Origin of the sequence: Rhizobium mongolense USDA 1844 (assembly GCF_000419765.1) — a bacterium.
GTDB lineage: Bacteria > Pseudomonadota > Alphaproteobacteria > Rhizobiales > Rhizobiaceae > Rhizobium > Rhizobium mongolense.
The window spans coordinates 1-57,268 of sequence record NZ_ATTQ01000008.1; the positions used below are offsets into that span (position 1 = coordinate 1).

Consider the following 57,268-nt stretch of genomic DNA (forward strand, 5'->3'; position numbering starts at 1 on the left):
GGCGGCGGCCTGACCACCTGGTCCTTCGGCCCGACGCTCAACCTGCCGATCTTCGACGGCGGCCGCCTGCGCGCCAATGTCGACATTGCCAAGTCGGACGCCAAGACCGCCTATCTCGCCTGGAAGGCAGCGGTGCTCAACGCCGTCGAGGAGGTGGAGAACGCGCTGTCAGCGGTGCGCCGCGACGCCCAGACGGTGGAAGCGCTGCGCGCCCAGGTCAAGACGACGCAGGAATCGCTGGAACTGTCGACGGCGAGCTACAAGGACGGCGCCTCCTCGCTGCTCGACGTGCTCGACGCCCAGCGCAACGTCTCGACCGCCCAGGCGAGCCTGGCGGCCGCCATCCAGCAGATGGCCAAGGACTACGTCTCCCTCAACGTCGCCATCGGCGGCGGCTATGCCCCGGGCGGCAGGGTCAACTCTGTCTCCGCCACCGTGGCAAGGGGCCCCACAAAGAGCTGATAAAGCCATCTCTATGAATGAAAAAAGCCCCGGCAACGGGGCTTTTTTCATTGCTTCTCGAAAAATCCCGTGTCCAACACGCCCTATCCACGCCCCATCCCACAAAATGGAGTCGACAAGCCGGTGCGCTTCAGGTACGCCTGATTAAACGATTAATCAAACGCATTATGAAACCATGGCTCAGTTGCGCCCGGGACCGAACCTCAGCAGGATTGCGACGTCGCTAGGCGTGTCGGTCGCAACGGTGTCGAACGCGCTTTCGGGCAAGGGGCGCGTCTCGGAGCAGCTCGTCGGAAAGATCAGGGAACATGCCGCGGAGCTCGGATATGTTCCAAGCCAGGCGGGTCGGGCGCTTCGCACCGGCCGAAGCGGCGTGCTCGGCCTCGTTCTTCCCGACATCGCAAATCCCCTCTTTCCCAAGATTGCGCAGGCAATCGAATTCGCCGCCGCCTCTGCCGGTTACGGCGTGCTGATCGCCGACTCGCGCGGCGATGTCTCGGCGCAGACGGAAGCGATCAACCGGCTTGTCGAACGCGGCGTCGACGGTATGGTGATCGTGCCCCGCCGCGCAACGCGCATATCCGCGGCAAGCTGCCCGGTCGCCGTCATTGACACCGCATCAACCCCCGGCAACACGGTTGCCGCCGATCACTGGCAGGGTGGCCAACTGATTGCCGCTCACCTCGCTGATCTCGGCCACAAGCGAATCCTCATCATCGGCAACAATCCGGAATCGAACGTGCAGAACGATCGGGTGGGCGGCATCCGTTCGGGTCTTTGTCCGGGCATGAGCGCCGAAACGCTCTGGATCGAAAAGCTTGAACATCAGGCCGGCAGCGGCTGCCCGCTCGGTCTTGCAAGAAAGGTCGAGGAGGGCTTCAGCGCCTTTGCCGCCTTGTCCGACCTTCAGGCGCTGCGGGTGCTCACGGAGCTGCAGCGCGACGGCATCGATGTGCCTGCCGAGGCCAGCGTCACCGGTTTTGACGACCTCATCTGGTCTGCGGTCGTGACACCCGCGCTTACCACGGTGAAGATGGACATGGACGCCATTGCCGAGATCGCCGTATCGGCCTTGCTGAACAGCATAAACACAGGCCGCACCCGTGAGGGCACACTCGTGACCGCGGAGAATGATCGCGTGCCCATGCAACTGATCATCCGCCAATCATCCGGGCCGGCGAAGCCGGTTCAAGAAAACCTGCAGATGGAGAACTCATGACATGAAGACATCCCTCATCGCATCGGCAGCGCTGCTCGCGCTTATCCCGCTCGGCGCCGTGGCGCAGGATTTGACTCTGACTATTTCCGTCTATGCCTTTGCGCAGGACGACTTCAAGACGCTGGTCTACGATCCCTTCGAAAAGCAATGTGGCTGCAAGCTCGTCGTCGAGACGGGCAACAGCGTCGAACGCCTCGCCAAGATGGAGGCGAACAAGGCAAACCCGGTTGTCGACATGGCTGTGGTCTCGATGGCGGATGCGCTGTCGGCCTCCCGCAAGGGCCTGGTGGAAAAGATCGATCCGTCCAAGCTTACCAACTTCGCCAAGCTCTACGATCTCGCCAAGGACCCGAACGGCGACGGCATGAGCGTCGGATACACATTCTATGCCACGTCTATCGCCTACCGCTCGGACAAGATGAAGATCGATACCTGGGCCGATCTCCTGAAGCCGGAATATGTCGGCCACGTCGCCTTTCCGAACGTGACCACCAATCAGGGGCCGCCGGCGCTCTATATGCTCGGCCTCGCGCTCGGCAAGGATACGCCCGACCTCAAGGGTCCGATCGAAGCCGTCGGCGAAAAGAAGGATGACATCGTCACCTTCTACGAGAAGTCCTCGCAGCTGATACAGCTCATGCAGCAGGAGGAAATCTGGGCCGCCCCGATCGGCCGTTTCTCGTGGGCGGGCTTCACCAAGCTCGACCTTCCGGTCGCCTGGGCGACACCGAAGGAAGGTCAGACCGGCGGTATGAACGTCATGGTCGTCACCAAAGGCTCTAAGAACCAGGATCTGGCGCTACAGTTCATGGATTTCTGGCTCTCGACCGACATCCAGACGAAACTCGCCGAAAAGCTGATCGATAGCCCCGCAAACAAGGACGTGAAGGTTTCCGAGGCCGCCGCCAACAACCTCACTTACGGCGAGGACACAGCCAAGAGCCTCAAGCTCATTCCATCCGCGGCAGCGCTCGACAATCGCGACGCATGGCTCAAGGAATGGAACGACAAGGTCGGTCAGTAAAGCGCCCATGACACCCGGTTCCGGCTTGCCGGGACCGCCCATTCCGCCGCCGTTGCGAAAGGCGCATCATGTTTCAGAACCGAGCAGAAGCCCTGGCGCTCGCCCTGCCCGCAGCGGTCTTTGCCGCCGTGGTTTTTCTGCTGCCCGTTACCATCCTGCTTTCGGAAGGCTTTCGCCAGGAAGGCGCCTGGACGCTTTCGGCCTATGGTGACTTCTTCTCCGGGACGGTGAACCGCACCGTCTTCATCCGCACCTTCAAGCTTGGTCTTGAGGTGACGGCCGTTTCGGCGATCATCGGCTATGCCGCAGCTTTCGCCATCGTCAACCTGCCGCCCAAGGGCAAGGGCCGGATGATCGGCCTTGTTACCCTGCCGCTGATGATCTCGCCCGTTGCCCGTACCTATGCCTGGATCGTCATCCTCGGCCGCACCGGCATCGTCAACCAGGCGGTGACCGGCATGGGCCTCAGCGACGGACCACTACGCCTTCTCTTTACTGAAACGGCCGTGTTCATCGGCCTTCTGCAGCTCTTCTTGCCCCTGATGATCCTTTCGCTGATCAGCGCGCTCGAAAATATGCCGAAGGATGCGATCCCGGCGGCCCGCGTCCTCGGCGCCAATTGGTTCCAGGTTTTCTGGAAGGTCATCCTGCCGCTCACCCGCGAAGGCCTCGTCGTCGGCGGCACGCTCGTCTTCACCGGCTCGCTGACGGCCTATATCACGCCCGCCGTGCTTGGCGGTTCCAAGGTGCTGATGCTCGAAACACTGCTCTACCAGCAGGTCTCCGTCGCCAATAACTTCGTTTCCGCAAGCGTCATCGCCTTCATGCTGATCGTTATGAGCTTCGCCGCGAACATTCTGCTGAAGCGCCTGGCAACTGCAAGGAACAAGCGATGACCGCCCGTCTGTTCTCACCGATCGTGCTTTTCCTCGTGCTGGCGTTCCTGATCGGGCCATTTCTGATCATCATCGCCGCATCGCTTTCGGCCGGGGATACGCTCGCCTTTCCGCCGCAAGGCCTCTCGCTTCGCTGGGTGATCAAGGTCTTCGCCATCGAGAGCTTCCGCGACAGCTTTTCGATGTCGATGTTGCTTGCAGTCTTCGGAACGCTCGCCGCCCTCGTGCTTGGCATTCCGGCCGCCTACGCTCTGTCGCGCTATTCGCTGCCCTTCGGTGAAACGGTCCGAACCGTCGTCTCGCTGCCGATCATCGTTCCGGGCATCATCGTCGGCCTCGCATTGTTGCGTTACCTCGTCGTGCCCTTCGGCTTCAACATCACGCTGGCGCTCTTCTTCGCCCACACGGCGCTCGTCCTGCCCTATGCCGTGCGCGTCGTCTCGGCAAGCCTCAATAATTTGCGCTCAGACATCGAGGAAGCCGCCGTGCTGCTCGGCTCGTCGCGCCTTGGCGCCTTCTTCCGTGTGGTGATGCCGAATATCCGCGGCGGCATTCTTGCCGCCTTCATCCTCGGCTTCGTCACCAGCTTCAACCAGGTGCCGGTCTCGCTTTTCCTGTCCGGCCCCGGCGTCCGCACACTGCCAATCGATATGCTGGGCTACATGGAAACCACTTACGACCCCTCGATCGCCGCGCTCTCCTCGCTGCTCGCCTTCCTTTCCATCGGCATTGTCTTCCTCGCCGAACGCTTCCTGGGACTGTCTCGTTATGTCTGATGCCTATCTTCAACTCGACAAGCTGACGCTGGCCTACGGCGATACGGTCGCCGTAAAGGATCTCGACCTGTCGATTGCCAAGGGCGAACTCGTCGCCCTGCTCGGCCCTTCAGGCTGCGGCAAGACGACGACGATGCGCTCCATTGCAGGTCTGCTCGCGCCCGCCTCCGGCCGCATCAATCTCGATGGCGCCGACATCACGCGCGTTTCGGCCAACAAACGCGCCGTCGGTCTCGTCTTCCAGTCCTACGCGCTCTTCCCGCACCTGACGGTCTATGAGAACGTCGCCTTCGGCCTTCGCCTCAAGGGTATCAACGGACAGACCCTCGATACCCGCGTCAACGCCGGCATCAAGTCAGTCGGCCTCTCCAGTTTCGCCTCACGCAAACCCGCGGAACTCTCCGGCGGCCAGCAGCAGCGAGTGGCGCTTGCCCGTTCCATGGTCATGGAGCCGAAGGTGCTGCTGCTTGACGAGCCGCTCTCCAACCTCGACGCGCGCCTGCGCCTCGAAATGCGGGCAGAACTGCAGCGCGTTCAGAAGGAAACCGGCGTTACGATGATCTTCGTCACGCACGACCAGGCGGAGGCCTTGGCCCTTGCCGACCGTATCGTGGTCATGCTGAACGGCGGCATAGAGCAGATCGGCACGCCGGAAGAAATCTACAACAAGCCGGTCTCCGCCTTCGTTGCCGATTTCGTCGGCTTCGAGAATGTCTTCAAGCTGCAGAACGGCAAGCTTGTCACGCCGAACGGCGCCATTGAACTCCCCCTTCCCGCTCCGCAGGCAGCAGGGCTGGCCTGGCGGCCCAGCACGGTCGCGCTTGGTTCCGGTCCTTTCCAGGGCGCCGTGCGCGGCACCTCCTTTGCCGGCAACACGCGCGAATATCTGCTTGATACGCCGCTCGGGCCGATCAAGGCCGAGGTGGACGCAAGCCTGCCGCCGCACGAAATCGGCGCGGCACTTTCCTTCGACCTACCGCTCGCGGCGGCTGCAACTCTCACGCGGTTCGGGTGACATCATGGGCGTTTGGATCGATACCGATATGGGCTTTGACGACATCGCCGCCATTCTGGTGGTTGATCAGTCTGAGCTCGAGATTGACGGCGTCTCGCTCGTCTTCGGCAACACGCCGCTGACCCAGGTCAAGGTAAACGCCGCTGGTGCCATGCAAACCTTCGGCTGGACATTCCCCATCCATACCGGCCGCGCCCAACCAGTCCTTGGCAAGTTCGAGACCGCCCAGGCGATTCTCGGCGATACCGGCATCCCGACGATCGGAAGAGGCCTGCCAGCAGCAGCGCTTGCCATGAGCGACGCCTTCACTGCTCTTTGCCGCTGGCTTGAGTCTGACGGTCCGCGCCGTATCCTGGCGCTTGGCCCGCTGACGAATATCGCCGCCGTGGCGCTCGCGCGTCCGGATCTCGCCGCCCGCATCACCGAACTCACCTGGATGGGCGGCAGCGTCACTGCCGGCAATCATACGGCCTCGGCAGAATTCAACGCCTTTGCCGATCCCGAAGCGCTGGCGATCGTCATCGCCCATGGCATGCCGCTGCGCATGGTCGATCTCGACCTCTGCCGCAAAGTGCTCGCCAGACCGGAAGACGCTGAACCCGTGCGCAGCGCGGGCGGCACGAATGCCGAACTGCTGGCCGACATGTTTGCCGGTTACATCCGCATCGGCACCAGCCGCGGCCGCCCCGCCATGGCGATCTACGATCCGTGCGCCGCCGTGGCCTTCGTGGCGCCAGATGCTGTGAAGTTCCATCCTGCCCGTATCGATGTCGAGCTGGGCGGTCCGTTGACCCGCGGCCGCACCGTGGTCGAGACGCGCGACACGCATGCCACGTTTAACGCCCAGTTCGCCGCCGATATAGACGCTGAGACGGCGCGCACCATCATCCTCGCAGCCCTGGTCAACGAGGCCCGCAAATGAACGCACAGCTTGGGCGGGAACCCGCAGACATCAATGATCCGTCGCTGCGCGCCCGCGCCGTTGCCGCCGCAAGGGGTGCTGCCCCATTCGACGCACTGATCACCAGCGGCAAACTGGTCGACGTGCTCACCGGCCGCTTCCGCGATGCGGATATCGGCCTCGTCGGCGCGTTGATCGCCAGCGTGCATGCGCCAGGCGCCCGCACCGACGCGACCGAACTCATTGATGCCGGCGGGACGTTCGTCACGCCCGGCCTGATCGATACGCACATGCATATCGAAAGCTCGATGGTGACACCTGCCGAATATACCGCGGCCGTCCTGCCGCGCGGCGTGACGACGATCCTTTGGGATCCGCACGAATTCGCCAATGTGCACGGCCTTGACGGCGTGCGCTGGGCGATCGAGGCTTCCCACGCCCTGCCTTTGCACATGATCCTGCTCGCTCCGTCTTGCGTTCCTTCGGCACCCGGCCTGGAAGTGGCAGGCGCCGACTTTGACGCTTCGGCCATTGCCGGAATGCTGCGCTTGCCGGCACTCGGCGGGGTTGCCGAAGTCATGAACATGCGCGGCGTCATCGACGGCGAACCGCGCATGAACGCCATCGTTCAAGCGGGGCTCGCCTCGGGCAAGCTCGTCTGCGGCCACGCTCGCGGGCTGGAAGGCGCCGATCTCAACGCCTTCATGGCGGCCGGCATCACCTCCGATCACGAGCTGACCTCCGGCGCCGACCTTCTCTCCAAGCTTACGGCCGGAATGACGATCGAGCTCCGCGGCTCGCATGATCACCTCCTTGAGGAATTCGTCCAGACGCTGAACGGCATCGGCCATATGCCGCCAACTGTGACGCTTTGCACCGACGACGTCTTTCCGGATGAACTCGAAAGGGATGGTGGCCTCGACGACGTCATCCGCCGTCTGGTCCGCTACGGCATGAAGCCGGAATGGGCACTTCGCGCTGCGACGTTCAACGCCGCCGAACGTCTGAAACGCAACGACCTCGGCCTGATTGCCCCTGGACGACGCGCAGATATCGTCCTCTTTGAAGACCTGCAGGACTTCAAAGCCCGCACGGTCATTGCCAATGGCCGCGTGACGGCGCGGAACGGCAAGCTTACGTCGCCGGTTCATTCGCTCGACTGTGCGCCGCTTACCAATTCCGTTAAGCTCTCGCCGCTAACCGAAGACAATTTCAAAGTGCCGTCGAAGGGCAATCGCGTCCGCATCGCCACGATCGACCGGCCACGTTTTACGCAATGGGGCAAAGCCGATGCCGAGGTTAAGGACGGTTTCGTCGTTCCGCCGCCGGACTGCGCCATGATTGCCGTCGCCCATCGTCACGGCAGGGCGGATGGACGTCCGCGCACCGGCTTCTTGAAGGGCTGGGGAAAATGGCGCGGCGCTTTTTGCACCACGGTATCGCATGACAGCCATAACCTCACCGTCTTCGGCGGCAATGCACGCGACATGGCGCTCGCTGCGAACGCCGTCATCGCGGCCGGCGGCGGCATGGCCGTTGCGAGCGATGGTCAGATCGATGCGTTGCTGCCGCTGCCGCTTTCCGGCCTCGTCACCGAAATATCGCTTAAGGACACCGCCTCGGCCTTCCGCAATATTCGCAAGGCAATGGAAAAGATCGTCGACTGGCAACCGCCCTACCTTGTCTTCAAGGCCTGCTTCGGCGCGTCACTCGCCTGCAACACCGGCCCGCATCAGACGGACCGAGGGATTGCAGATGTCTTGACGGGAAAAGTGCTGGAAAGCCCGGTGCTGGAGATTTTGTAGCAGACGCTAGAGCTTGCCGCTCCCCTCATCCGGCCGCTCGCCAAGTTCTCTCTGAGGAGAAGAGGAAGTTAGGGCATCGCCGCGAGCCAGTCTTGACCTTGGGCAGAAGGTCCGGCAGGCCGATGAGGAGAAGGCCGCGAGCTCTTATGCCGCGGACGTCAACTCCTGCTCCACCAGCTTCACCCAATAAGCCACGCCATAGCCGATCGCCGCATCGTTGAAGTCATAGGCGGTATTATGGTGCAGGGCACCGTCGACGGCAGGGCCATTGCCGAGCCACACGTAGCAGCCCGGCGCATTCTGTGCGAAGAATGCGAAGTCATCGCCGGCCGTCGAAGGCGGAAAGCTGGTGCGCACCTTCTCCCCCAACACCGCCCGTGCAGCAGCCAGGGCCTGTTGCGTCGCATAGGCATCGTTGACGACCGGTGGAATGCGCCGCTCGAATTGATAATCCACGGCAATGCCGTACATCGCCGCCGTGCCCTGCGCGAGGCGGCCGATCTCCGCTTCGAGCTGATCGCGCACGTTGGCGCAATAGGCCCGCGCCGTCCCGCCGATCTCGACCGTGTCCGGGATGACGTTGAGCGCCTTCGGGTCACCCGCCCGCAGCGAACAGGCGCTAACGACGGCGGGCTGCAGCGGATCGACGACGCGGCCGACGATCGTCTGCAGCGAGGCAAGGAAGGTGCCCGCGGCGGTGATTGGGTCGCGCCCGAGATGCGGCTTTGCGCCATGGGTGCCCGTCCCGCGAAAGGTGATGCGCCAGCTATCCGAAGAGGCAAGCTGCGGCCCTTCGACCACTGCAATCTCGTCGACGGCAAGTCCCGGCATATTGTGCAGGCCGTAGACGGCATCGCAGGGAAAGAGCTCGAAGAGCCCCTCTTCCACCATCCGCCTCGCGCCGCCTCGCCCTTCCTCTGCCGGCTGGAAGATGAAATGCACGGTGCCCGAAAAGCCCTTGACCGCCGCCAGATGACGTGCCGCGCCAAGCAGCATGGCGGTATGACCGTCATGTCCGCAGGCATGCATCTTGCCGGCCACGGTCGACTTATACGAGCGCTCGGCAATCTCCGGCATCGCCAGTGCATCCATATCCGCGCGAAGCCCGATCACTCGCGTGCCGCTGCCGGCCTGTAACGTGCCGACGACGCCCGTACCGCCAAGTCCGCGATGCACCTTGATGCCCGCCTCCTCAAGCAGCTCCGCCACGATACCGCTCGTGCGCTCCTCCTCGAAACCAAGCTCGGGATGGGCGTGCAGGTCACGGCGCACCGATGTGAGAAAAACCAGATCGTCCTTGATCCGCACGGGGATGTTCATGGGCCTGGATGTCCTGTCATACGAAACGGGCGCCAAAACGGCGCCCGCATCAAGTTATCCTTTGTTCAACAAAGCGCGGCGAACTTCAACCCTCCTCGACGAAGACCTCTTCGCGCTTCTTTTTCACGCTCGGCAGGAAGACGACGATGAGGACTGCCGCGGCGATCGCAAGAAGGATCGCGCTGATCGGCCGGGTGACGAAGGTCGTCGGATCGCCGCGCGAAAGGATCATCGCCCGCCGCAGGTTTTCTTCGAGCAGCGGACCCAGCACGAAACCGAGCAACAGCGGTGCCGGCTCGCATCTGAGCTTGGCAAGCAAGTAGCCGATAAAGCCGAAGAAGGCGACGGAATAGAGATCGTAGACGTTGGAATTGACGCTGTAGACCCCGATCGAGCAGAAGGCCATGATAATCGGGAAGAGCACGTAATACGGCACTGTCAGCAGCTTCACCCAGAGCCCGATCAGCGGCAGGTTCAGGACGACGAGCATCAGATTGCCGATCCACATCGAGGCGATGATGCCCCAGAAGAGCGCCGGCTGCTCGGTCGCAACGTTCGGCCCTGGCACGATCCCCTGAATGATCATCGCGCCGATCATCAGCGCCATCACCGGATTGGCCGGAATGCCAAGGGTGAGAAGCGGAATGAACGAGGTCTGCGCACCAGCATTGTTCGCCGACTCCGGGCCTGCGACGCCGGCAACGGCACCCTGGCCGAATTCCTTCGGCTTGCTTGAGATACGCTTTTCAACAGTGTAGGAGGCAAAGGACGCGAGGATCGCACCGCCGCCCGGCAGGATGCCGAGAGCCGAGCCGATCGCCGTGCCGCGAAGCACCGGCGCGATCATCTCCTTGAATTCTTCGCGTGACGGCAGAAGCCCGGAGACCTTTGCTATCAGCACCGTCCGGGTCTTTTCCCCTTCCAGGTTGCGCAGAATTTCGGCGATACCGAAGACTCCGACGGCAAGTGCCACGAAATTCAAGCCATCCGCATATTCGCGGATGCCGAGCGTAAAGCGCGGGGTGCCGGTATAGATATCCGTTCCGACGAGGCCAAGCAGCAGCCCGAGCACGACCATCGCCAGCGCCTTGACGATGGAACCATGGGCGAGCGCGATCGACGACACCAGGCCGACGACCATCAGCGAGAAATATTCCGCAGCACCGAAGCGCAGGGCGATATCTGTCAGCGGCGGCGCGAAGATCGCGACGAGGAAGGTCGAGACCGTTCCGGCGAAGAAGGAACCGAGTGCGGCGATCGCAAGCGCCGCCCCTGCCCTGCCGCGCCGCGCCATTTGGTAGCCGTCGATGGCCGTTACCGCCGAAGAGGATTCGCCCGGCATGTTGATGAGGATCGCCGTCGTCGAACCGCCGTATTGCGCGCCGTAGTAGATGCCGGCGAGCATGATGAGCGAAGACACTGGCTCAAGCTGGAAAGTGATCGGCAAAAGCATGGCGATCGTCGCCGTGGCGCCAATGCCGGGCAGCACGCCGATCAGCGTACCGAGAAGAACGCCGATCAGACAGAAGAAAAGGTTGGCAGGCGTTGCTGCCGTCGCGAAACCGAGTGCCAGATTGCTGAAAAGTTCCATCGCGGCCTCCTAGAACCGGACCCAGGGGCCAAAACGCTCGAACGGCAATCCGAGGCCGTAGCTGAACACGCCTACGGAAAAGGCCGTCAGCAAAACCGAGAGCAAAATCGCGTGGAGCACCGTCATCCGATGCGAGGCGAAGCAAGCAATGAATGCGGTCAGGAAGATCGAAGGCACAAATCCCAGCCCCCGAACCGTCAGCCCAAAAAAGATCGGCGCAGGCAGGATGAACAGCATGCCACGCCAGGCAAGCGGCCCCATCGGCTCGCCCTGCACGCGGATCGCTTGAACAAAGACGACCGCGCCGAGAATGATCAGCACCGCTGAAAGCAGCAACGGGAAGTAGCCCGGGCCCATGCGAAGCGTCGTCCCCAAGTCGAGACTGTAGGATTGGATGGCGAAAAATGCACCGGTCGCGACAAGTAGCGCGCCGCAGATCACATTGGTGGTATCGAAACTAACCGATTTCATGGTGTCTCCGTAGGTTGGAGATGGTTCCCTCAGCGCAAGTGGTTTTCCCTCATCCGGCTGCCGTCACCTTCTCCACGCGGGGAGATGCTACCAGAATTCCCTCCCCCCAATGGGGAGAGGGTTAGGGTGAGGGGCCAAAGGCACTACGCCTCAATCCGCATATTCGCCGGCACCGTCGATCACCGGCTTCCAGCGGGCGATTTCGCTTTCAAGCTTCGCCTTCAGGGCAGCAGGGGTCGCGTCAGCCTCCGGTGATGGCGCGGTGCCCAGTTCTGCAAAGCGAGCCGCGACGTTCTGGTCCTTCAGCGCGACTTGCAGCGACTTCGACAGACGCTCGTTGACCTCTGCCGGAGTGCCCTTCGGCGTGTAGATGCCGTGCCAGATGCCGACTTCAAAACCGGGCAGACCGGCTTCGACCGCCGTCGGGATATCCTTCATGATGTCGAGGCGCTTCGGCGAGGTCACGGCGTAAGCCTTGATCGTGCCGCCCTTGATCTGTTTCGTCGTGTTGGTCGTCTGGTCGCACATGACGTCGACCTGGCCGCCGAGAAGATCGGTCATCGCCGGGCCGGTGCCCTTGTAGGGAACAGTCGTCAACGGCGTCTGGATAGCGCTCATGAACATCATGCCGCAAAGATGCGAGGCTGCGCCGATGCCGGCGTTCGCGACCGTCACGCTGTCCTTGTTGGCCTTCACATATTCGATAAGGCTCTTGAGGTCGGCCGGTTCGAAATCCTTGCGGGCAACGATCGTCATCGGAACTTCGGTGACGAGACCGACATATTCGAAGGCGCCGAGCGTGTCATAGGCGAGCTTGCGGTAAAGCGTGGCGCTGGTGGCCATGCCGATGTGGTGCAGAAGGATGGTGTAGCCATCCGGGCTGGCTGAAGCCACCCGTCCCGCGCCGAGCGTACCGCCCGCACCGCCGACATTTTCGACGACGATCTGCTGGCCGAGGTCCTTCGACATGGATTCGGCAACGAGGCGGGCAACCGTATCGGTCGGGCCGCCGGCCGAGAAAGGAACGACCATGGTGATGGTGCGCTCTGGATAAGTCTGCGCGGATGCGCCGTTTGCGAGAAGCGAAACGGCAACAGCAGCCGTCATGCCAAGCATGGCCTTCAGGATTTTCATCTTTTTCCTCCCTGATGAAAACAAAATACCACCGACGCTTCCCACGCGCCAATGGAGATAGGGCCATTAGCACGCCGCGAACCGGCTCCGGCAATCAGCCCCGCTCCGTCCTTTGCCCAGATTCCGCATGCGTGCAGCGCAGCATGGGTCGATTTGGACACAAACGGGTTTAGCGATGTGTGGAAATCCACCCATCGAACTACTCGGAAACGAGCAGCTTCTTGTCCAGGCCGTATTTCTGCATCTTTTCGTACAATGTCTTGCGGGAAATCTGCAGCGACTCGTAGACCGGTTTGAGGCTGCCGCCATGTGCAACAAGGGCGCTGGCGATCACGCTGCGCTCGAACTCGGCAACCCGATCGGCAAGGCCGCTGACCTCGCCCAACTGCCGCTCGCCGTCGAGGCCGAGTACGAAGCGGTCCGCTGCATTGCGCAATTCGCGCACGTTGCCGGGCCAATCCCTTTGGGCAATGTCGGAAATCACCTCGGGCGCCACTGCCATCTCGTCGCGGCCGTAGCGTGCCGCTGCCTCGCGGACGAGCTGGAGGAACAGCAGCGGGATATCCGGCCGCCGCTGCGCCAACGCGGGTACGTGCAGCGTTACGACATTCAGCCTGTAGAGGAGATCGGCGCGGAAACGTCCCGCAGCGACTTCGGCTTCGAGATCGACCTTGCTGGTCGCAATGAAGCGCACGTCAAGCGGCACGACCTCGTTCGAGCCGAGGCGGGAAATGACCCGCTCCTGCAGCACTCGAAGAAACTTTGCTTGGAGGTCAAACGGCATCGATCCGATTTCATCGAGCAGGATCGTACCGCCGCGCCCGTGCTCGAACTTGCCGTAACGCGGTCGCACCGCACCGGGAAAAGCACCCGCCTCATGGCCGAAGAGCTCGCTCTCGATGAGGTTTGCAGGCAGCGCCGCGCAGTTGATCGCGATGAACGGCCGGCTCGCCCGGGCACTGATGTCATGCAGCGCCCGGGCGACGACCTCCTTGCCCGCGCCGGTCTCGCCAACGATCAGCGTATCGGCGTCGCTCGCCCCGATTGCCCGGATGCGGTAGCGTAATTCCACCATCACCTGCGTGCGGCCCGGCAAACGCGCCTCGATATCGTCGCGCTTTCCGGCCACGGCCTTGAGCAGCCGGTTTTCCAGCACGAGGCTACGGCGTTCCATGGCCCGCCTTATCACTCCCGCCAGCATCTGCGGTGTGAACGGCTTTTCGATGAAATCATAGGCGCCTTCGCGCATTGCCTTCACTGCCAGCTGCACGTCGCCATGGCCCGTAACGAGGATGACAGGCACTTCCGCATCGATCTCGCGGATCTTCTGCATCAGAGTCATGCCGTCGGTTCCCGGCATGCGGATATCGCTGACCACGACCCCGGCGAAGCTATAGCCGATCAGCTCGAGCACATGGTCGGCATGTGAAAACGTCTCGACGTTGAAACCCGCAAGCTCCAGCGCCTGCGCCGTCGACCGGCGCAGCTCTTCCTCGTCGTCCACCAGCAGGATCTTCTGTTCGCTCACTCAGCCGCCTCCGGCATTATGCCCGTCGCCGATTGCAGATCGATGCGGAACACGGCGCCTCCCTCCGGATGATTGGAGGCCGCCAGGCTGCCGCCGAAATCCTTGATGATGTTGTAGGAGATCGAAAGCCCGAGCCCCAGTCCCTTGCCGACGCCCTTGGTCGTGAAGAAGGGATCGAAGATGCGCTCGGCAATCGCCGCCGGCACGCCCGGTCCATGATCGCGCACCGTCAGCACCACCTTGCCCTTTTCCTCGCAGGCCGTCACCTCAATCCGCCGGTCCTCGATCCCTTCGACGGCATCGGCCGCGTTCGAAATCACGTTGACCAGCACCTGCTGCAAGCGAACGGACCCGGCGCGGACGACGGGTGGGCGGATGCCAAGATCGACCCGCAGGTCAGCATCCGCCGCCTTCAGCCGCCAGGCGATGATCTCCAGGGTATCGCGGATCGCCTCGTCGAGCGGCACCGGGCCGAGCTTCTCGTTCGGCTTGCGCGCGAAGTTGCGCAGATGCTTGCTGATGGATGCCATGCGGTCGATAAGCCCGCCGATGCGCTGGATATTGTCCTGTGCTTCCGCAGTCCGCCCGCGCTCCAGGAGCACGGCCGCACTGTCCGTATAGGTCTTTGCGGCGGCAAGCGGTTGGTTGAACTCGTGGGAGAGTGCCGCCGACATCTGGCCGAGACCGGCAAGCTTGCCTGCCTGGATGAGGTCGGCCTGGGTCTGGCGAAGCTGTTGTTCGGTCAGCCGCCGCTCGGCGATCTCTTCTTCGATGCGGCTGTTGACGCGGGCAAGGTCGGCGGTGCGCTCCTCGACGCGCCGCTCCAGCTCGTTGCGCGCTTCCGCCTGCAGATGCATGCGCTCGTTGAGCCGCATCCGCCTCTGCCGGAGAATGGCGATCGCCAGCCCGGCGATGCAGAGAATGAGGAAGACGGCGCCAAGCGCGGTGCGCGCCTGCGTGCGAATGGAACCGGTGTCCATCAGCACGTTCACGGTCCAATCCTCGGCCGGCATATAGTGCGAGAGCACCAGATATTCCTTTTGCACACCTTCTTCGACAGGCGACATCAACTCATGCTCTTCGAAATGGCTGCGCGTGATCGGCAACGCGGTCAGCCTCGCATTCGCGTAGCGGCGGGATGCTCCAGTACGTGCGATGCGGTCTGAGGTCAGGGGCAGAATGCCGTTATAGAGCCAATCCGGCTTGCCCGACATGAAGATGATGCCCTCGGGGTCCGATACGAAGATGCGGTATTCGCCGCCGCTCCACGAAGCCTCGATCATGTCGATATCGACCTTGAAGACGATGACCCCGCGGATTTCCTCGCCTGCATAGATCGGCGAGGCAAAATAATATCCGCGTTTCAGCGAGGTGGTTCCGAGCGCGTAGAACCGGGACTGGCGCCCGGCAACGGCATCCTGGAAATAGGGGCGATAACTGAAATTCTCGCCAACGAAGCTGCCCGGCAGGTCGAAATTGCTTGCTGCAATCGTCTCGCCATCCTGCTTGATCACATAGATATCGGAGGATTTCAGAAGCCCGTTGATCTCCTTGAGATAGAGATTCGCCGCATCGCGCAGCGCCTGGTTCTGCGGGCGGCTGACCAGTTCCTTGATGTTGTCGTGATCGGCAATCAGCGCCGGCAGCGCCTCATAGCGGTTCAGGTGGCCGCTGAGCGCGGAAACAGCAAGCCGCAGCGCAGTCCCCGCCTGCGATGACGCCTCGCCCATATAGGCGCGTGTTGCAACCGCCCCGCCATAGTAGAAGAACGCGAAGACGACGAGCGGCACCGAAAACAGTGCGGCTATCAGCCTGTATCTGGACGACAGCTCCGCCTCCTCCCCTTCCTGCCTCCTCTCCTCGGAGGCATACCCGACGCTCCAAGTCTAATGACCGGATAACGGATTTCCAAGAGGCGCCTTGCCTTGACTCACCCGGAGCCTGGATGTCCTATTGCGCCAACGCGATGAGGACACCCCGCATGAGCGACGAGCAAACCCCCGCCGACAGCAAACTCACCACCTCGAAGCGCCGCTGGGCCGCCGAAGGCAAGTTCCTGACAGGTCGCATCAGCCGTCCGGAAACCGAGCGCCTGCCGCCCGGCCAGCATCTCGTCAAGAACTGGCCCGTCCTCGATCTCGGCCAGCAGCCGGTCATCTCGCTGGACACATGGCGTCTGGAAGTGCGCGGGCTCGTCGAGACACCGCTCGACCTCACCTGGACGGCCTTTCAGGCGCAGGAGCAGAGCACCAAGGTCAGCGACATTCACTGCGTCACCACATGGTCGCGCTATGACAACAAATGGAAAGGCGTTTCGACACGCGATCTTCTCGATCTCGTAATGCCGAAGCCGGAAGCCAATTACGTCATGCTGACGAGCTATGACGGCTATACGACCAACCTGCCGCTTTCCGATTTCGCGGCCGAGGATGCGATCCTCGCGACATCATGGGAAGGCCTGCCGCTGACGCGCGATCACGGCGGCCCCATGCGCTTGGTCGTGCCGCATCTCTACTTCTGGAAAAGCGCCAAGTGGCTTCGCCGCATCGACCTCATCCAGGCCGACCAGGCCGGCTTCTGGGAAAAGAACGGCTACCACATGTACGGCGACCCATGGCGCGAGCAGCGTTATACGGACGACTGACCGCGAAGCAGGCGCCTGGCTGCGAAGTACGCACCGAAGACAATGCCCACAAGCGCCGATAGCGACGCCATGCTTGCCGCGTGTAACGGGATTTCACTCCAGCGCGGACGCACGATATCCGCCGTGTTGAACGCCTCGCCGCTGAAACGGCAGGTGATCAGCGAAAGCCCGCGCCGCACCATCTCGGCATCGGCATCCGCAATGATCGCCGATGCGGCCTCCGCTTCCTGCGGCATGGCGCGCATGGCGATCAGCACGGCCTTGGCGGCCGCCAGATAAGCATGGGCGCATTCGTTGAACGGGCTCCGCTCATCGGCGACGCTGCCGGGCATCCGCCCCCAGAAGCAGTAGGAATACTGGATCTGCGCATAGTTCAGCACGCGCCTGAACGGCTCGTTCGTATCGGTCGCCTGCGAGGCAAGGTCGATGATCCGGTTCCGATAGCCGGCGATGACCGCCATCTCGCCATGCGAAATTTCGGGGATGGGGATGCCGGCATGGCTGCCAGTGGAACTGCTATTATGCGCTGAGGCGTTTCCGGCGGCGGAAAAAAGAAGTGCCGCCAGACCTAGTTTCGCCAGCCATCGCTTCGCGCAATTTGGGTAATGAGATTGCCGCAACATTGCCAAGCTTTCCCCCATCCCTGTGAAACACGGGGATGAGGGGTTCTCTTTTGACGAGCCGCGACGAGGCAACACACTAAGCCCGGATTACCGGAATGCCGGACGCAGTCGCTTTTCCGCCAGGACTCCGAAGACAATCCCAAGCGCCGCCCACAGAATGACATGCATGCCGAGCGAGGCCGTGCGAAAACGCCAGAGCACCATGGCCGAATAATTTTCCGGCACCTCGTTGATTGTCGGCAGCAGGTACTGAACCAGGCCGATGAAGACGAGATAGGCGGCACCTGAAAGGATCGCCGCATTCCAAATGCCGAAGCGCGCAGAGAGATTGCGCGCCAGCGCCACTGCGGCAATCAGCGAGGCAACGGAAACGACGATCATCAAAAAGAACACCTCGGTGCGCACGCCGATCGTATCGGGATTGCCGACCGCTGGCGGGTTGGCGGGGTATTTGATCGCCGGAACGAGAACGATCGCAACAAAGGCGGCAAGCGCGATCACTGCAGCCGTTCCGCGAGCGCCGAGCCGGCTGAAACGCCCATGAACGAAGGCGAAGGCAAGAGCAAAGAGGCCGCCAACCGCAATCGCATAGGTCATGACGCCGGTGAAGAGGCCGAGACCGGCCTGTGTGGCGCGGCTGACGAGTTCCGGTTCAGCGGTTTGGCCTGCGGCCTGGGCAGCGGCTTCTTCGAAGGCAATCGCCTGATCGACCAGCGGCTCACCGAATGTATAGGCAAAGGCAAAAACCAGGATGCCAGCGATCGCCCCCGCGAGCATGCCACGGAGCAAAAGATTTCCAACCATGTCTGTCGTCCTTTAGTGGCAGGGGAAGCCGAGAAGGTGGCGGCCGTCATGCACGAATTCGTGGACGTAGCCGCCGGAAAACAGCGCCAGGGCGCCCTCTTCCGTGCCGACGAAATAGATGGCGATGATCATCAGCACTCCACCGAAGATCGCCCAGGGCAGGATTTCTCCTACCGGGATCGGCGCCGGTGTTGCGATGGGCTGAAGAGCGGTGTCAGACATGTTTTCCTCCTGGAAGACGCGTTCAGTCGAAAGAGCGTTGTACGGTAGGGTCTGACTTCCAGCCTGCTTTCGCATCCTGGTCACAGTGGCGCGACCGCGCCGGATTTTCACCGGCTTCCAAACCCGCAACATGACCGTTATATCTGCGCGCGGAGAACTGTCAACGAGACTTGATCTCGCTCCCCATCGCATTTCCGGAGATCGAAGGAACGTGCATACCCGGCTCACCTGGATCTGCCACGGCCCGACAAGCGCTGGTCGCAACGGTCGCTTTCCACTCGACGAACCGCTTGAGGAAAGCGCGGTCGCGCAGACGCGGGCAATTGCCGGTGGGCTGCAGCGCGCCGATCGAGTCCTGACGAGTCCGGCGCTGCGCGCGCGCCAGACTGCGCAAGCGCTCTCGCTCGACTCTCTTCCCGATCCGCTGCTTGCCGATTGCGATTACGGCCGGTGGGGCGGGATGGCGATCGCCGATTTGCACATGCAGGAGCCCGAAAATCTGCTCGCCTGGATGAGCGATACGGAATCGGCCCCGCATGGCGGCGAAAATATTAGGCAGCTCGCAGAGCGGGCAGCCCAATCGATGGAAACGCAATCGATGCTCGGCGGCCACGTCATCGCCGTCAGTCACGCCGCACTCATCCGCGCTGCGATCCTGAACGTGCTTCAGGCGCCGCTTTCCTCTTTCTGGCTCGCTGATATCGAACCGTTATCCATCATCCGCATGACCCATAACGGCCGCCGCTGGGCGCTTCGCTTCGCTGGCTGAAGCCGCTATATCGCTAATTTTTCAAACAATACATTAGATCAGCCTTACGCAAGCAAGTTGCGTCATAGCTATTGAACCCGGTTTACCGGGCGCTAAGTCCTTGCCCCGAGGAGACCGGCCATGACCTATGATTGGAGTGGGGAGCGTACACGGCGCATGCGTCTTTTGCGGATCGCGACCGCCGTTATTCTCGTCGCCCTGGTTGTCAGCATTCCGTTGCTGACGACATAGGCGAAAAAGGCGAGCAGCCGTCAAACTGCTCGCCTTTTGATCGCCAGGAATTTCTCAACTGTCGCGACAATCCTTTTAGTGTTTGCCCTTTAGTGCTTGATAGTCGTCCCGGTCACCGACACTGGATCGCTGGCCGGAAACGTATCCTCGAGCCCCTCGTCAAGCTGCTCCTCGAGGGTCGATCGATCATGGGACGCGCGCGCGCTCAGCCTGACGCTCATCGTTTCGCCCGCCGGAGCCTTGGAAGACGCGATTTGGCTCATCAGCTCCTTCGCCTTTTCTATGGCATTCTGCCGATTGAGCGAGCGTTCAGCGTCGTTCTTCAGTTGCACGGAAACGACCTCGCCGCCGTCCCCGACGAATTCGACCATAAAGCCAGCCTTCCCGCCGCCGACGGGGATAACCTGTGTTCCAACGACCTGCATCGGGATTTCCTCTCTTTGAACGCCAAACGGAAAACGAAGATACCGCCTGCTTAGTTCCAAGCATTGAGGACCAGCGCGGCTGAGTGCCCGACCTGAGCGATAGGTGAAGTTTTGTACCGGAGACATAGGAAACTTTTCGCTTTGCCGGACGTGTTGATCAGGAACGTCTACGATTTGTCGCATGCCTCGTGGAAGGCGAAGGCATGAGCTCGACACCTGTCGCGGTCAGTTCCGGTCGCTTTTGACGGTGTAGTCGCTCATTTGCCCGTAGCTCTCGCTCGGGTATTCTGGCAGCCGCCGGTGCCAGAGCGTCTTGTTCCGATCCGTTAAGCCGTCAAGCTTCGATGCCGGAAGGGGCTGGAAGAATTTTTTCTCGGCGCCATTTACTGAATTCTAACAAAGGCAATGGAGTTTAGGAGCATGACTCGGTGAGGTCCCACGTTTTATCAGCCCGGTAGACGTCGACATTGAAGGCAACGCGATATCGACACGATGATACAGCCGAAGACCTCGCCGGTCATGCTTCTAAGCAGCAAGTGGCCGAGTGCCCCTATGACTTCCGTGGCGTGGCACAGAAGACACGTTGCGTGTCCTGACACGCGATACGTGTGATGACGCACTGGGAAAAGAAGCCCCGCAAGGGGACGGGGCTCAAGATATGATGAGCAGCGCCCTAGAGCGGGCGACGGCGGAAAGTACGCTTCATAGCTCGCTTCTTCAAGATGCAGGAAAGGCTCAAAGCTGCGTCTATGGCCAAGTCTGCTCGTTCGAAGCCTTTCCTTTCCACCGAAGGGCCCTCTCCGGCATCATGCATCGACGGGCAAACGATCGCCTGCGCCATGCTGGTTAAGATAGTTGCGGCCGTGCGGCATGTCGTCTACGCCGAGCCTTTCGTAGGCACGGGCGGCGTGTTTTTCAGGCGAACCGGAGTGCCGCGTGGCAGGTGATCAACGACCGCAACGGCGAGGTGGTAAAAACCTCTTCCCGATCCCTGCAGCGGCACTACCCGCAGTTCATGGAAACCCTGAAATTCCCGATCATCAGCCGGCGAGAATTCGAACGTCTCAAAAGCTGCGATTCCGCCACTTTGACAGACCTCGAACGCGTGGCTCGCTTCATCTATCTGCAGAAAAGGTCGCGGGCAGAATTTCGGCGTCGATACGACCGGCCGGGCACGCTTTAATCTCACCAGTGAGGCACTGCTCCGAGAAGACGTCCATGAACGCCTCTCAGGTGTCGTAATTGAGAACTTGGAGCTTTACCTCGATCCGCCATATTTCGGCAGCGAAGCCGACTACGGAAAACGCTGTTTGGTCGGGAGCAGTTCGAAGTCATTGCGGAGCCCTCGGTCGCATCAAAGGCAACTCCATTTTGTCCCGCAACGACGTTCCCCAGATCCGCGATGTATTCAGCCGGTTTACCTTCGCGGAAGCGGAATTGACCTGTCGCGATGTGAGTGGCCGTGGCCATAGTCTCGCGAAGGGCTAGTCTTCTGACCTTCCGAAGTGCCCGCCATGGGCTTCATCGTAACGGTGGAGCGCATTCAGATAACCTGAAAGCGCTTCTGCTAGCGGACGCGACAAGCCTGTCTGGAGATGGCTCTTCCAAGTGGCTATCTCATCGGTGTCACTGTCGACAACACGGTATTTGGCGTTGCCCTCTGCCTCAATGCGATACTTCATGACCCAGTCATCCAGCGGGTTTTGATGATGAACTAGACATCACCAGACCGGTTTCAAGCGCCTGGTCTAAGAGTTCGAGCCGCGAAGCAGATTAATTTATCCGGCCTACTTGGTTCCGATCATCATGTCTCGAAAAGAGCGCGAGCCACGCGCTTAGGGGCGCTCACCGCTTCTGTCAGCACAATGACAGACGATCAAAAGAGAGCAAGTTAGCTAAAACGGCTTAGGCCCTAGTGCCTTCGGCGGAGGCGCCGGATTCTCCGGAAGCCGAATGCCTCCCTCTCAGGGCATCGATAATCTCCATGGCGGTCGATTCATCAAGACGTCTTAGCGGCAGAGTTTCAGCAATGACAGCGACCTTGTGCGTCTGCGTATCGACAATCGACCAGCTGCCATCCCCGTCGCGTCTGGCGTAATACTGCGGGCGCATTCGCATGTTCACGTCGGCCTCTGCCTCTCGGTCATGCTCACGACTAGCTGTTGCAAGCTATCTTCGATAGTGACGCCGTGCTGATAGAAATAAATGATCTGGCTTGCGAGTTCGACGCGCTCATAGTCGCTCGTTATGTGCCCGGTAGCGCAGATATCATCGAAGACTCTCTTGCAGATCTCAATATCTTCGGTAGCGAAATAGCCTCTGCTCATGCTCGGTTCCCTAAACTCCTAAGAATTCTAAGAGAAAAGCCCCGCGGTAAAGCGGCCTTCACGAAAACATATCGTGGCAAGGGCTCGTCTAAGAGAGGACAAAGCGAGCCCAAGCCACTGGCTCAGTACTTAGGGGCTCATCCCCACAGCACTGCAGATCACGCAGCTTCAGCGACTGGTGGGAAGATGAAACGCGTGATCGCAATAAACCGGCAGGGGAAGGAAAAGTTCCCGAGTGATCGCCCCCGCTGCTAAATGAGGCATCGGGCGACCGCCGAGCATTCACTACCGATTGTATTCGTAGACGGGTCCAGCACCGCGCTCGCACTTGATCTTCTTTGTACTCTCCGTCGCCCCATTTCCACTCGATCTTACATCCTCCGCGACGATACTCTTCCTTATATGCTCTTCGTTCGCATCGGGGTTCACCGCAGTAGCGATCGGAATGCCATGGCCCATGGCCGCTTTCGTCCTTTCAAGGATCGGCCGATGCGTTGCCAGCACACATGGTGAGGGCCACGCCCGCTGCGGCAGCGATGGTCCGCATCTTCATGGCTCGCACTCCTGCTTCCTGATCCCAGATCAACGCTGTGCTTGATGGCTTAGTTTCGAAGATCGATCCTCAACGCCGGATGAAGAGTAAATCGGTTACGGCTCTTCGACCTTTCTCGATGCCTCTCGCGCCATGGGGTGCCCACCCGTTGGTGCGACAGGATGCTTTGCCTCTGCCAAGGGATGGTATTGATCGCTTATCGCCACTGGCGTGCGCGCGAACCGCTGGTTAGGCCGAGATAAATGTGCCCGAACTGCAAATCTCCATCCAAAGAGACAAAGTCCTGGTGGGCTTCGCCGAACCATGTCTCCCGTCATTTGTATTTCGGCCGATATTCTTCCATCGTCATTGTCTCAAATTTCGTTTTCTTTTTAAGCATTCCCTGATGTAATCATCAGATGGCCAAGTCTCCTGCTTCAAAACCGCTGCTCGCATCCGATAAGCCGGTTCGATCCCGGCCGCGCAAGCCACGCGATCCAGCGCAGCCGAACCTTCCCCTCGATCCCATGCCGGACCGGATCGAGCCATGCCTGGCGCTTCTTAAGCCGAAGCCGCCGAGGGGCGAGCAGTGGGTTTATGAAATCAAATGGGACGGGTATCGCCTGGCGGTGCATATCGAGCCTCAGCGCGTGCGCATCATTACGCGCGGCGGCCATGACTGGACGCATCGTTTCCCCGCGATCGAGCGGGCCGCCAGGCAGCTCGACTTGGCGACAGCGATCCTCGATGGTGAGGCAATCGTGGTGGATGAGCGTGGCCGATCCGATTTCGGGCTGCTGCAGCAATCGCTCGGCGGCCGGGGCGGCAAGCGGACTTCCGGCGAAGCGCTTTTCGTGGCGTTCGATCTGCTCTATTTCGACGGGCATGATCTGCGGCAACTGGAGCTATCTTCGCGACGCCATCTGCTCGAAGGGCTGATCATTGATCGGGAGGGCGTCATTCGGCTGTCGGAGGAGTTCGGGGCGGACGGCGACAGGCTGCTGGAGCTTGCCTGCGAGCATGGGCTCGAAGGCATCATCGCGAAGGATCGCCGTAGCGAGTACCGCTCCGGCCGTCTCGGCGACTGGGTGAAAATCAAGTGCCTGCAGAGCGACAGCTTCGTGATCGTTGGCTATGAACTTTCCACGGTCGCGCGGGCCGGCATCGGCTCGTTGCTGCTGGCAGCGCGCAAGGGTAACGGCCTGGTTTATGTCGGCAATGTCGGGACCGGCTTCAACGAACGCGCGGCGCAGGAGCTGCGCGAAAAGCTCGATCGGCTGAAGGTCACGAAACCGTCGGTCACATATGACGGAAGGCGCAAGGGGCTGGTCTGGGTGCGGCCTACGGTGATTGCCGAGATCGAGTATCGCGCGTGGACGCACGATGGGAAGCTGAGACATGCCTCTTACAAAGGTCTGCGGGATAAAGAGGACGACGCCACGATTTATGTGCTGGACAAGTAGCGTTCTTCGAATCGCCTTTGAAGGCTCAAAGCAAATCGGACCAGAACTCGACATCTACACTCAGGCGATGAACCAATGCACTATAACCCGCACTACCCTACGATCCTGCCCCCATATATCGCGCTGTATTTTATTCTTGCCGCGAACATCCTGTTCCCGGTATCGGCTTATTTCATAGCGCGGAGGTTCAAGCGGAATAAGTGGCTGCCAAATTGAACCACCCTTCTATGGGTGTTGCCATCACCGTTTACTCTAAGCGCTCTGGGTATGCCGACACTTCGTCCAGACAAAGCGGGAGGGCCCCGGCAACGGGATCGGCCGCTTCCGGAAAAAGCGCCAATTGCGGTCAGTAACCCGGAAACGGCATCCGATCATAGCCAAATCGCCGTTTCTTCCTTGGCGGTTCGGATGATCATCATGGTGAAGAAGCGGGCAACGTTGGTCTGGTCGCGAAACAGCCTCTCACAGAGGGCGTCGAATTCTTCCATGTCGCGCAGGCGCAGCATCAGAACGACATCGGTTTCGCCCGTCACGGCATAGGCCTGTGAAACGGCCTCTTCGGCAACTGCGATTTTCAGAAAACGGCGCATATGCTGCTCGCCGTGCAGCTTCAACTCGACCGTAATCAGGGCCTTGATCCTGCGTTCGGCCTTGGTGGGATTTAGGATCGCGACAATTCTGTCGATGATGCCTGAGTTGCGCAGTCGCTGCACACGGCGCAGACAACTGGAGGGCGACAGGCCCACTTCCTCGGCCATGTCGACATTGGTGCGCGAAGCGTCGCGCTGCATCAGATTCAAAAGCTTCCGGTCGATCCGATCCATTCTCTCAGCCTATCCGTCAATCACGCCTTTGCAATAAAATTGCACAGATCTGCAATCTTTGACCACAAATTCGAAGCGGTCGGGGCTAGCAGATTGAGGCTATTGTACCGGAGGTCTCGTATGCCGTTCTTGATGCCCATTTTACGCAAAACCCGCGAAACACTCGAAATTTACTGGGTGCTTGTCCGGATCATGGTTCCCATCACGCTGCTGACGGAGTTGTTGGCGAGGATGGGCGTGATCAAGGCCGTGGCGCCCGCGTTTGCGCCTGTCATGGACCTGGTTGGCCTGCCCCCGGAATTTGGGCTGGCCTGGCTGACGGGAATGCTCGTCGGAATATGGGGCGCCATCCCGCTCATTTTCACGCTGGTTCCCACATCCTCGCTGAGCGTGGCGGACATCACGGTTTTCTCGGCACTCATCCTATTCGCGCATGGCCTGCCGATTGAGCAGAAGATCATTCAGAAGGCGGGACCGGGGATGATTGCAACGACGCTGCTGCGCATCTTGGGCGGCTTGCTCTACGCCTTTCTTCTGCATCATGTTCTGGTGGCCACGGGGTGGTTGTCGGCTCCCGCCAACCCGACCTGGATCCCGATGAGTGCCACGGTCGGTTGGGCCGAGTACTTCCGTGCTCTCGGCGAGACCATGATCTGGATGCTTGCAATCCTTGTCGTTCTGTCCTGGAGCCTTGAGCTCCTGCGCGCGACCGGGCTGCTGAAACTGATGATGAAGGCTCTGTCGCCCATATTACGCCTTGCCGGCATCCGCGGCGAAGCAGAGCAGCTCACAGCCGTCGGATTGTTCCTAGGGATTTCCTACGGTGCCGGTCTTCTGATCCGCGAGGCGCGGTCGGGCGCAATATCACCCCGCCAGGTCTTTCTGTCATGCGTGTTCATGGGCTTTGCACATAGCGTGATTGAGGACACGATCTTGGTGATCTCGCTTGGCGCTGATGTCTATGGCGTTCTTGGAGGTCGTCTGGCCTTCGCCGCAGCGGCAACCGCATCGATTGGCGCTCTGCTTGGCCGCCTGTCTGATGAGACATTCTTTGCGCAAATATTCCGGCTGCCACACGCCCAGTCAGAAGGCGGCTAAGCTATTGCCTGCAGCGACTGCTTTGGGGCCGCAAGCAGACATGTCGCTTTGGCGGTGTGCTAGTTGCGGCGCTTCGATGGGTGTAGACTGCCGACACTATTGCATGTTCATGCAAGGCAACGATGATGAGTACCCCCGCGCTCGACCGGAAGCTGCTCGCGATCCTAGCGGCGGATATGGTAGGCTACTCGAAGGCGATGGAGGCGGATGAGGCCGGCACCATCAAGCGACTGAGGGCCATCCGCGCCGACCTGATCAATCCCGCCATCTCCCAACGCCATGGCACCGTTATCAAGCTGATGGGCGACGGCGCGCTCGTCGCCTTCGACAGCGTGGTTGATGCGGTTGCCTGCGCCGCGGAGTTTCAAAATACCGTGGCGGCGCGCAACGCCGAGCTACCGGAGCCTGAGCGCATCGTATTCCGCGTCGGGATCAATCTGGGCGATGTGGCGTTGGTGGATGGCGATGTGTATGGGGATGGGGTGAATGTCGCCGCGCGGCTGGAGCATTTGGCCGAGCCCGGCGGCGTGATGGTGTCGGGGACGGCATACGACCATCTCCAGGGCAAACTCGACTGGCCGCTCGATTTCGCCGGCGAGCAGCACGTCAAGAACATCAGCCGCCCAGTGCGGATGTATCGGCTGAGACTCGACGGCAAACGGGCGCGTCGCCCGCTTCTCGGAATGATACCGCGCTGGGCCGAGACGGCTGCGGCGGCGATCGTGGCGCTTGCTCTGGCGGGCGGCGGGGTCTGGTGGTTCTTGCAGCCCGAACCTTTGAGCGGCAAACCGTCGGTGGCGGTGCTGCCCTTCGACAATTATGGCGGCGACGAGGCTAGCGGGCGTCTGGCCGATGGCCTGACTGAGGACATCATCACCGACCTCGCGCGGTTTCCCGAATTCGAGGTGGTGGCGCGGAATTCGACGGAAGTTTATAAAGGCAAGCCGGTGGATGCCCGCCAGGTCGCAAGTGCGCTCCGTGTCGGCTTTGTACTACAAGGTTCGATCCAGCGGCAGAGTGGCCGGGTACGGATCACAGCGCAGTTGATCGATGCAAAAACCGGCCACCAGTTTTGGTCGGAGAATTGGGACCGGCCCGCTGAGGACGTGTTCGCCGTTCAGACCGAAATCGCAGAGCAGGTCGCCAACCGCCTCGGCGGCGGGGTGGGACTGATTCAAGAAGCCGGGCGTGCTGCAGCCAAACGTAAACGGCCCGAAAACCTGAATGCCTATGATTACTATCTGCTCGGGTCCGAGAATATTGAAAAGCTCACCAAAGCCGATGCGGAGGAGGCCGTCACGTTTCTCAACCGCGCCGTCGAGCTGGACCCGGGGCTGGCACGGGCCTGGGTAGAACTTTACCATGCTCATGATCTATTGGGTGTGTTTGGTGTCAATCCCGAGAGCAACCGCAAGTCGGCTGCCGATGTGGCCGAACGCGCGGTGCGGCTCGATCCGAGCGACGCTGAAGCACACGCGGTGTTTGGTATGAGCCTTGCTAATAAGGGCGACATGGGCCGCGCCAAGTCTGAGCTGGACACGGCCGTTCGTCTAGCTCCGGGTTCGTCCGAAATCCTGACTTTCTATACCGGCTTTGCAGCACGCTTCGGTGAACCCGAACGCGGCGCTCAAATGGTCGACCAGGTAATGAGACTCGACCCGAACTATCCGATGTGGACGTCCAACTTCTTCTCACCTGCCTATTTTATGGCGGGCCGGTATGAGGACGCGGTGAAGATGCTGGAGCGCATGACGCCTAACAACTACCAAAAGTGGAATTGGGTGGTGCGTAGCAGCTCCCTCGCGGCACTGGGTCGAACCGATGAGGCGAATGCTTCGGTTATAGAAGCTCTCAGACATCACCCGGACCTGACTGTCGAGAGCATGATCAATGAACCCGGCCTGAGCACAATGGAGCGTAGTCGGTTCATAGAGACAATGCCGCTAGCTGGCTTCCCGGCGTGCGCCAAGCCCGAGGCGCTGGCGAAACTCGCCAAACCTGTGCGACTGCCGGAATGCGAAGCGGGGACGGTGAAACCGCTCGTGCAGCCATAGAACAGCTACGACCACGCCGAAAGCTCGATGCATAACAGACCTTCCAGCAGAAACCCGGCCGGAAGCGAGGTAAGACCCCTTAACGCGGCAAGGACTCGTCTAAGACAGGTCAAAGGCGAGCCCAAGCCAGGAGTACCAAGGGGATGACCCCATGGCACTTGGGATCACGCAGTTTCAGTAGCTGTGGAAGCCCGAAACGTGTGACCTTAATAAACGCCCAGCGGAAGGGAAGGTTCCCTGCGATCGGCCAGAGACGAAAAATCCTCTCCCGCGGAAATCTACGACAATCTACGAATATCTTCAGAGACCGGCGCATCCTAGCATCACCGTGCGCCGGCGAACGGCCGATAACCGCGGCTGAGGGGGAACCTTCTTGGCCGGGGCAACGTGGAAATAGCCCCGGCCTAAGATCTCGAAGTCGTTAATGGGCGCAACCGTCCTGATGAGGGCGATGGGGCCTGCGCGCTTCGCTTCAACGCGAGCCTTTTCGTACCGCGCGACAGGGGCTCTGCTCCGGCTTATCCCACCATGCACTAATAGAATGACAGACAGCAAAAGAGAGCAAATTGGTTAAAACGGCTTAGGCCGTCGTGCCGTGGGTGGAGGCGCCGGGTTCTCCGGAAGCCTAATGCCTCTCTCTCAGGGCATCGACAATCTCCATAGCGGTAGCTTCATCAAGGCGTCTTAGCGGCAGAGCTCCAGCAATGACAGCGACCTTGTGCGTCTGCGTATCGACAATCGACCAGCTGCCATCCCCGTCGCGTCTGGCGTAATACTGCGGGCGTATATTCACGTCGACCTCTGCTTCTCGGCGTTGCTCGCAAGTAGCTGTTCCGAGATGTCTTCTTTCGCGGCAAGGACGAAAGGTCTTTGACCTTTGACGAAGGTGGATTGGGGGAATAGCGGGCCCGGGGCGGGCCCGCAGTGCCTTCAAGTTATTCGATGACCTCGATCACCGCGCGGGTCTTCGGATTGACGAGCACGCGCTTTTTGTTGACGACCACATACCCGTAATCGGGCTGATCGGGGACCGTGTGGATCTCGACCGTGTCAGGAAGCGCCGTACCGATTGCAACATCACCTTCAAACGTGACCGATGGCGTTTGCTGCTCAATAACGTAGGTTCTGACCTCGCCGGGAACGGTGACCGTCGTTGTCTGCGCGACCGCCACTCCCCCGAGCGACAGAAACAGCGATACGGCAGAGATGACCAATTTTTTCATGTTATCCTCCCAGGATATTCAGTGTGCCGGTCAAACGCTACCGATAGGATATAGTTCCTCCGCTGCACGGAATGAGTGCGGCACGACGCCACCCTGTGTTTCGGCCGCGCTCCTTGGCCGGGGTAACGTGTGAATAGCCCCCGGCCTTAGCGTCCTAAGCTGAATCTGGAAGTCGTTGATGGCGATCTGACTAATGAGTACGATGCGGCCCGCGCGCATCGGTTCAACGCGAGCCCTCGCACCACGCGACAGGGTGACAGGGTGACAGGGTGACAGGGAGCTAGCTCTGCTCCTGCCACGCGCCAGTAGAATGACAGACCTTAAAAAGGAGCAAAGTAGCTAAAATGACTTAGACCGTCCCCCGCGCGCTTTCGGCGGAGATGCCGGGTTCTCCGGAACGCGAATGCCTCTTAAGGGCATCGATAATCTCCATGGCGGTGGATTCATCAAGGCGTCTCAGCGGCAGAGTTTCAGCAATGACAGCGACCTTGTGCGTCTGTGTATCGACGATCGACCAGCTGCCGTCCCCGTCGCGTCTGGCGTGATACTGCGGGCATGTTCGAATAATCACGTCTACCTCTGTTTCTCTGCAATGCTCACGAGTAGCTGTTCCAAGCTGTCTTCGTTCGTAACGCCGTGCTGATAGAAATAGATGATCTGGGTTGCGAGCTCGTCGCAGGCGTCGTCAGCCGTTATGTGCCCGGTCGCGCAGATATGATCGAAAGCTCTTTTGCAGATCACAATATCTTCGTTCTGCATTGGTGCATCGTTCGCAGCGAAATCATCTCTGGTCATGGTTCAACACTCCCCAAGAAGATGGTTTAGTTTCGAAGATCGATCCTGAACGCGGGATGAAGAGTAAATCGGTTACCGTCCATGCAGCGATTGTCAATCGCGGACTCCCATTGCCTTTGAGGGTATCGGGCGTACACTGCCCATGCCGGCCCCGATTAACGGCTGAGACCGGTTGGGAGATTATACGTGCTCTTGCCATCACGGAGGAGCACGAGATGTCTCTTCAAGATTTACTTCCCCTCGATGAAAACCAGATCGACACGGTCACCACGGTTGTTCACCAGTGGTGCAAATTTCATCGTGTTCCGATAGAGAGCGGTCGTGGCCGCGTGGCGATGACGACCGCCGTTAGTCTCGCAATTGGTGGCGAGCATTCGTCCCAAGCGCTCGCTGAAGCCCTCGGCCGCTCTATGCGGATCGAGCAGTTCAAGCGGCCGGTAGAATAGTACCTCCGCTGATTTCGCGGTGAATATTTGCGCATTGCGTGATTTAACTCGTGTGGCAAAGCCCCTGGTATGCCTCTTACAAAGGCCTGCGCGATAAAGAGAACCGAGGCCAGATTTATGTGCTGGAGGAAAAGAACTCTTCAAATACCCTTTGAGGTTACTTCAAACCTCAAACTGAATCGGCGGAAAATTCCGGAACCTCGTGTCAAAATTCCGATTTTTCGCGGCGGGCTACACTCGAGGCGCCGGAATTCGGCGTCCTCGAAATTATCTCTACTTGTCAATGAATTGACTGGTAGCGGAGGAGGGATTTGAACCCCCGACACAAGGATTATGATTCCTCTGCTCTGACCTACTGAGCTACTCCGCCACTGGTCAACGATGCCGTTCGCGAAGCGACGGCTCGTGGGATGAGCGGCTTATAAGGTGCGGTCCCGCTTGGTGTCAAGCAGGTGACATCAAGAAAACGGCGAGCTTTGTTGCACGCCGTTTCGCGTGCGGTTCAGGCGGCGACGGGTCTGGAAAGCAGGGCCTTCAGCGAGGCTTCGGCCGCCGGCTCGCGCTCTGAACGCTCGACAAACCCGCCGCCAAAGACGCGGGCGTCATCGCCTGGCGCCGAATAGAGCGCGCAGGCCTGGCCGGGCGCCACGCCAGCTTCGCCGACGGTCAGGTCAACATAGATGCCGTGCTCATCGGCACGAAGAACGGCCGGTGTCGGCGCCCGGGTAGAGCGAACCTTCGCGTAGCAGGCAAAACCTTCGCCGGACGCAGCTTCGGCAAGCGGTTCGTCGCCGAGCCAGTTGACGTCGCGAAGATAGACGCGGTGTGTCTCCAGCGCTTCCTTGGGGCCGACAATGACACGGCGGGAGCGCGCATCGAGAAAGACGACATAGAGTGGCTCGCCAGTCGCAACGCCGATGCCGCGGCGCTGGCCGATCGTATAATGAAGGATGCCGTCATGGTTGCCGAGCACGCGGCCGTCGAGATGCACGATCTCGCCCGCCAGCGCCGAGTTCGGCTTCAGCTTGGTGATGATATCGGAATATTTGCCCTGCGGCACGAAACAGATGTCCTGGCTGTCGGCCTTCTTGGCAACGACGAGCCCCATCTCTTCGGCAAGCCTGCGGGTCTCGGCCTTCGGCAACCCGCCGAGCGGGAAGCGCAGATAGTCGATCTGCTCCTGGGTGGTTGCAAACAGGAAATAGCTCTGGTCACGATCGGCATCGGCCGGGCGGTAAAGCGCGCGGCGGCCGGGGTTGCCGGATGACGGATTCGGGCGCGAACGGATGTAATGGCCGGTCGCCAGCGCATCGGCGCCGAGTTCCTTGGCGGTCGCCAGAAGATCGGCGAACTTGACGGTCTGATTGCAGGACACGCAAGGGATCGGCGTTTCGCCGGCGACATAGCTTTCCATGAAGGGATTGATGACAGTGTCGCGGAAGCGCTTCTCGTAATCGAGCACGTAATGCGGAATGCCGAGCGTTTCGCAGACACGGCGCGCGTCGTCGATGTCCTGCCCGGCGCAGCAGGAGCCGGCGCGGTGAACGGCCGCGCCATGGTCGTAAAGCTGCAGCGTGATACCGAGCACATCGTAGCCCTGGCGCTTCAAAATGCCGGCAACGACGGAGCTGTCGACGCCGCCCGACATGGCGACGACAACGCGCGTATCTTCCGGCTTCTTGTCAAAATCCAGTGTGTTCACGAGTGCTGCCAGTTCAGTGCTTGTTTCGCCCCGCCGTTTGCCCTGCAAATGCGGCGGATTTCCTGCTCTTCCGGCAGGCTCGTTCGCCGGGCTTTCGTGGCCGTGGATATAGAAAGGATTGCGGCTTCGCGCAAGAGGCGGGGATTTGCAGCCACGTCGCGCTATTCTGCTGCCGCCTTGCGCCCTCTCTCCTCCCGGCCCTCCAGCATCGCTCTGACCTGCGGCAAGGCCTGCGGATATTCGCGTTGGATGAAATCGATCAGCTTTTCGCGGATTTCGCAGCGCAGATCGAAGGCTCGCCCCGAATTCGAGGCTGAGGCGAGGATGCGGATTTCCATGACGCTCTCCCTGAAATCGGTGACGGCGACGTTGGCCACCCTCCGGTACCAGAGCTTGGAGCCAGCCAGTATCTCCTCCGCCTTGGCGCGGATCGCGGAAACCGGCACGCTGTAGTCGAGATAGATCATGACCGTGCCGATCAGCGATGCGCTCTCGCGCGTCCAGTTCTGGAACGGGTTCTCGATAAAATAGCTGAGCGGCAGGACGAGGCGGCGCCAGTCCCATATTTTCACGACGACGTAAGTCGAGGTGATCTCCTCGACATTGCCCCATTCGCCCTCGACCAGAAGCGCATCGTCGATGCGGATCGGCTGCGTGATCGCAAGCTGAATGCCGGCGAAGAGATTTTTCAGGACCGGCTGCAAAGCCAGACCGACGACGATGCCGGCAACGCCGGCGGATGCGAGCAGGCTCACGCCATATTGCTTGACCGCGTCGAAAGTCATCATGCAGGCGGAAATCGTCACGACGACGATGATCATGTCTGCGATCCGCTCGATGATCCGCGACTGCGTGACATGCTTGCGCGCGAACAGATTATCCTCGGCGTCCAGCTTGAAGCGCCGCAGATAGACCGTCATCCAGATATGCTTGGCCGTCTTCGCCATCCAGGCAACGAGGATGATGAAGGCGATCAGCAGCACGTGGCGCAGCGTCGAGGCCTGATATTCCGTGAGCGGTGAAATGGTGGCGGCAAAGCCCAGCGCAGCAGCTAGGATTGCCAGCCGCGCCATGCCCTCGAGCCGGGAGACAAGCGACCGCCAGATGATATCGCGTGATGCGACGAGGCGTGTCAGAAGCCGGAAAGCCACGCGATGGAAGAAAAGCGAGAGCGCCACCACGACAGCGAAGATGCCAATGCTTGCCACCCAATCAGGCAGCCAGATGCCTTGGGCGCGAATATCGTTCACAAGGTCGGACATGAGCCGGCACTTAGGGTGCTCTGCAATATGGAAAAGAGCAAAAGTTCATGCGACCCCTCAGCAGCAGGGCCACGGAGCCTTCCGATGCGAAATCAGCCGTTGACGGCAATGCGCCGCTTTAAGGCCGTGCCGTATATCAATTCTTCGGCTTGCGCCCGTGGCATGGGCTTGCCGAGCAGATAGCCCTGGACTTCCCCGAAACCCTCCTGCTTGAGCCTCTTGAGCTGCTCTTTTGTTTCGACACCTTCGGCAAGCGTCGTCGCATTGAATCCCGAACCGATGCCGACGACTGCGCGGATGATGGCGAGACTGCCGGCATCGCTCTCGATACCGGCCACGAAGCTGCGATCGAGCTTGATCTTGTCGAAGGCGAAGGCGCGAAGATAGCTGAAGGAGGAATAGCCGGTGCCGAAATCGTCGATCGCGATACGGATGCCGAGTTCCTTCAGCGCGCGCAGCAGCGGCAGGCTCAATTCGACGTCGGCGAGGAAGACGGATTCCGTAATCTCTATTTCCAGCCGCTCCGGCCGCAGGCCGCTGCCGTCAAGAGCGGCGACAACGGTTGACAGAAGACTGGTGTGGCGGAACTGGCTGACGGAGAGATTGACCGCAATCTTAAGATGACCCGGCCACGAAGCGGCGGTGCGGCATGCTTCGCGCAGCACCCATTCGCCGATCGGAACGATCAGCCCCGTCTCCTCTGCAATCGGAATGAACTCCGTCGGTGCTACCAGACCGCGCAGCGGATGGTGCCAGCGGATGAGCGCTTCGAAGCCTGCAAGACCGTCATCTTCCAGCCTGACAATCGGCTGATAGTGCAATTCGAATTGGTTTTTCGCCAGCGCATCGCGAAGCTCGGCGCTCAACTGGTGCCACCGCTCGGCTTCAAGCCGCATCTCGGGTTCATAGAACCGATAGGTCGACCGGCCGCTCGCCTTCGCGGCGTAGAGCGCAAGATCGGCATGGCGCATCAGCACGTCTGCATCTTCGGTATGCTCCGGTGCCAGCGCAATCCCGATGCTGCAGCTGACATGCTCGTTGACGCCATCGAGCTCAAAAGGCGCGGAGAGCAGCGCGAGAAGCTGGTTGGCAAAGCGCTCAGCGCGGCTAATCTCCGCAAGCTTCAGGACAAGAGCAAATTCGTCACCGCCAAGGCGGGCGACGAGATCACCCTCCTGCGCCAGCACGGAAAGGCGCTTCGCAACCTGGCACAAAAGCGTATCGCCAGCAGCGTGCCCCTTGCTGTCGTTGATGTGCTTGAAATGATCGACATCGAGATAAAGAAGTGCGATCGGGGCAGTCGCCGTCGCTGCGGCGGCATGCAATTCGATATGCTGGGCAAAGGCCGCGCGGTTCGGCAGGCCGGTCAAGGAATCGTTCATGGCCATGTAGGCAAGCTTCGCTTCGAAGGCCCGCTCTTCCGTCACGTCCTGTGAGATGCCGAGCAGATAGCGCGGCGGACTGCCTTCGGGCGCAGGCAGCGCCTTTTTCGCCGTCCTCAAAATACGCTGCACGCCGTCGAGACCCTGGATCGTTTCCTCGAAGGTGATCGTGCCTTTGGCATCAAAGGCGCGGCTGTCCTGTTCGCGGAGGATCGCCATCTGCGCCGCCGGAAAGATCGTGCGGTCGGTGCTGCCGAGCACGTCCTCCGTGGCACGGCCGACAATGACGCTGCAGGCTTCGTTGAAAAGGATGTAGCGGCCGTCCTCCTGCATGTCCTTGACGAAAACGCCGACTGGAAGGTTATCGACGATGCTGTCGAGCAGCGAGCGCGTATCCGTCACCTGCCGCCTTGCGGCATTGACCTCCGTGCGGTCCTGCACGATCGCCAAGATGGCGCTCTTTCCGTCGAAGCGTACCTCGCGTCCATAGGTTAGCACTTCGAAGGTCTCGCCATTGGCCTTGAGATGCGCCCAGCGCTCGGCCTTTTCGATGTCGGTGCGCGTTTCGACAGCCTTCAGCATGCGCGCCCGCTCGGCAGCCGGCCGGATGTCGAGCACCGTCATGGCAGAAAAATCCTCCGGCGCAAAACCGTAAAGATCCAGCGCGGCATCGTTGACGATCAGGAAATGCAATGTTTCCGGATCATAGACCCACATCGGCGACGGATGCGTCTTGAACAGCGAACGGAAATCGTCGTTCGGAGCTATGATCTCATCGGGCTTTTTCACGGTTACGGCCATGGACAAAGGATAGGTTCGAAAAATATCCGGCTGGTTATAGAGAAAAAAACTAAATAAAATCAGAATCATAGATCGCCTAAACTTTGGGCGGAAGCATGTTGATTAGGCAATTGGAAGCCGTTTGATGCCGCAGGAACAATCCCCGCGGCAATCTGTTTCTAGTGAAATGATACGGAGCCAACGGCGTCGAACCGCCTTCGCGAACAACGGACAAATAACCACTCACATTTCGAAAAGGAGGTTCATGTGACTCTCCTGGAACTTAAACCGAACCAGGCGGACGGCATCGCGCATGCAATTCGCCATGCCTGCGCGCCGCTGCCCGATCCCGCTCATATGATCGAATTCGGCGTCTTCTTCGATCCATACATCGACAGCTCGAAGGTCGTCCTCCTCGGCGAGGCGTCGCACGGCACCGCGGAGTTCTACCAGGCGCGCGCGGCAATCACCCGAAACCTCATCGAAAATCACGGTTTCAACATTATCGCCGTTGAAGCCGATTGGCCCGACGCCGAGAGGATCGACCGGCATGTGCGCCACCGGAACGTGCGAAGCTACGACGCAGAATCGTTTATACGTTTTCCCGATTGGATGTGGCGGAACGCTGAGTTCGAGCAGTTCGTCTCATGGCTGCGCAGCTACAATGAGAGCCTCGCGCCAGACCGGCGCGTCGAATTCCGCGGCTTGGATATCTACTCACTGAATAGCTCGCTCAAGGCAGTGCTCGATTACCTCCAGCGTATCGACCCCGAGGAGGCGATAAAGGCCCGCCGCCGTTACGCCTGCCTGACGCCATGGCAGGAGCGGCCCGCAGGCTATGCCCATGCCATCCTTTCCGGCGTTCAGGAGGAATGCGAACCGGCCGTCGTCGCCCAATTGCGGGAACTGCTCGCCCGCGAGCTCGATTATGCCGCCGCTGATGGCGAGGACTTTCTCGATGCAGCTCAAAATGCGCGTATCGTCGCAACCGCCGAACACTATTATCGGGCGATGTACCGGAGCGGCAACGATTCCTGGAACCTGCGCGACAAGCACATGTTCGAAACGCTCCAGAAGCTGTTGGAGTATCGGCCAGATGCAAAGGCTGTCGTGTGGGCCCACAATTCGCACATCGGCAATGCGGCTGCCACCGCCATGGGCTGGGACGGCCAGTTCAACATAGGCGAGCTTGCCCGGATCGCCTATGGCGAGGAGACTCTTCTCGTGGGCTTCGGGACGGACCGCGGTACTGTGGCGGCCGCCGACGACTGGGATCAGCCGGTAAATGTCAAGGCCGTCAATCCTTCGCGTCCGGACTCTTACGAGCGTGTTTTCCGGCAGACCGCGATACCAAGATCGCTGACCGACCTGCGCGGAACCCGCGATCGGGCAGTGCGCGAGGTATTGTCGGAACGACGACTTGAACGCGCCATCGGCGTTGTCTACCGGCCGGAAAGCGAATTCTACAGCCACTATTTCGAAGCGGTGCTTCCGGAACAGTTCGACTGCTACGTTTGGTTCGAAGAAACGAAAGCCGTGAATCTGCTTGCTGCCGTGCGCCCGCAAGGTGTGCCCGAAACCTATCCGTTCGGACTGTGACGATGCATACCGCTCTCCGCTTTCACAATCGTGCCGACGCGGGCAGAAGGCTCGCCGAAGCCATTGGCGCACGAAGCGATGACCCGGTCGTGCTCGGTCTGCCGCGCGGCGGCGTGCCTGTGGCATTCGAACTCGCGTGCTGCCTGCACGCGCCGCTCGATATCCTCCTCGTTCGCAAGATCGGGGCGCCTGGCTACCCGGAATATGCCATCGGCGCTGTTGTTGACGGCAAAAATCCACAACGCGTGATGAACGAAGACGTTCTTGCCTATTGCGGTGCGTCCCTCGATTATTTCGAGAAAGAGGCAGCCCGCCAGTTCGAAGAGATAGAGAGGCGCCGAAAGGTTTATCTCGGTGATCGCCCACCGACTGATCTTGCGAACCGGAGCGTCATTCTCGTCGACGACGGCATTGCCACCGGCGCATCGGTAAAGGCTGGATTGAAGGCGCTCCGCCAGGCGGGTGCGGCCCATATCACGCTTGCGGTCCCGGTTGCGCCGCGGATGGTCATCGAGGAACTGAAGACCCAAGTCGACGAAGTCTTCTGTCTATCCGCGCCTGAAGACCTCCAGGCGGTCAGCCTTCACTATGACGATTTCAAACAGACCAGCGATGGTGAGGTCACCGAGTTGCTTGCAAGGACTACCTACGGCGACCTTCCGAAGGGCTGAGGCGTTTTCAGCTTCAGCACCAATTCTCAACATCCTTGCCAATCCAGTAGTGAGGGCGATCGTTGGAAAGGCTCATCTGCGCATGGATCGGTCCTCCTTCTGGTTGGAAATGAGAAACGATCGCGCCGTTTAAGTTCAGTGGTGCGGATGCATGCACTGGCCGTGATCGGCAAGGACTTCGATGACCCGGCACTGATCCACACGGCCGTGGCCGCAGCCTTCGACCATGATCTCGAGCTCGGCTTTCAACGCCATCAGGCTGCGGATACGCTGTTCGACCTCGATGAGCCGCGCTTTGGCGATCGCATCGGCTGAAGCGCAGGATTGATCGGGATCATCCTGCAGCGCCAGCAAGGTTCGGATGGAACCGACCTCGAAGCCGAGCTCGCGGGCATGGCGGATGAAGGCAAGGCGGCGGATATCGGCAGGTTCATAGGAGCGCTGGTTGCCCTCGCTGCGGCTGGGCGCCGCCAGCAGCCCGATGCTCTCATAGTAGCGGATCGTTGGAACCTTCACCCCGCTCTGGCGGGCTGCATCGCCGATCGTGATCTTTCTCATGATTTTCCTCTTGCACCTCTAGTCGCTAGAGCATGTAGGAAGAATGCTGCTGAAGAACAAGGAAATCCGAAATGGCTGAAGCGGCTCGGGCGAAATACAAAGTTGGCGGCATGGACTGCGCATCCTGCGCGGCGAAGATAGACACGGCAGTCCGCCGCATTGCCGGCGTCGAGGACGTTTCCGTTTCCGTGACCGCCGGCACGATGACCATCAGCCATGATGGTACCAGTGATCTGAAAGCGATCGAGAAGAAGGTGACCGGTCTCGGCTATTCGGTCGTGCCGATGCCGGCAAGGGCGCGGGATCACGATCACGCTGCGCAAGGCCATAATCATGGTCATACCGACCATGATCACCATGGACATACTCATCCTGAAAAGGACATCACAGAGCTGCACGGCCACGACCATGGGCCGATGGGCGGCCTTTGGTGGCAAACCAGAAAAGGGCGACTGACGATCGCAGCCGGTGCGGCTCTTGCCGCGGCTTATGCCGCCGGGCATCTCATCCCGACGATCGCCCCTTACGCCTTTGTTGCCGCCGTGCTGGTCGGTCTTGTACCGATCGCCCGCCGCGCGATCTCGGCGGCACTCTCCGGGACCCCGTTTTCGATCGAGATGTTGATGACGATCGCGGCCATCGGCGCCGTCATCATCGGCGCCGGAGAGGAGGCCGGAGCCGTCGTCTTCCTCTTTTTGGTCGGCGAGTTGCTGGAAGGGGTTGCCGCCGGGCGTGCTCGGGCGAGCATTCAATCGCTGACGGCGCTCGTGCCGAAGAGCGCCTTGCTGGAGGAAAACGGGCAAACGCGCGAAGTGCCGGCGGAAACGCTCGCTGTTGGCTCCACCATCCTCGTCCGCCCGGGCGACCGGATTTCCGCTGACGGCGTCATCGTCTCGGGCGAAAGCGCGATCGATGAGGCGCCTGTGACGGGGGAAAGTGTTCCGGTGCGCAAAGGTGCCGATGACACGGTCTTTGCCGGAACCGTGAACGGTGATGCCGCGCTCCGTATCAAGGTAACTGCGGCAAGTGGCGACAACACGATCGCCCGCGTCATCAAACTCGTCGAGGAAGCGCAGGAATCGAAGGCGCCCACCGAGCGTTTCATCGACCGCTTCTCGCGCTACTATACGCCAGGCGTCGTCGCGGCGGCGGCACTGGTCGCGATCATCCCGCCGCTCTTTGCTAATGGCGCCTGGGACGAATGGATCTACAAGGGGCTTGCGATCCTGCTGATCGGCTGCCCTTGCGCGCTGGTGATCTCGACGCCCGCTGCAATCGCCGCTTCGCTGTCGGCTGGCGCGCGGTGCGGATTGCTGATGAAGGGTGGTGCCGTGCTGGAAACGCTCGGCAAGGTCACCGCCGTCGCACTCGACAAAACCGGTACGCTGACCGAAGGTAAGCCGAGGGTGACCGACATCGTGCCTTTCGAATTGACGGAGGCTCAAGTGCTTTCGCGCACAGCCGTCCTGGAAAGAAACTCCAGCCACCCTCTCGCACTGGCGATCCTCGATCGCGCAAAGAGCGACAAGGTGCCCGTACCGCCGGCCTTTGAGGTGGAAGCCATTCCCGGCAAGGGCATGACCGGCCGCGTCGGCGGTGAAAGGCTCGATCTTCTCTCTCCGTCTGCCGCCCGCGCGACGGGCGCCCTGACAGCCGAACAGGGCCAGCGCATTGCTGCATTGAACGAACAGGGCAAAAGCGTATCGGTTCTTCTCGTCAACGGCAAAGCCGCCGGTTTCATCGCCATGCGCGACGAGCCGCGCGGGGACGCAAAAGCCGGCCTCAAGATACTGACCGATGCCGGGGTCCGGATCGTCATGCTGACCGGCGACAACGAGCGCACAGCAAAGGCGATCGGAGAACAGCTTGGTATCGATGTCCGAGCCGAACTCATGCCCGGAGACAAGCAGCGTATTGTCGGCGAACTGAAGCGCGAAGGCTTCATTGTCGCCAAAGTCGGGGACGGCATCAACGACGCCCCCGCCCTGGCGGCTGCAGATGTCGGCATCGCCATGGGAGGCGGCACGGACGTAGCGCTGGAGACCGCAGATGCGGCGGTCTTGCACGGCCGCGTCAGCGATGTGGCGGCGATGATCGAGCTTTCCAAGCGGACGATGCGTAACATCTTCGAAAACATCGCCATCGCGCTTGGCCTGAAGGCGGTCTTCCTCGTCACAACCGTCATCGGCCTCACCGGCCTCTGGCCCGCAATCCTCGCCGATACGGGCGCAACAGTGCTGGTGACACTCAATGCGTTGCGGCTGCTAACGATCCGATAGTGCATCTCTGCCGGTAGCGAGCCAACCATAGCTTGTGATGAATTTTCGATGACACGGGAACCATGTCGCCGTCCGCGCATTCCCGCATTCGGGCTGTATTCGACGAATGCGGCGCCCGGGCAAATCTCGATGGGGAGGATATCATGGATCGCAGAAATCTTACGGCATTGCTCGGCATACTTGCCGTCGCCGGCTACCAGAACCGCGACAAAATCGCCGCAGCACTCCGCGAACTCACGCAAGGCGGCGCACGGCCGCAAACTGCCGGCACGGAGCCCGGCGGAGTCCCCTCGCAGCCTTCTGAAGGAGGCTTGGGCGGACTTCTCGGCGGCCTTGCAGGTGGTGGTCTTGGTGACCTCGTCAAGGGCGGCTCTGCCGGCGGTGTCCTGAGTGGCGGCCTTGGCGGCCTACTCGAACAGTTTACCAAGAACGGCTATGGCGATACGGCGGATTCATGGGTATCGCCCGGTGCGAACAAGCCGATCGACGACCGGCAACTCTCGCAAGCGCTCGGCCCGGACGTTCTCGAAGAACTTTCTGCAAAGACGGGCTTGAGTGAGGATGAAATCCTGAAACGCCTTTCAAAAGACCTACCGAAGGCCGTCGATGACCTGACACCACAAGGTCAGATTCCGAACAGCGCCAACTTTTCGATCTGATTGAAAGTTTTGCCCGGCGCAGTCCCCCGCGCCGGGCAGTCGCATTCTTCCTTGGGAGGAAATCTTAATCGACCGCGAAGACCAAGGGCTTGGCCTGGCGGATGGCCCGGTGCGCCGTCAGCTTCGCGAGAACGTCGTCGCCGATCGGGCCATCGACATAGAGGAGCGCGATCGCATCACCGCCCTGCTTGTCGCGGCCGAGCTGGAAGTTGGCGATGTTCACACCGGCTTCCCCGAGCGTCGTGCCGATGAAGCCGATCATGCCGGGAACGTCGGTATTGGCAATGTAGACCATGTGGCTGCCGACATCGGCATCGAGGTTGATGCCCTTGATCTGGATGAAGCGCGGCTTGCCGTCGGAGAAGACGGTACCGGCGATCGAGCGCGTCATGCTCTCGGTCGTCACCGTGAGCTTGATGTAGCCGTCGAAGACGCCGGTCTTGTCGCGCTTGACCTCAGAGAGCACGATGCCCTTTTCCTTGATCATGATCGGGGCCGAAACCATGTTGACGTCGGCAACCTGCGTACGGATCAGACCGGCAAGCAGCGCGCTCGTCAGCGCCCGGGTATTCATGTTCGCCGTGGCGCCGTCGTAGAGGATCTCGATTTCCTTGATCGGCTCGTCGGTGACCTGGCCGACGAAGGCGCCGAGAACGTCGGCGAGCCTGATGAACGGCTTCAGGATCGGCGCTTCTTCGGCCGTGATCGACGGCATGTTGATAGCGTTGGAAACGGCACCCTTGACCAGATAGTCCGCCATCTGCTCGGCAACCTGCAGGGCGACGTTTTCCTGCGCTTCCGTGGTCGACGCACCGAGATGCGGCGTGCAGACGACGTTCGGCAGACCGAAGAGCGGGCTTTCTTTGGCGGGCTCGACCTCGAAGACGTCGAAGGCAGCACCGGCGACATGGCCGGACTTGATCGCGTCGGCAAGCGCAGCCTCATCGACGAGACCGCCGCGGGCGCAGTTGATGATGCGCACACCCGGCTTCGTCTTCGCCAGTGCTTCCTTGTTGAGGATGCCGCGCGTCTTGTCCGTCATCGGCACATGCAGCGTGATGAAGTCAGCCTTGGCAAGCAGTTCGTCGAGCTCGACCTTGACAACGCCCATTTCCTCGGCGCGCTCCTTGGAGAGGAACGGGTCGTAGGCGAGAACGTGCATCTTGAGGCCAATGGCGCGAGCACAAACGATCGAGCCAATGTTGCCGGCGCCGATGACGCCAAGCGTCTTGCCGGTGATTTCGACACCCATGAACTTCGACTTCTCCCACTTGCCGGCCTGCGTCGAGGCATCAGCCTGCGGCAGTTGGCGGGCAACGGCGAACATCAGCGCGATTGCGTGTTCGGCGGTCGTGATGGAGTTGCCGAAGGGCGTGTTCATGACGATGATGCCGCGGCGCGAGGCAGCCGGTATATCGACATTGTCGACACCGATGCCGGCCCGCCCGATGACCTTGAGGTTGGTCGCGGCTGCAATCAGCTTTTCCGTCGCCTTTGTGGCGGAGCGGATGGCAAGACCGTCATAGTTGCCGATGATTTCGGCGAGCTTGTCCTTGTCCTTGCCGAGTTGCGGCTGGAAATCGACTTCGACGCCGCGGTCGCGGAAGATCTGGACAGCGGTTTCCGACAATTCGTCGGATACGAGAACGCGAGGTGCCATTGGGGGCTTCCTTCAAAAGTGTTCAGCGATGATAAATGAGAATGCGAAGGCCCCGCTCAGCGAGCGGAGCCGGATGCGATCACGTCAGGCAGCAGCCTGGGAAAGCGTTGCCTTCTGCGTCTCGAAGGCCCAGGAGAGCCAGGGCATCAGCTTCTGCATGTCGGCGGTTTCGATCGTAGCGCCTGCCCAGATACGGAGGCCCGAGGGCGCGTCGCGATAATGGCCGATGTCGTAGGCGACACCTTCCTTCTCGAGCAGCGAGACGATGCCCTTGGCAAAATTCGCCTGGCCGTCGGCGTCGAGTGCCGCAACATCCTTGTCGACGATCTTCAGGCAGACCGACGTGTTCGACGCGGTCTCCGGCTTCACCGCCAGGTTGGCGATCCAGTCGTTGGCCGCAACGAAATCGGCGATGACCTTGGCATTCCCATCGGCGCGCGCCATCAGCGCCCTGAGGCCGCCGAGCTGCTTTGCCCAGAGAAGCGCATCGAGATAGTCCTCGACGCAGAGCATCGAAGGCGTGTTGATCGTCTCGCCCTGAAAAATGCCTTCGGAGAGCTTGCCGCCGGAGGTCATGCGGAAGATCTTCGGCAGCGGCCAGGCCGGCGTATAGGTCAGCAGGCGCTCAACCGCGCGCGGCGAAAGGATGATGACGCCATGCGCGCCCTCGCCGCCGAGAACCTTCTGCCAGGAAAAGGTGACGACATCGAGCTTGGCGAAATCGAGGTTCTGCGCAAAAGCGGCAGACGTCGCGTCGCAGATCGTCAGTCCCTTGCGGTCGGCCGGGATGAAATCACCGTTCGGAACGCGAACGCCCGAGGTGGTACCGTTCCAGGTGAAGACCACGTCGCGGTCGAAATCGACGGAGGAAAGGTCTGGCAGCTCGCCGTAACCGGCTTCGAGCTTGCGGACGTCCTTGAGCTTTAGTTGCTTGACGACATCGGTGACCCAGCCCGCGCCGAAGCTTTCCCAGGCGAGCATGTCGACGCCGCGCTCACCGAGCAGCGACCAGAGCGCCATTTCAACGGCGCCGGTATCGGAAGCGGGAACGATGCCGATGCGGTAATCCGCCGGCACTTCCAGAACTTCGCGGGTAAGATCGATGGCTTGCTTCAGCTTTGCCTTGCCGACTTTCGCGCGGTGCGAACGGCCGAGAGCCGCGTCAGAAAGGGCATCGAGCGTCCAACCGGGGCGCTTCGAGCAGGGGCCAGAAGAAAAATGAGTATTTTGCGGACGTACGTCCGGCTTTGCGGTCTTCGCCATGTGCTATCCTTCCAGATAGATAGCTCCTCGTTGGGGAGGAGTGTCCCGCCGCCGTGGATACAGATGACGCGCATCATAGTCAACGTGGAAGTGTCGCATCCGGAGGATTTTTTGACGCAGGCGCGATCAAGACCGCTCATCCGTACCGGGCCGACAGGGGGGAGAACGGCCCGAAGAAGGCTGTGCTATGGTATGTGCGATAAGATATCGGCAGTCCCGGCTTTCGACCTGAAGACCCGCGTAGGCGCACTTGATGCGCAGACAATGGCACACCTCGAAAGCAGTCTTCCGAACGTGCTCGATCTGCATCCATGACGAAAAAGCCGCCCAACGGGCGGCTTTCGATCAGTAGCTGAGACTTCGGATTACTTGTAGACCGACGGCTGCAGCGGAATTTCCGGCGGCGGCTCGTAGCTTGCCTGCTGGCAACCGCCGAAGAGGTAACGGGCGCCGACGCGGGCTTCATGAACATTGAAGCCCTTGTCCCGGCCAGGCCCACCATTGCTCGCGTAACCGAACATGCTGCCGCCGTCGACATGCAGGAAGCGATAGCCGACATCCGCCTTGACGTTACAAGTGACGTCGATCGAGGCGCCGGCCATGAGCGCGTAGCTGAAGCGCCAGTTGCCGCGGCCGCCGTGGATCACTTCGTCATCGCAACCGCCACCATCATCCTGGCAGGATTCGTTACGAAGGTTTTTCCATTTGACATAGGTACCGCCGATACCGCCGCCGACATAAGGCGTGAAGACGCCGTAAGTGCCGAGGTCGACATAGGCATTCGCCATCAGCGTCCAGGCCGTGAGCGACGAGACGTCGCGAGAGGTGCAGGCCTCGAGTGGGGCACCGCACTGGCCGGTCGTTGAGCCGCGGAAATCAGCCTTGGTCAGGTAGTCGAGCGTCAGGTCGGTGCGGAAGTAATTGTTGATCTGGTAACCAACGCCGCCGCCGACCGTCCAGGAGTCGCGCAGCTCGGCGCTGTCGAAATCGACCTCATTGGCGTTGCTTCCCTGGAAGTAGCGGGCGCCGCGCATGTCGGTGAAGCCATAGCCGACATCGCCGCGCAGATACCAGCCGGTCGATTCAGCTACCGTGACTTCCGGCGGCATTTCCGGCGCGGGCTCGATAGGAGCGAGATCGGCGGCGAAAGCATTTGATGTGACAAGCAATGCGGCAAAGATGCCGGACAAGCTTCTTTTCATGATCCACTCCAAAATCCAGTTGCATCGGCAGAGCGGACTCCCTGCCAATCTGATAGGCTTTGCATGGATAATGAATTGGAAACGTTAAAAGCTGCTTAACTGTAAAAATTAACTACGTTTTTTGCCACGCAACATGGCTGAGTAACCCGTTGAATTTAACGGAAACATGTTGGAGCCAAACAATGCTTCGATCTTCTAAAGGTAGACAAGCGATCGCGTCAGAGCCCTACACTGGAGAAGGTCAGCCGCGTGAAGATCGTATAGTTCGATTCCGAGACCATCATGGCGACGAAGACAAGCACCAGAACCGGCGGCACCAGGATTGCATAGACAAATGCCAGCCGCTCCCAGGCCATGTGCATGAAGACGGCGACGATCAGTCCTGCCTTCAGCACCATGAAGAACAGGATCAGGAACCATCGCGCATAGCCCTGGATAGCGAAATAGTCGACCAGGTACGAGAAGGTGCTGAGGACGAAGAGCAACCCCCAGACCAGGAGATAGAGCTTGACGGGGTGTTGTTGTCCGGAATGCGTTTGCGCATGTGCCATGGCAGTCCTCACCACAAATAGAAGAATGCGAAAATGAACACCCAGACGAGATCGACGAAGTGCCAGTAGAGACCCATGATCTCGACGATCTCGTAATCACCCTTGCGGCTGGTAAAAAAGCCCCGCCGCTCCGTGTCGAAATCACCGCGCCAGACCTTGCGGGCGACGATGAGAAGGAAGATCACGCCGAAAGTGACATGGGTGCCGTGGAATCCAGTGATCATGAAGAACGACGAACCAAATTGCGCCGCACCCCAGGGATTTTCCCAGGGCCGTACGCCTTCCGAGATCAGTTTCGTCCATTCGAACGCCTGCATGCCGACGAATGTGGCGCCGAGAACCGCTGTCAACAGCATCAGGGCGGCCGTCCGGCCGCGTTCGCGGCGATATCCAAAATTGACAGCCATCGCCATCGTGCCGGAACTGCTGATGAGGACGAAGGTCATGATGGCGATGAGGATCAGCGGCAATTCATGCCCGCCGATATGAAGTGCGAAAACCTGGCTGGGATTCGGCCACTCGACAGGCGTAGACATGCGCGCAGTCATATAGGCCAGCAGAAAGCAGCCGAAGACGAAGGTGTCGCTGAGAAGGAAGATCCACATCATGGCCTTCCCCCACGAGACGTTCTTGAACGCCCGCTGGTCGGAAGAGAGATCGGCCGCGATCCCGCGCAGGCCTTCGGGCCGCTGGAGTGTTCCGCCGGTTTCCGCTTGCGTATATTCAGCCATCCTTCATCCCTCACGAAATCAGCTGGCGGCACAGATCGACGAAATCATTCGCCCAGCCGGCAAAGAGTGCGAAGAGAACCACCCAGACGAAAAGCATGAAATGCCAGTAAACGGCGCAGAGCTCGAGGCTGAGGTGGAGCCTGCGGGCAGGAAAGCGATCGTCGAATGCCCTGCCCGTCGTGCGGCCGAGCACCGCCAGACCGCCCAGAATGTGCAGGCCGTGCAGGCCGGTCAGCATATAGAAGAAGCTGTTGGCCGGATTGTCGGCAAGCACGTAACCGGCCGCCGCAAGCTCCCGCCACGCCATCACCTGTCCGGCGAGAAAGAGAAATGCCGTCGCCAACCCCAAAAGGAGCGCAATCCGCATGATGTCGCTGCGACCGCGGCGTGCCTCGACCTTGGCCCATTCGAGCGCGGCGCTGCTGAGCGCAAGCGCGGCGGTGTTGACCCAGAGCAGCCGGGGAATGGGCGTCGCCCACCAGTCGGCTGCCGCCATGCGCATGAAGTAGGCGCTAATCAGAAGCGCGAAGAGCGCACCAATTACGGCGAGGAAAATGCCAAGCCCGACCCTGGCGGGCGCGATCGGCAACCGCTTTTCGCCGGCCGACTCCGTCATCAGTCCCACCTCCAGCCACGGCTTGGATGTCAGCCGGTGCTGGGTCATCCACCAGAGGACGATGACGGCGATGACCGCCAGGAAGATCATCATGACGCTCATGAGGCTGCTCCCGCCGCGGTCCGGGCGGTGCCCGGATCATTCTGCGCAAGGAAGTCCTGGCTATTGCCCGGCACGCTATAATCATACGCCCAACGGTAGACCACCGGCAGTTCCTTGCCCCAGTTGCCATGCACCGGCGGGGTCTGCGGCGTCTGCCATTCCAGCGTTGTCGCACGCCACGGATTGCCGCCGGCTTCCCGGCCCCTGAAAAGGCTCGAGACCAGATTGAACAGGAAGACGATCTGCGCTGCCCCGACAATCAGCGCGGCAGCGGTGATGAAAACGTTCAGCGTATTGGCGGACGGCGGAACGAAAGCCGTCTCGCCCATCTCGTAATAGCGGCGCGGCACGCCCACCAGGCCGAGATAGTGCATGGGAAAGAAGATCGCATAGGTGCCGATGAACGTGGTCCAGAAATGGATGTGCCCCAGCGTCTCGTCCAGCATGCGTCCGGTCACCTTCGGATACCAATGATAGATGGCACCGAAAATGACCAGGATCGGTGCCACGCCCATCACCATGTGGAAATGCGCCACGACGAACATCGTATCGGACAGCGGCACGTCGACGACCACATTGCCGAGGAACAGTCCTGTCAGGCCGCCATTGACGAAAGTCAGAATGAAGGCGAGCGCAAAAAGCATCGGCAGCGTCAGGTGGATATCGCCGCGCCAGAGCGTCAGCACCCAGTTATAGACCTTGATGGCGGTCGGCACGGCAATGATGAGCGTCGTGACGGCAAAGAAGAAGCCGAAATTCGGGTTCATGCCGCTGACATACATGTGATGCGCCCAGACGATGAAGCTGAGCGCCCCGATGATCAGGATCGCCCAGACCATCATGCGGTAGCCGAAGATATTCTTTCGCGCATGCGTGCTAATGAGATCGGAGACGATCCCGAAGGCGGGAAGCGCCACGATATAGACCTCGGGATGACCGAAGAACCAGAAGAGATGCTGGAAAAGGATGGGACTGCCGCCACCCTGCTGCAGCTGCGTGCCCATCTCCACGATGGCAGGCATGAAGAAGCTCGTCCCGAGGAGCCGGTCGAACAGCATCATCACGGCGGCAACGAAAAGTGCGGGAAAGGCAAGAAGCGCCATGACCGTCGCGGTGAAAATTCCCCAGACCGTCAGCGGCATGCGCATCAGCGTCATGCCGCGCGCGCGTCCCTGGAGCACGGTCACGACGTAATTCAGGCCGCCCATCGTGAAGCCGATGATGAACAGGATCAGCGACGACAGCATGAGAATGATGCCCCAATCTTGTCCGCCCGGCGTTCCCGAAAGAATGGCTTGCGGCGGATAGAGCGTCCAGCCGGCGCCGGTTGGTCCGCCAGGCGCGAAAAATCCGGCGACGAGCACCAGCACGGCGAGCAGATAAATCCAGTAACTCAGCATGTTGGCATAGGGAAACACCATGTCCCTGGCGCCGAGCATCAGGGGAATGAGGTAGTTGCCGAAACCGCCGAGAAACAGTGCGGTGAGAAGATAGATCACCATGATCATGCCATGCATGGTGATGAACTGATAATAGTGCTCCGCGTCGATGAAAGCGAAGTAACCGGGAAAGGCAAGCTGCAGGCGCATCAACCAGGACAGGACGAGCGCCACGAAACCGATCGCCATCGCCGTCATTGAGTATTGGACGGCAATAATCTTCGCATCCTGGCTGAAGACATATTTCGTCCACCAGCTCTTCGGATGGTAAAGTTCCACATCTTCGACTTCTGCAGGCGGGATGACCTCCCCGGCGCCCGATCGAATATCGACCATGATATGTCCGTCCTCCCTGTTCCTCCGATAGGCTACTTCGCCTGTTCTGCCGGCTGCGCTTCCCCCGATGCCAGCATTTGGGTGAATGTCGTCTGCTCCGCCAGCCAGGCCTGGTAGGCGACCTCCTCATCGATCATGACCGTTCCGCGCATTTGCGGATGCCCGACGCCGCACAGCTCGGCGCAAAGGATTTCGAACGTTCCGGTGCGCGTCGGCGTAAACCAGAAATAGGTCACCATGCCGGGAATCATATCCATCTTTGCGCGGAACTCAGGCACATAAAAATCATGAAGGACGTCGATCGAACGAAGCAGGACCTTGACCGGTTTGCCAATCGGCAGGTGCAATTCACCTCCCTCGACGATCACGTCATCGAGCCCTGCGGTGTCGTTCTTGTTCAGGCCAAGGGGATTTTCCGGATTGACCTCACGGGTATCGGATTTTCCCAGCCGTCCGTCTGCGCCCGGCATCCGGAAACTCCACTGCCACTGCTGAGCGACGACCTCGATCTGGTGCGCGTCGGCGGGCACGGTGATGAACTGGTTCCACACAACGAGCCCGGGCGCGAGCATCGCGGCAACCCCGACGGAGGTTACCACCGCAAGCCATATCTCCAGCCGCCTGTTTTCCGGCTCATAGGCGGCCTGGTTGCCGGGTTTGTGCCGGAACCGGAACACGCAATAGGCCATGAAAGAACCCACCGCCACGAACACCAGACCGGTGATCGCAAAGGTGATCAGCAGGGTGGTGTCGATGTAGCTCCAGTTGGAGGCGATCGGCGTCCACCACCACGGGCTCAGCAAATGGAACACGACGGATCCCACGACCAGCAGAACCAGAACCAGCACGATAGCCATTTCCTGCTCCTTGAACCGTGACTTGCCACACGGCGAAATCCGCAATCCGTCGGTGTATTGTTAGCATTATCTCACGAACAAGTCGTGTGGACAATGACAACGGCGAAAGCGGCGCTGCGGTGACCGTCAGGCATTCGCATTACATCTATTGGGAAAACTGCTTGAGATAAGCGATGAGATTGTTGATCTCGCTGTCGTCCTTCAGCCCGGCAAACGCCATCTTCGTTCCCTTTATCTTTCCCTTGGGATCGTGGAGATAGTCGCGCAGAGTTGCCTCGTCCCAAACGAGCCCGCCCTCGCCTGCTTTCTTCATTGCCGGAGAATAGCTGAAATTCGGATGTGTCGCCGCCTTCCTGCCAAGGATCCGGTTCAGCGACGGGCCGACCTTGTTCTTGTCGGTATCGGCCACATGACATATGGCGCATTTTTTGAAAACAGTAGCGCCCGCCGTGGCATCGCCCTCCTGGGCATTCACGCCAAAAGCAGGAAGCATGGAAACACATAAGCCGGCTAAAAGAACGCGATACTGCATGACAACCCAATCCTCCCAGGTTGCCTGAAACGACGGCCCGGCGCCATCTTTCTATCGCAATATGGCTTGCCGTGTTGTCGCCGCTGCAGGCGGGTGACACTTGTGCGATCAAGAAAAAGCTATGCCTCCACGCCGATAAGTCAATTCATCCAATAAGATTGTACTGAAGCATGACGCGGGCATGGAAAAGCCGGCGCATTGGCGCCGGCTTGATCGATCAACAAGGCAGAATTAAGCGGCGGTACGGACGCCGGAGATCGTGCCGATCAGCTCGTTGACAATGCGCTCGATCTGCGCCCGGTCGTCGCCTTCCGCCATGACGCGGATCAGCGGTTCGGTGCCGGAGGGGCGGATGACGAGGCGGCCGTTCTTGGAAAGCTCGGCTTCCGCATCGGCGATTGCCTGCTGCACTTGCAGGTCTTCCAGCGGCTTACCGCCGGAAATGCGGACATTGCGCAGAAGCTGCGGCACCGGCTCGAAGCGGCGGCAGACCTCGCTGACGGTCTTGCCAGTGCGCTTGACGGCAGCAAGGATCTGCAGCGCGGCAACAAGACCATCGCCGGTCGTGCCGTAGTCCGAGAGCACGATATGCCCGGACTGTTCGCCGCCGACGTTGAAATTGTGCTGGCGCATGTGCTCGACGACATAGCGGTCACCGACCTTGGTGCGGGCAAGACCCATCCCCTTGCCTTCGAGAAAGCGTTCCAGGCCAAGGTTCGACATCACGGTCGCAACGATGCCGTTGCCGCGAAGCTGTTGGTTCTCCGCCCAGGTTTCGGCGATCACTGCCATCAGCTGGTCGCCGTCGACCATCGTGCCGTTTTCATCCACGATGATGACCCGATCGGCGTCGCCATCGAGCGCGATACCGATGTCGGCCCGCACTTCGTCGACCTTCTTCTGCAAGGCGACGGGGCTGGTGGAACCGCAGTTGAGATTGATGTTGATACCGTTCGGCTCGTTGCCGATCGTAACGACATCGGCGCCGAGTTCCCAAAGCACGGCCGGTGCCACTTTATAGGCGGCACCATTGGCGCAGTCGATCGCAATCCTCAGGCCCTGCAGCGTGACATCGCGCGGCAGCGTGCGCTTCGCATGCTCGATGTAGCGGTCATGCACGCCATCGATGCGCTTGGCACGGCCGATGTCGTCGGACTTGGCAAGTTGCGTGTGGAGATCCTTATCCATCAAGTCTTCGATCTGCATTTCGATATCGTCGGAAAGCTTGTAGCCGTCGGGACCGAAGAGCTTGATGCCATTGTCCTCGTATGGATTGTGCGAGGCGGAAATCATGACGCCGATATCGGCACGCAGCGAACGTGTCAGCATAGCGACGGCGGGCGTCGGGATCGGGCCAAGAACGAATGCATCGACACCTGCGGCCGTGAAGCCCGCCACCATGGCATTTTCCAGCATATAGCCGGACAGACGCGTGTCTTTGCCGATGACCACGCGATGGCGGTGATTGCCGCGGCGGAAGATCGTACCGACTGCAATGCCGACCCGCATCGCCAGATCCGGCGTCATCGGGAAGATATTCGACTGCCCGCGAATGCCGTCTGTGCCAAAGTAACGTCTTTTCATATGCTCCCCTATGCTTTCAGCGCGCCAAGAGGGCAGCGCGTTGTGCCAAGCAATTCAAGCCGCAGAGACGATTCGCCCCAATACAAAGCCTCATTGCGGCCTCTTCATGATAGCGGCATGCCACAAATCCTAGGCGCCATCACGTAAATTACCAAGAAAATTGATTATATCCCGTTACCGACGGAAAAAGGCCGGATCTTCTGCTGGAAAATCCGGCCTTGTTCGTTCGAGTTGCTTTCCGTCAATGCGGCTGGGGCTCGAGCCCTGCTTCCGGCTCGTCGCCCTTGGAAGCCGGACGTGCGCCGGCTTTCGGCACGGCCGAGCCGCGGCTCGGCGGAGAGTCGTCGCCAAGGTCGCGAGCGGGCTTTTCACCGCGGAGCAGCGCCTTGATTTCCTCGCCGGTCAGCGTTTCGTACTCAAGCAAGCCTTCGGCAAGCGCGACGAAATCGTCATGCTTTTCGGTGAGGATATCGCGCGCCTGCGTATATGCCTCGTCAATAAGCCGACGCACTTCGTTGTCGATCTTTTGAGCCGTGGCCTCGGAAACGTTCTTCGATTGCGATACGGAATGGCCGAGGAAGACCTCCTGCTGGTTTTCGCCATAGGCAACCTGACCGAGCTGGTCGGAAAAGCCCCACTGCGTGACCATGGCGCGGGCAAGCTTGGTGGCCTGCTCGATATCCGAAGACGCACCGGAGGTGATGTTCTCCTTGCCGAAGGTGAGTTCTTCCGCAACGCGGCCGCCCATCATGATGCAGAGGCGCGAGACCATCCACTTATAGCTCATCGAGTAGCGGTCGCCTTCGGGAAGCTGCATGACCATGCCGAGAGAACGGCCGCGCGGAATGATCGTTGCCTTGTGCAGCGGATCGGCGACGGCGACGTTGAGCGCCGTGATCGCATGGCCGGCTTCGTGATAGGCCGTGAGCTTCTTTTCCGCTTCGGTCATCGCCGAAGAGCGGCGCTCGGCGCCCATCATGATCTTGTCCTTGGCGTCTTCGAACTCCTGCATGGTGACGACGCGCTTGTTGCGGCGTGCGGCCATCAGGGCGGCTTCGTTGACGAGGTTCATCAGGTCAGCACCGGAGAAGCCGGGCGTACCGCGGGCTAGAACCTTGAGGTCGACATTGGGCGCCAGCGGAACGTTGCGGGCATGTACCTTGAGGATGCGCTCGCGGCCGACGATATCCGGGTTCGGAACGACGACCTGACGGTCGAAACGGCCCGGACGCAGCAGTGCGGGGTCGAGAACGTCAGGACGGTTGGTCGCGGCAATCAGGATGATGCCTTCATTGGCCTCGAAGCCGTCCATCTCGACCAGCAACTGGTTGAGCGTCTGTTCGCGTTCGTCGTTACCACCGCCGAGACCGGCGCCACGATGGCGGCCGACGGCGTCGATTTCGTCGATGAAGATGATGCAGGGCGCATTCTTCTTCGCCTGCTCGAACATGTCGCGGACGCGACTTGCGCCGACACCGACGAACATTTCGACGAAGTCGGAACCCGAGATGGTGAAGAACGGAACGTTGGCTTCGCCGGCGACGGAGCGGGCGAGCAGAGTCTTACCGGTACCCGGAGGGCCGACAAGCAGCACGCCGCGCGGGATCTTGCCGCCGAGGCGCTGGAACTTCTGCGGATCGCGCAGGAATTCGACGATTTCTTCCAAGTCCTGCTTGGCTTCGTCGACGCCTGCAACGTCATCGAAGGTGACGCGGCCATGCGCCTCCGTGAGCAGCTTGGCCTTCGATTTGCCGAAGCCCATCGCGCCGCGCGAGCCGCCTTGCATCTGCCGCATGAAGAACAGCCAGACGCCGAGAATGAGCAGCATCGGCAGCAGGGTACCGAGATAGCTCAGGAAGCCTGACGAACCATCGGTTTCAGGCCGGGCCGAAACCAGGACGTTCTTCGACTGCAGGCGCTCGAGCAGGTTGTCATCGATGACAGGAGAATAGGTCTGGAAGGTGGTGCCGTTTTCAACATAGCTTCCCGACACACGGTTTCCCGTGACGACGACTTCCTTGACGCGGCCCGCATCAACCTCACGCAGGAACTGCGAATAGGGTATGTCGCGCGAGCCGGTCTGCGCCGGCGTCGTCTGGAACATGCTGAAAAGGGCAATCAGCAGAAGCGCTATGATTGCCCACAAGGCGAAATTACGTAAGTTAGGGTTCATTGAACTCCCCAGCACTGCAACAACCGCCTCATGGCAGCCGTCTTATTTGGCTTCTAACATAGGGTTGCGCTGTGCCGTTGCCAAGGCGATACACTCTGTCAGATGGCTTTTCCGTCAATAAGACCTAAAGGCGGGCTTGGATAGGGGCGCATTCCAAAAGCCGCCGCGAGGCTTTCAGCAAAGATGAGATCAAATCGTGTCAAAAAGCGGTCGAACGGCGCAAAATACCGCGCGAGACTGACATCGGGATGAGAATTCATGCACACGTTCGCGTCAGCGGCGACAGAAATACGTGGTTGCGCTGCCAAAGCCCGCTTGAGCGCAGCTTTGGGCAAATGCGCCGCCCGCCCTGGCTGGATTTCCGTGCCAAGCACGGGAATGAGGGAGGGGTTGGCGGACCGTGCCAGAACCGTCAGATCAAACGATGAGCTATTCTCGACAATAAACCGACCGTCCCAAATGGCGCGCTCCCCAGGCGCAACGACCAGTGGCAAGATGCCGCGGCTTTCGCGGGCAAGGTAAAGGCCGTCGCGTCTTAGATCGATAACCGCTCTGCTTGCGGTCATGCGTCCGGGCGTGCCGGCGGCTACGAAAGCGAGAATGCGGTCCATCTGCATGCGGCCTGGCGCAAAGCGCTGTCCGCCGAAAACGGCCGCAAGACGGCCGAGCGCATAACCGAGCACGTCCAGGGGCGCCTCAAGTCCCTCTCCCGCCACGCGGCCCAGCCCTTCGCACGGAAGCGTAAAATGACGGCCGAGCCAAAGGGCCGCCTGTCGTGAAAGCTCCAAGCGGATATCGGCACCGCAAGCTTCTGGCTCCGGGGCGCCCTCACCCGCCAACGCTGCGCGCGTGCGCACGCGCTCATATTTCAGATCCTCATTGCTGGGATCATCGAGCCAAGGCACGGCTCGGGCCGAGAGAAATGCCCGGATATCGGCGCGCATGCACGAAAGGAACGGCCGGGCGATCCAGGCCCGGCGCTCAAAGAGAACGGCATCGGCGATCCCGGTCGAGGGGTTGTCGCTGCGCGCGCCGCGCATCGCTCGCGTCTCCTGCTGATCGTCCAGCGTATGCGCCGTCACGATGAGATTAGCGCCAAGTTCCGCCGCGGCATCTGCGAGCAGTTCGTAGCGTGCCTCGCGGGCGGCCACCATGATGCCGGTTTCTGGTTTAGGATCCCGCCAGACACGGATCACATGGGAAATGCCGAGCGACTTGCATAAGGCTGCGACATGGCGCGCCTCATCCGCCGATTCTGCGCGCAGATCGTGGTCGATCGTCGCGGCGCATAGGGAAATCTTGGAATTGGGTTCGGCCTTCAGCGCTTCCAGAAGGGCAAGAAGCAGGCCGGTTGAATCGCTGCCGCCGGAGATCGCGACGAGAATACGCGTCGGGCTTTCAAGCGAACGGACAAAGCGGCGGGCCGCTGCCTCGGGCGAAAGCACGATTTCCGGAGACAAACCGGAAATCCTCAGCAGGAAAGGCGCTTCTGTTCGCTCGCGACCTTGCTTATGACAGCGCGCGAAGCCTTCGGGTAACGCTTGGTGACTTCCTTGAGCGTCGCGCAGGCGGTGTCGTTATTGTCGAGTGCTGCGAGCGACATGCCGAGCTTCAGCAGCATTTCGGGCGCCTTCTCGGAAGAGCCGTATTTCTTGTGGGCATTGAGGAAGGTCTTGGCGGCCTCATTGAACTTGCCCTGGGAATAGAGCGCCTCGCCCAGCCAGAAGTTGGCATCGGCAGCGCGAGCGCTTCCCGGATACTGCGCGATATACTGGGTGAACTGCTCTTCAGCAATCGCGTAGTCGCCGGAAAGGACGTGACCGTAAGCGGCCTTGTACTGATCGGTCTCGCTGCCGAGAGATGCGGTCTGCTGCGGCGACGTCCCGGCGTTCACGTCGGGAAGCGGCGCTGAACCGACCTCCGCGTTCTCATTCACGCTGCCGCCGATCGGATTGCCGTTCTGATCGAACTGGATCGAGCCCAGCTCCTGCGGCGGCCGGCCGAAACCGCTGTTCGACGGAACGTCGTTGGAGGGAGCCCTTTCGGCTCCCTGTGGTGTTTCGATGATCGTCGCGACATCGTCGTTCTGGCGCTGGGGACGTGTATCGGCCTGCCCGGAAGCCGGAGGCTGCAGATCGGCCTCGCTCTTCTTCGTGCTGCCCTTCGATCCAGCGGCACCGCCACTCTTTTCCAGATCCTGGAAGCGGAATTCGTTGTCTTCCTGCGTCTTGCGCAGCGATTCCTGCATCTGCAGGATCTGGAAGCTCATTTCCTCGATGCGGCCGTTCAGCTGGCGCAGCTGCTCTTCGAGTTGCTGCACGCGCATTTCGGCGCTGCTGCTCTGCACGTTGACGACCGGCGGCGTCTGCGTCTGGCTCTGCGCAGGCTTGCCGCCAAAATTCATGCCGAGAAACGAAGCGGAATAAGCCGCTCGCTCGGTTCCGGTCACGGCCGCGAGGCAGAGCAAGCCTGCCACGACAAGTTTCTTCATAGGTTTCGTCCTGTCCCAGTGATTCTTCGCGCCTGGATGGCACGAACAGGAGATTTTTCCAATTACCTTCAAAAAGCAACGGAGTCTGGCCAAAGTGTGTTCAAAAAGAAAAGGCGGCCCGCGAAGGAGCCGCCTTTCCGCAACATAATATATTTGAGAGGATTACATACCGGCGCCGCCGAGAACAGTGACTGCACGACGATTCTGCGACCAGCAG

General features: G+C 60.5%; 54 protein-coding genes, 1 tRNA gene and 1 pseudogene (1 of these 56 cut by a window edge). 19 read left to right on the plus strand and 37 right to left on the minus strand.

The genetic code is table 11. The features are described 5' to 3' along the window. From A3C3_RS0116550 to A3C3_RS0116585, 8 genes are all read left to right on the plus strand, one after another. Positions 1-462: TolC family protein (locus A3C3_RS0116550; RefSeq protein WP_022715699.1), on the plus strand; the 462-nt coding region annotated here is incomplete at its 5' end. Between the two features lie 175 nt (positions 463-637). After that, on the plus strand, positions 638-1,681 hold the full coding sequence (locus A3C3_RS0116555) for a LacI family DNA-binding transcriptional regulator (protein WP_022715700.1): 1,044 nt from the start codon (positions 638-640) through the stop codon (positions 1,679-1,681). Between the two features lies 1 nt (position 1,682). Then, positions 1,683-2,705: a polyamine ABC transporter substrate-binding protein gene (locus tag A3C3_RS0116560; protein WP_022715701.1), complete on the plus strand. Its 1,023-nt coding sequence runs from the start codon at positions 1,683-1,685 to the stop codon at positions 2,703-2,705. 68 nt (positions 2,706-2,773) lie between these two features. Further along, a complete protein-coding gene (locus A3C3_RS0116565; RefSeq protein ID WP_022715702.1) occupies positions 2,774-3,601 on the plus strand; it encodes an ABC transporter permease in 828 nt (275 codons plus the stop codon). After that, complete coding sequence (locus tag A3C3_RS0116570; protein WP_022715703.1) at positions 3,598-4,377, plus strand: ABC transporter permease; 780 nt, start codon at positions 3,598-3,600, stop codon at positions 4,375-4,377. Before A3C3_RS0116565 ends, A3C3_RS0116570 begins: the two co-directional genes overlap by 4 nt. Beyond that, positions 4,370-5,392 (plus strand): ABC transporter ATP-binding protein, encoded by a 1,023-nt coding sequence (locus A3C3_RS0116575; RefSeq protein ID WP_022715704.1) that lies wholly within the window; start codon positions 4,370-4,372, stop codon positions 5,390-5,392. Before A3C3_RS0116570 ends, A3C3_RS0116575 begins: the two co-directional genes overlap by 8 nt. A gap of 4 nt (positions 5,393-5,396) precedes the next feature. Continuing rightward, the gene (locus tag A3C3_RS0116580; protein ID WP_022715705.1) at positions 5,397-6,314 is read left to right on the plus strand and encodes a nucleoside hydrolase; all 918 of its coding nucleotides are present in this window, start codon (positions 5,397-5,399) and stop codon (positions 6,312-6,314) included. Next, on the plus strand, positions 6,311-8,098 hold the full coding sequence (locus A3C3_RS0116585) for an adenine deaminase (RefSeq protein WP_022715706.1): 1,788 nt from the start codon (positions 6,311-6,313) through the stop codon (positions 8,096-8,098). Before A3C3_RS0116580 ends, A3C3_RS0116585 begins: the two co-directional genes overlap by 4 nt. A gap of 144 nt (positions 8,099-8,242) precedes the next feature. On the opposite strand, the gene A3C3_RS0116590 is transcribed toward A3C3_RS0116585, so the two are convergent. From A3C3_RS0116590 to A3C3_RS0116615, 6 genes are all read right to left on the minus strand, one after another. Continuing rightward, complete coding sequence (locus A3C3_RS0116590; protein ID WP_022715707.1) at positions 8,243-9,418, minus strand: M20 aminoacylase family protein; 1,176 nt, start codon at positions 9,416-9,418, stop codon at positions 8,243-8,245. A gap of 85 nt (positions 9,419-9,503) precedes the next feature. Continuing rightward, positions 9,504-11,009 (minus strand): tripartite tricarboxylate transporter permease, encoded by a 1,506-nt coding sequence (locus A3C3_RS0116595; protein WP_022715708.1) that lies wholly within the window; start codon positions 11,007-11,009, stop codon positions 9,504-9,506. 9 nt (positions 11,010-11,018) lie between these two features. Then, a complete protein-coding gene (locus tag A3C3_RS0116600) occupies positions 11,019-11,480 on the minus strand; it encodes a tripartite tricarboxylate transporter TctB family protein (RefSeq protein WP_022715709.1) in 462 nt (153 codons plus the stop codon). Between the two features lie 150 nt (positions 11,481-11,630). Continuing rightward, positions 11,631-12,614 (minus strand): tripartite tricarboxylate transporter substrate-binding protein, encoded by a 984-nt coding sequence (locus A3C3_RS0116605; protein ID WP_022715710.1) that lies wholly within the window; start codon positions 12,612-12,614, stop codon positions 11,631-11,633. A 199-nt stretch (positions 12,615-12,813) separates the two neighbouring features. Next, positions 12,814-14,142, minus strand: a complete 1,329-nt coding sequence (locus A3C3_RS0116610; protein ID WP_022715711.1) for a sigma-54-dependent transcriptional regulator — start codon at positions 14,140-14,142, stop codon at positions 12,814-12,816. After that, positions 14,139-15,932, minus strand: coding sequence for a sensor histidine kinase (locus A3C3_RS0116615; RefSeq protein WP_022715712.1), 1,794 nt, complete (start codon positions 15,930-15,932; stop codon positions 14,139-14,141). The genes A3C3_RS0116610 and A3C3_RS0116615 overlap by 4 nt, the downstream gene beginning before the upstream one ends. A gap of 191 nt (positions 15,933-16,123) precedes the next feature. On the opposite strand from A3C3_RS0116615, the gene A3C3_RS0116620 reads away from it, so the two are divergent. Continuing rightward, on the plus strand, positions 16,124-16,786 hold the full coding sequence (locus tag A3C3_RS0116620; protein ID WP_022715713.1) for a sulfite oxidase-like oxidoreductase: 663 nt from the start codon (positions 16,124-16,126) through the stop codon (positions 16,784-16,786). Here A3C3_RS0116620 and A3C3_RS0116625 read toward each other — a convergent pair. The 3 genes from A3C3_RS0116625 to A3C3_RS0116635 form a co-directional block, all read right to left on the minus strand. After that, complete coding sequence (locus A3C3_RS0116625; protein ID WP_022715714.1) at positions 16,771-17,409, minus strand: hypothetical protein; 639 nt, start codon at positions 17,407-17,409, stop codon at positions 16,771-16,773. The genes A3C3_RS0116620 and A3C3_RS0116625 overlap by 16 nt on opposite strands. Positions 17,410-17,496: 87 nt before the next feature. Further along, positions 17,497-18,213 (minus strand): CbtA family protein, encoded by a 717-nt coding sequence (locus A3C3_RS0116630; protein WP_022715715.1) that lies wholly within the window; start codon positions 18,211-18,213, stop codon positions 17,497-17,499. A 12-nt stretch (positions 18,214-18,225) separates the two neighbouring features. Then, positions 18,226-18,435, minus strand: a complete 210-nt coding sequence (locus A3C3_RS0116635; RefSeq protein ID WP_022715716.1) for a CbtB domain-containing protein — start codon at positions 18,433-18,435, stop codon at positions 18,226-18,228. 211 nt (positions 18,436-18,646) lie between these two features. Between A3C3_RS0116635 and A3C3_RS0116640 the strand changes: the two genes are divergently transcribed. After that, complete coding sequence (locus tag A3C3_RS0116640; protein WP_022715717.1) at positions 18,647-19,204, plus strand: histidine phosphatase family protein; 558 nt, start codon at positions 18,647-18,649, stop codon at positions 19,202-19,204. A 320-nt stretch (positions 19,205-19,524) separates the two neighbouring features. Here the strand turns inward: A3C3_RS0116640 and A3C3_RS0116645 are convergent, their stop codons facing one another. Beyond that, positions 19,525-19,860, minus strand: a complete 336-nt coding sequence (locus tag A3C3_RS0116645; RefSeq protein ID WP_022715718.1) for a hypothetical protein — start codon at positions 19,858-19,860, stop codon at positions 19,525-19,527. A gap of 943 nt (positions 19,861-20,803) precedes the next feature. Here A3C3_RS0116645 and A3C3_RS47085 point away from each other — a divergent pair. Further along, the gene (locus A3C3_RS47085) at positions 20,804-21,043 is read left to right on the plus strand and encodes a DNA adenine methylase (protein WP_028739712.1); all 240 of its coding nucleotides are present in this window, start codon (positions 20,804-20,806) and stop codon (positions 21,041-21,043) included. Positions 21,044-21,344: 301 nt separating this feature from the next. On the opposite strand, the gene A3C3_RS0116660 is transcribed toward A3C3_RS47085, so the two are convergent. The 4 genes and pseudogenes from A3C3_RS0116660 to A3C3_RS47090 all read right to left on the minus strand — a co-directional run bounded on the left by A3C3_RS0116660 (position 21,345) and on the right by A3C3_RS47090 (position 22,740). Then, positions 21,345-21,542 carry a hypothetical protein gene (locus A3C3_RS0116660; RefSeq protein WP_022715719.1) on the minus strand — a complete coding sequence of 66 codons (198 nt, stop codon included), beginning with the start codon at positions 21,540-21,542 and terminating at the stop codon, positions 21,345-21,347. Positions 21,543-21,765: 223 nt separating this feature from the next. Further along, on the minus strand, positions 21,766-21,984 hold the full coding sequence (locus tag A3C3_RS0116665; RefSeq protein WP_145611969.1) for a hypothetical protein: 219 nt from the start codon (positions 21,982-21,984) through the stop codon (positions 21,766-21,768). Next, entirely contained in the window at positions 21,981-22,187 is a 207-nt protein-coding gene (locus A3C3_RS0116670; RefSeq protein WP_022715721.1) for a hypothetical protein, read from the minus strand. The genes A3C3_RS0116665 and A3C3_RS0116670 overlap by 4 nt, the downstream gene beginning before the upstream one ends. A 285-nt stretch (positions 22,188-22,472) precedes the next feature. After that, positions 22,473-22,740, minus strand: a pseudogene (locus A3C3_RS47090) (hypothetical protein). A 398-nt stretch (positions 22,741-23,138) separates the two neighbouring features. Here A3C3_RS47090 and ligD point away from each other — a divergent pair. Beyond that, positions 23,139-24,182, plus strand: coding sequence for a non-homologous end-joining DNA ligase (gene ligD, locus A3C3_RS0116680; protein WP_022715723.1), 1,044 nt, complete (start codon positions 23,139-23,141; stop codon positions 24,180-24,182). A gap of 371 nt (positions 24,183-24,553) precedes the next feature. On the opposite strand, the gene A3C3_RS0116685 is transcribed toward ligD, so the two are convergent. Beyond that, a complete protein-coding gene (locus A3C3_RS0116685; RefSeq protein WP_022715724.1) occupies positions 24,554-25,006 on the minus strand; it encodes an Lrp/AsnC family transcriptional regulator in 453 nt (150 codons plus the stop codon). 120 nt (positions 25,007-25,126) lie between these two features. Here A3C3_RS0116685 and A3C3_RS0116690 point away from each other — a divergent pair, with 120 nt between their 5' ends. Then, positions 25,127-26,104 (plus strand): nucleoside recognition domain-containing protein, encoded by a 978-nt coding sequence (locus tag A3C3_RS0116690; RefSeq protein ID WP_022715725.1) that lies wholly within the window; start codon positions 25,127-25,129, stop codon positions 26,102-26,104. A gap of 125 nt (positions 26,105-26,229) precedes the next feature. Continuing rightward, a complete protein-coding gene (locus A3C3_RS0116695; protein ID WP_028739713.1) occupies positions 26,230-28,158 on the plus strand; it encodes an adenylate/guanylate cyclase domain-containing protein in 1,929 nt (642 codons plus the stop codon). Positions 28,159-29,093: 935 nt separating this feature from the next. On the opposite strand, the gene A3C3_RS0116700 is transcribed toward A3C3_RS0116695, so the two are convergent. The 3 genes from A3C3_RS0116700 to A3C3_RS0116710 all read right to left on the minus strand — a co-directional run bounded on the left by A3C3_RS0116700 (position 29,094) and on the right by A3C3_RS0116710 (position 30,176). Beyond that, entirely contained in the window at positions 29,094-29,381 is a 288-nt protein-coding gene (locus A3C3_RS0116700) for a DUF1236 domain-containing protein (RefSeq protein WP_022715727.1), read from the minus strand. 349 nt (positions 29,382-29,730) lie between these two features. Beyond that, on the minus strand, positions 29,731-29,952 hold the full coding sequence (locus tag A3C3_RS0116705) for a hypothetical protein (RefSeq protein WP_022715728.1): 222 nt from the start codon (positions 29,950-29,952) through the stop codon (positions 29,731-29,733). A gap of 2 nt (positions 29,953-29,954) precedes the next feature. Beyond that, the gene (locus A3C3_RS0116710) at positions 29,955-30,176 is read right to left on the minus strand and encodes a hypothetical protein (protein WP_022715729.1); all 222 of its coding nucleotides are present in this window, start codon (positions 30,174-30,176) and stop codon (positions 29,955-29,957) included. Between the two features lie 215 nt (positions 30,177-30,391). Here A3C3_RS0116710 and A3C3_RS0116715 point away from each other — a divergent pair, with 215 nt between their 5' ends. Next, a complete protein-coding gene (locus tag A3C3_RS0116715) occupies positions 30,392-30,622 on the plus strand; it encodes a hypothetical protein (RefSeq protein ID WP_022715730.1) in 231 nt (76 codons plus the stop codon). 293 nt (positions 30,623-30,915) lie between these two features. Here the strand turns inward: A3C3_RS0116715 and A3C3_RS0116720 are convergent. The 4 genes from A3C3_RS0116720 to A3C3_RS0116735 all read right to left on the minus strand — a co-directional run bounded on the left by A3C3_RS0116720 (position 30,916) and on the right by A3C3_RS0116735 (position 35,757). After that, positions 30,916-30,992: transfer RNA gene (locus A3C3_RS0116720), tRNA-Met, on the minus strand. A 132-nt stretch (positions 30,993-31,124) separates the two neighbouring features. Continuing rightward, on the minus strand, positions 31,125-32,324 hold the full coding sequence (gene mnmA / locus A3C3_RS0116725) for a tRNA 2-thiouridine(34) synthase MnmA (RefSeq protein WP_028739714.1): 1,200 nt from the start codon (positions 32,322-32,324) through the stop codon (positions 31,125-31,127). Between the two features lie 161 nt (positions 32,325-32,485). Then, positions 32,486-33,586 carry a mechanosensitive ion channel family protein gene (locus A3C3_RS38590; protein ID WP_022715732.1) on the minus strand — a complete coding sequence of 367 codons (1,101 nt, stop codon included), beginning with the start codon at positions 33,584-33,586 and terminating at the stop codon, positions 32,486-32,488. Between the two features lie 92 nt (positions 33,587-33,678). Continuing rightward, positions 33,679-35,757: a putative bifunctional diguanylate cyclase/phosphodiesterase gene (locus A3C3_RS0116735; protein WP_376774928.1), complete on the minus strand. Its 2,079-nt coding sequence runs from the start codon at positions 35,755-35,757 to the stop codon at positions 33,679-33,681. Positions 35,758-36,015: 258 nt separating this feature from the next. On the opposite strand from A3C3_RS0116735, the gene A3C3_RS0116740 reads away from it, so the two are divergent. Beyond that, positions 36,016-37,347 (plus strand): erythromycin esterase family protein, encoded by a 1,332-nt coding sequence (locus A3C3_RS0116740; RefSeq protein WP_022715734.1) that lies wholly within the window; start codon positions 36,016-36,018, stop codon positions 37,345-37,347. Positions 37,348-37,349: 2 nt separating this feature from the next. Then, on the plus strand, positions 37,350-38,018 hold the full coding sequence (locus A3C3_RS0116745; protein ID WP_028739715.1) for a phosphoribosyltransferase: 669 nt from the start codon (positions 37,350-37,352) through the stop codon (positions 38,016-38,018). Between the two features lie 135 nt (positions 38,019-38,153). On the opposite strand, the gene A3C3_RS0116750 is transcribed toward A3C3_RS0116745, so the two are convergent. After that, positions 38,154-38,576, minus strand: a complete 423-nt coding sequence (locus A3C3_RS0116750; RefSeq protein ID WP_022715736.1) for a MerR family transcriptional regulator — start codon at positions 38,574-38,576, stop codon at positions 38,154-38,156. 71 nt (positions 38,577-38,647) lie between these two features. Between A3C3_RS0116750 and A3C3_RS0116755 the strand changes: the two genes are divergently transcribed. After that, positions 38,648-40,855 carry a heavy metal translocating P-type ATPase gene (locus tag A3C3_RS0116755; protein WP_022715737.1) on the plus strand — a complete coding sequence of 736 codons (2,208 nt, stop codon included), beginning with the start codon at positions 38,648-38,650 and terminating at the stop codon, positions 40,853-40,855. A 143-nt stretch (positions 40,856-40,998) separates the two neighbouring features. Continuing rightward, the gene (locus A3C3_RS38595) at positions 40,999-41,514 is read left to right on the plus strand and encodes a YidB family protein (RefSeq protein ID WP_033419701.1); all 516 of its coding nucleotides are present in this window, start codon (positions 40,999-41,001) and stop codon (positions 41,512-41,514) included. Positions 41,515-41,578: 64 nt separating this feature from the next. Here A3C3_RS38595 and serA read toward each other — a convergent pair whose 3' ends face one another. The 14 genes from serA to pal all read right to left on the minus strand — a co-directional run. After that, positions 41,579-43,174, minus strand: coding sequence for a phosphoglycerate dehydrogenase (serA, locus tag A3C3_RS0116765; RefSeq protein WP_022715739.1), 1,596 nt, complete (start codon positions 43,172-43,174; stop codon positions 41,579-41,581). 84 nt (positions 43,175-43,258) lie between these two features. Then, on the minus strand, positions 43,259-44,437 hold the full coding sequence (locus A3C3_RS0116770; RefSeq protein WP_022715740.1) for a phosphoserine transaminase: 1,179 nt from the start codon (positions 44,435-44,437) through the stop codon (positions 43,259-43,261). 365 nt (positions 44,438-44,802) lie between these two features. Beyond that, the gene (locus A3C3_RS0116780) at positions 44,803-45,639 is read right to left on the minus strand and encodes an outer membrane protein (protein ID WP_022715742.1); all 837 of its coding nucleotides are present in this window, start codon (positions 45,637-45,639) and stop codon (positions 44,803-44,805) included. Positions 45,640-45,857: 218 nt separating this feature from the next. After that, positions 45,858-46,190: a cytochrome C oxidase subunit IV family protein gene (locus A3C3_RS0116785; protein ID WP_022715743.1), complete on the minus strand. Its 333-nt coding sequence runs from the start codon at positions 46,188-46,190 to the stop codon at positions 45,858-45,860. 8 nt (positions 46,191-46,198) lie between these two features. Further along, complete coding sequence (locus A3C3_RS0116790; RefSeq protein ID WP_022715744.1) at positions 46,199-46,921, minus strand: heme-copper oxidase subunit III family protein; 723 nt, start codon at positions 46,919-46,921, stop codon at positions 46,199-46,201. 10 nt (positions 46,922-46,931) lie between these two features. After that, the gene (locus A3C3_RS0116795; protein ID WP_022715745.1) at positions 46,932-47,639 is read right to left on the minus strand and encodes a cytochrome c oxidase subunit 3; all 708 of its coding nucleotides are present in this window, start codon (positions 47,637-47,639) and stop codon (positions 46,932-46,934) included. Then, entirely contained in the window at positions 47,636-49,414 is a 1,779-nt protein-coding gene (locus A3C3_RS0116800) for a cytochrome c oxidase subunit I (RefSeq protein WP_022715746.1), read from the minus strand. Before A3C3_RS0116800 ends, A3C3_RS0116795 begins: the two co-directional genes overlap by 4 nt. Positions 49,415-49,446: 32 nt before the next feature. Next, entirely contained in the window at positions 49,447-50,271 is an 825-nt protein-coding gene (locus A3C3_RS0116805) for a cytochrome c oxidase subunit II (protein WP_022715747.1), read from the minus strand. A 145-nt stretch (positions 50,272-50,416) separates the two neighbouring features. Beyond that, entirely contained in the window at positions 50,417-50,803 is a 387-nt protein-coding gene (locus tag A3C3_RS0116810; RefSeq protein WP_022715748.1) for a c-type cytochrome, read from the minus strand. A 231-nt stretch (positions 50,804-51,034) separates the two neighbouring features. After that, a complete protein-coding gene (gene glmM / locus A3C3_RS0116815) occupies positions 51,035-52,387 on the minus strand; it encodes a phosphoglucosamine mutase (protein ID WP_022715749.1) in 1,353 nt (450 codons plus the stop codon). A 241-nt stretch (positions 52,388-52,628) separates the two neighbouring features. Further along, entirely contained in the window at positions 52,629-54,560 is a 1,932-nt protein-coding gene (gene ftsH / locus A3C3_RS0116820; protein ID WP_022715750.1) for an ATP-dependent zinc metalloprotease FtsH, read from the minus strand. Between the two features lie 98 nt (positions 54,561-54,658). After that, on the minus strand, positions 54,659-56,020 hold the full coding sequence (gene tilS, locus A3C3_RS0116825; RefSeq protein ID WP_022715751.1) for a tRNA lysidine(34) synthetase TilS: 1,362 nt from the start codon (positions 56,018-56,020) through the stop codon (positions 54,659-54,661). A gap of 11 nt (positions 56,021-56,031) precedes the next feature. Then, a complete protein-coding gene (gene ybgF / locus A3C3_RS0116830) occupies positions 56,032-57,051 on the minus strand; it encodes a tol-pal system protein YbgF (RefSeq protein ID WP_022715752.1) in 1,020 nt (339 codons plus the stop codon). Positions 57,052-57,213: 162 nt separating this feature from the next. Beyond that, positions 57,214-57,268, minus strand: partial view of a peptidoglycan-associated lipoprotein Pal gene (gene pal, locus A3C3_RS0116835; protein WP_022715753.1) — the 3' end only. It continues 473 nt past the right edge of the window; only the last 55 of its 528 coding nucleotides appear in the window; its start codon lies beyond the right edge, outside the window; it ends in the stop codon at positions 57,214-57,216.

Coding starts and splice junctions, on each gene's coding strand:
- A3C3_RS0116555 (WP_022715700.1), top strand. CDS start 638: ATGGCTCAGTTGCGCCCGGGACCGAACCTCAGCAGGATTGCGACGTCG.
- A3C3_RS0116560 (WP_022715701.1), top strand. CDS start 1,683: ATGAAGACATCCCTCATCGCATCGGCAGCGCTGCTCGCGCTTATCCCG.
- A3C3_RS0116565 (WP_022715702.1), top strand. CDS start 2,774: ATGTTTCAGAACCGAGCAGAAGCCCTGGCGCTCGCCCTGCCCGCAGCG.
- A3C3_RS0116570 (WP_022715703.1), top strand. CDS start 3,598: ATGACCGCCCGTCTGTTCTCACCGATCGTGCTTTTCCTCGTGCTGGCG.
- A3C3_RS0116575 (WP_022715704.1), top strand. CDS start 4,370: ATGTCTGATGCCTATCTTCAACTCGACAAGCTGACGCTGGCCTACGGC.
- A3C3_RS0116580 (WP_022715705.1), top strand. CDS start 5,397: ATGGGCGTTTGGATCGATACCGATATGGGCTTTGACGACATCGCCGCC.
- A3C3_RS0116585 (WP_022715706.1), top strand. CDS start 6,311: ATGAACGCACAGCTTGGGCGGGAACCCGCAGACATCAATGATCCGTCG.
- A3C3_RS0116590 (WP_022715707.1), bottom strand. CDS start 9,418: ATGAACATCCCCGTGCGGATCAAGGACGATCTGGTTTTTCTCACATCG.
- A3C3_RS0116595 (WP_022715708.1), bottom strand. CDS start 11,009: ATGGAACTTTTCAGCAATCTGGCACTCGGTTTCGCGACGGCAGCAACG.
- A3C3_RS0116600 (WP_022715709.1), bottom strand. CDS start 11,480: ATGAAATCGGTTAGTTTCGATACCACCAATGTGATCTGCGGCGCGCTA.
- A3C3_RS0116605 (WP_022715710.1), bottom strand. CDS start 12,614: ATGAAAATCCTGAAGGCCATGCTTGGCATGACGGCTGCTGTTGCCGTT.
- A3C3_RS0116620 (WP_022715713.1), top strand. CDS start 16,124: ATGAGCGACGAGCAAACCCCCGCCGACAGCAAACTCACCACCTCGAAG.
- A3C3_RS0116625 (WP_022715714.1), bottom strand. CDS start 17,409: ATGTTGCGGCAATCTCATTACCCAAATTGCGCGAAGCGATGGCTGGCG.
- A3C3_RS0116630 (WP_022715715.1), bottom strand. CDS start 18,213: ATGGTTGGAAATCTTTTGCTCCGTGGCATGCTCGCGGGGGCGATCGCT.
- A3C3_RS0116635 (WP_022715716.1), bottom strand. CDS start 18,435: ATGTCTGACACCGCTCTTCAGCCCATCGCAACACCGGCGCCGATCCCG.
- A3C3_RS0116645 (WP_022715718.1), bottom strand. CDS start 19,860: ATGCAGGTCGTTGGAACACAGGTTATCCCCGTCGGCGGCGGGAAGGCT.
- A3C3_RS0116660 (WP_022715719.1), bottom strand. CDS start 21,542: ATGAAGTATCGCATTGAGGCAGAGGGCAACGCCAAATACCGTGTTGTC.
- A3C3_RS0116670 (WP_022715721.1), bottom strand. CDS start 22,187: ATGAGCAGAGGCTATTTCGCTACCGAAGATATTGAGATCTGCAAGAGA.
- ligD (WP_022715723.1), top strand. CDS start 23,139: ATGGCCAAGTCTCCTGCTTCAAAACCGCTGCTCGCATCCGATAAGCCG.
- A3C3_RS0116685 (WP_022715724.1), bottom strand. CDS start 25,006: ATGGATCGGATCGACCGGAAGCTTTTGAATCTGATGCAGCGCGACGCT.
- A3C3_RS0116690 (WP_022715725.1), top strand. CDS start 25,127: ATGCCGTTCTTGATGCCCATTTTACGCAAAACCCGCGAAACACTCGAA.
- A3C3_RS0116695 (WP_028739713.1), top strand. CDS start 26,230: ATGAGTACCCCCGCGCTCGACCGGAAGCTGCTCGCGATCCTAGCGGCG.
- A3C3_RS0116700 (WP_022715727.1), bottom strand. CDS start 29,381: ATGAAAAAATTGGTCATCTCTGCCGTATCGCTGTTTCTGTCGCTCGGG.
- A3C3_RS0116710 (WP_022715729.1), bottom strand. CDS start 30,176: ATGACCAGAGATGATTTCGCTGCGAACGATGCACCAATGCAGAACGAA.
- A3C3_RS0116715 (WP_022715730.1), top strand. CDS start 30,392: ATGTCTCTTCAAGATTTACTTCCCCTCGATGAAAACCAGATCGACACG.
- A3C3_RS38590 (WP_022715732.1), bottom strand. CDS start 33,586: ATGTCCGACCTTGTGAACGATATTCGCGCCCAAGGCATCTGGCTGCCT.
- A3C3_RS0116745 (WP_028739715.1), top strand. CDS start 37,350: ATGCATACCGCTCTCCGCTTTCACAATCGTGCCGACGCGGGCAGAAGG.
- A3C3_RS0116750 (WP_022715736.1), bottom strand. CDS start 38,576: ATGAGAAAGATCACGATCGGCGATGCAGCCCGCCAGAGCGGGGTGAAG.
- A3C3_RS0116755 (WP_022715737.1), top strand. CDS start 38,648: ATGGCTGAAGCGGCTCGGGCGAAATACAAAGTTGGCGGCATGGACTGC.
- A3C3_RS38595 (WP_033419701.1), top strand. CDS start 40,999: ATGGATCGCAGAAATCTTACGGCATTGCTCGGCATACTTGCCGTCGCC.
- serA (WP_022715739.1), bottom strand. CDS start 43,174: ATGGCACCTCGCGTTCTCGTATCCGACGAATTGTCGGAAACCGCTGTC.
- A3C3_RS0116770 (WP_022715740.1), bottom strand. CDS start 44,437: ATGGCGAAGACCGCAAAGCCGGACGTACGTCCGCAAAATACTCATTTT.
- A3C3_RS0116780 (WP_022715742.1), bottom strand. CDS start 45,639: ATGAAAAGAAGCTTGTCCGGCATCTTTGCCGCATTGCTTGTCACATCA.
- A3C3_RS0116785 (WP_022715743.1), bottom strand. CDS start 46,190: ATGGCACATGCGCAAACGCATTCCGGACAACAACACCCCGTCAAGCTC.
- A3C3_RS0116790 (WP_022715744.1), bottom strand. CDS start 46,921: ATGGCTGAATATACGCAAGCGGAAACCGGCGGAACACTCCAGCGGCCC.
- A3C3_RS0116795 (WP_022715745.1), bottom strand. CDS start 47,639: ATGAGCGTCATGATGATCTTCCTGGCGGTCATCGCCGTCATCGTCCTC.
- A3C3_RS0116800 (WP_022715746.1), bottom strand. CDS start 49,414: ATGGTCGATATTCGATCGGGCGCCGGGGAGGTCATCCCGCCTGCAGAA.
- A3C3_RS0116805 (WP_022715747.1), bottom strand. CDS start 50,271: ATGGCTATCGTGCTGGTTCTGGTTCTGCTGGTCGTGGGATCCGTCGTG.
- A3C3_RS0116810 (WP_022715748.1), bottom strand. CDS start 50,803: ATGCAGTATCGCGTTCTTTTAGCCGGCTTATGTGTTTCCATGCTTCCT.
- glmM (WP_022715749.1), bottom strand. CDS start 52,387: ATGAAAAGACGTTACTTTGGCACAGACGGCATTCGCGGGCAGTCGAAT.
- ftsH (WP_022715750.1), bottom strand. CDS start 54,560: ATGAACCCTAACTTACGTAATTTCGCCTTGTGGGCAATCATAGCGCTT.
- ybgF (WP_022715752.1), bottom strand. CDS start 57,051: ATGAAGAAACTTGTCGTGGCAGGCTTGCTCTGCCTCGCGGCCGTGACC.